The sequence below is a fragment of the Methylobacterium oryzae genome, from assembly GCF_021398735.1.
Lineage (GTDB): Bacteria > Pseudomonadota > Alphaproteobacteria > Rhizobiales > Beijerinckiaceae > Methylobacterium.
The window spans coordinates 2,365,001-2,422,267 of sequence record NZ_CP090349.1; the positions used below are offsets into that span (position 1 = coordinate 2,365,001).

General features: G+C 72.6%; 45 protein-coding genes, 1 tRNA gene and 1 other RNA gene (2 of these 47 only partly in view). 35 read left to right on the plus strand and 12 right to left on the minus strand.

Annotated features, from left to right (window positions below; all coding sequences use genetic code 11):
- From LXM90_RS11355 to LXM90_RS11370, 4 genes are all read left to right on the plus strand, one after another.
- Positions 1-7 (plus strand) — tRNA-Met (locus LXM90_RS11355); it begins 70 nt to the left of the window's first position.
- Positions 8-442: 435 nt separating this feature from the next.
- Positions 443-2,401 (plus strand): autotransporter assembly complex protein TamA, encoded by a 1,959-nt coding sequence (locus LXM90_RS11360; RefSeq protein WP_234082769.1) that lies wholly within the window; start codon positions 443-445, stop codon positions 2,399-2,401.
- Positions 2,402-6,754 carry a translocation/assembly module TamB domain-containing protein gene (locus LXM90_RS11365; RefSeq protein ID WP_234082771.1) on the plus strand — a complete coding sequence of 1,451 codons (4,353 nt, stop codon included), beginning with the start codon at positions 2,402-2,404 and terminating at the stop codon, positions 6,752-6,754.
- 130 nt (positions 6,755-6,884) lie between these two features.
- Complete coding sequence (locus tag LXM90_RS11370; RefSeq protein ID WP_020094097.1) at positions 6,885-7,202, plus strand: HPr family phosphocarrier protein; 318 nt, start codon at positions 6,885-6,887, stop codon at positions 7,200-7,202.
- A gap of 3 nt (positions 7,203-7,205) precedes the next feature.
- Here the strand turns inward: LXM90_RS11370 and LXM90_RS11375 are convergent, their stop codons facing one another.
- The 4 genes from LXM90_RS11375 to LXM90_RS11390 form a co-directional block, all read right to left on the minus strand.
- On the minus strand, positions 7,206-7,925 hold the full coding sequence (locus tag LXM90_RS11375) for an endonuclease III domain-containing protein (RefSeq protein WP_234082773.1): 720 nt from the start codon (positions 7,923-7,925) through the stop codon (positions 7,206-7,208).
- Positions 7,926-7,998: 73 nt separating this feature from the next.
- Entirely contained in the window at positions 7,999-8,886 is an 888-nt protein-coding gene (locus LXM90_RS11380) for a hypothetical protein (RefSeq protein WP_020094099.1), read from the minus strand.
- 104 nt (positions 8,887-8,990) lie between these two features.
- On the minus strand, positions 8,991-10,097 hold the full coding sequence (locus LXM90_RS11385; RefSeq protein WP_042672494.1) for a CobW family GTP-binding protein: 1,107 nt from the start codon (positions 10,095-10,097) through the stop codon (positions 8,991-8,993).
- A gap of 66 nt (positions 10,098-10,163) precedes the next feature.
- The gene (locus LXM90_RS11390) at positions 10,164-11,681 is read right to left on the minus strand and encodes a D-alanyl-D-alanine carboxypeptidase family protein (protein WP_020094101.1); all 1,518 of its coding nucleotides are present in this window, start codon (positions 11,679-11,681) and stop codon (positions 10,164-10,166) included.
- Between the two features lie 270 nt (positions 11,682-11,951).
- Here LXM90_RS11390 and queE point away from each other — a divergent pair, with 270 nt between their 5' ends.
- A complete protein-coding gene (gene queE / locus LXM90_RS11395; RefSeq protein ID WP_020094102.1) occupies positions 11,952-12,584 on the plus strand; it encodes a 7-carboxy-7-deazaguanine synthase in 633 nt (210 codons plus the stop codon).
- 282 nt (positions 12,585-12,866) lie between these two features.
- Here the strand turns inward: queE and LXM90_RS11400 are convergent, their stop codons facing one another.
- On the minus strand, positions 12,867-13,778 hold the full coding sequence (locus LXM90_RS11400) for a DUF6925 family protein (protein ID WP_234082774.1): 912 nt from the start codon (positions 13,776-13,778) through the stop codon (positions 12,867-12,869).
- A gap of 175 nt (positions 13,779-13,953) precedes the next feature.
- Between LXM90_RS11400 and rfbC the strand changes: the two genes are divergently transcribed.
- From rfbC to rfbA, 4 genes are all read left to right on the plus strand, one after another.
- Positions 13,954-14,505, plus strand: coding sequence for a dTDP-4-dehydrorhamnose 3,5-epimerase (rfbC, locus tag LXM90_RS11405; RefSeq protein ID WP_020094104.1), 552 nt, complete (start codon positions 13,954-13,956; stop codon positions 14,503-14,505).
- Positions 14,506-14,598: 93 nt separating this feature from the next.
- Positions 14,599-15,648, plus strand: coding sequence for a dTDP-glucose 4,6-dehydratase (gene rfbB, locus LXM90_RS11410; protein WP_042672497.1), 1,050 nt, complete (start codon positions 14,599-14,601; stop codon positions 15,646-15,648).
- Positions 15,648-16,553, plus strand: coding sequence for a dTDP-4-dehydrorhamnose reductase (gene rfbD, locus LXM90_RS11415; protein ID WP_103985615.1), 906 nt, complete (start codon positions 15,648-15,650; stop codon positions 16,551-16,553). Before rfbB ends, rfbD begins: the two co-directional genes overlap by 1 nt.
- Positions 16,550-17,449: a glucose-1-phosphate thymidylyltransferase RfbA gene (gene rfbA / locus LXM90_RS11420; RefSeq protein WP_020094107.1), complete on the plus strand. Its 900-nt coding sequence runs from the start codon at positions 16,550-16,552 to the stop codon at positions 17,447-17,449. The genes rfbD and rfbA overlap by 4 nt, the downstream gene beginning before the upstream one ends.
- Positions 17,450-17,479: 30 nt before the next feature.
- Here rfbA and LXM90_RS11425 read toward each other — a convergent pair whose 3' ends face one another.
- Positions 17,480-17,746 carry a hypothetical protein gene (locus LXM90_RS11425; protein ID WP_020094108.1) on the minus strand — a complete coding sequence of 89 codons (267 nt, stop codon included), beginning with the start codon at positions 17,744-17,746 and terminating at the stop codon, positions 17,480-17,482.
- Positions 17,747-17,915: 169 nt separating this feature from the next.
- On the opposite strand from LXM90_RS11425, the gene LXM90_RS11430 reads away from it, so the two are divergent.
- From LXM90_RS11430 to LXM90_RS11445, 4 genes are read left to right on the plus strand one after another with little or no spacing between them, the layout of a single operon-like run.
- Positions 17,916-19,013: an OpgC family protein gene (locus LXM90_RS11430; protein ID WP_042672499.1), complete on the plus strand. Its 1,098-nt coding sequence runs from the start codon at positions 17,916-17,918 to the stop codon at positions 19,011-19,013.
- Positions 18,974-19,846, plus strand: a complete 873-nt coding sequence (locus LXM90_RS11435; protein WP_234082775.1) for an SGNH/GDSL hydrolase family protein — start codon at positions 18,974-18,976, stop codon at positions 19,844-19,846. The genes LXM90_RS11430 and LXM90_RS11435 overlap by 40 nt, the downstream gene beginning before the upstream one ends.
- A gap of 56 nt (positions 19,847-19,902) precedes the next feature.
- The gene (locus LXM90_RS11440) at positions 19,903-21,243 is read left to right on the plus strand and encodes a lipopolysaccharide biosynthesis protein (RefSeq protein ID WP_234082777.1); all 1,341 of its coding nucleotides are present in this window, start codon (positions 19,903-19,905) and stop codon (positions 21,241-21,243) included.
- Positions 21,240-22,379 (plus strand): GNAT family N-acetyltransferase, encoded by a 1,140-nt coding sequence (locus tag LXM90_RS11445; protein WP_234082779.1) that lies wholly within the window; start codon positions 21,240-21,242, stop codon positions 22,377-22,379. Before LXM90_RS11440 ends, LXM90_RS11445 begins: the two co-directional genes overlap by 4 nt.
- A gap of 307 nt (positions 22,380-22,686) precedes the next feature.
- On the opposite strand, the gene LXM90_RS11450 is transcribed toward LXM90_RS11445, so the two are convergent.
- On the minus strand, positions 22,687-22,971 hold the full coding sequence (locus tag LXM90_RS11450; RefSeq protein ID WP_020094113.1) for a hypothetical protein: 285 nt from the start codon (positions 22,969-22,971) through the stop codon (positions 22,687-22,689).
- Positions 22,972-23,140: 169 nt separating this feature from the next.
- Between LXM90_RS11450 and LXM90_RS11455 the strand changes: the two genes are divergently transcribed.
- Positions 23,141-23,395: a hypothetical protein gene (locus LXM90_RS11455; protein WP_026605077.1), complete on the plus strand. Its 255-nt coding sequence runs from the start codon at positions 23,141-23,143 to the stop codon at positions 23,393-23,395.
- A 10-nt stretch (positions 23,396-23,405) separates the two neighbouring features.
- Here LXM90_RS11455 and LXM90_RS11460 read toward each other — a convergent pair whose 3' ends face one another.
- The 3 genes from LXM90_RS11460 to LXM90_RS11470 form a co-directional block, all read right to left on the minus strand.
- Positions 23,406-25,700, minus strand: a complete 2,295-nt coding sequence (locus LXM90_RS11460) for a PAS domain-containing sensor histidine kinase (RefSeq protein ID WP_234082780.1) — start codon at positions 25,698-25,700, stop codon at positions 23,406-23,408.
- Between the two features lie 253 nt (positions 25,701-25,953).
- Entirely contained in the window at positions 25,954-28,578 is a 2,625-nt protein-coding gene (gene pepN, locus LXM90_RS11465) for an aminopeptidase N (protein WP_234082782.1), read from the minus strand.
- A gap of 105 nt (positions 28,579-28,683) precedes the next feature.
- A complete protein-coding gene (locus LXM90_RS11470; RefSeq protein ID WP_234082784.1) occupies positions 28,684-29,811 on the minus strand; it encodes an acyltransferase family protein in 1,128 nt (375 codons plus the stop codon).
- 419 nt (positions 29,812-30,230) lie between these two features.
- Between LXM90_RS11470 and LXM90_RS11475 the strand changes: the two genes are divergently transcribed.
- From LXM90_RS11475 to murD, 9 genes are all read left to right on the plus strand, one after another.
- Entirely contained in the window at positions 30,231-30,671 is a 441-nt protein-coding gene (locus LXM90_RS11475; protein ID WP_056534063.1) for a VOC family protein, read from the plus strand.
- Positions 30,672-30,722: 51 nt separating this feature from the next.
- An RNA gene (gene rnpB, locus LXM90_RS11480) (RNase P RNA component class A) lies at positions 30,723-31,121 on the plus strand.
- Positions 31,122-31,547: 426 nt separating this feature from the next.
- On the plus strand, positions 31,548-32,612 hold the full coding sequence (gene rsmH / locus LXM90_RS11485; protein ID WP_234082785.1) for a 16S rRNA (cytosine(1402)-N(4))-methyltransferase RsmH: 1,065 nt from the start codon (positions 31,548-31,550) through the stop codon (positions 32,610-32,612).
- On the plus strand, positions 32,609-33,022 hold the full coding sequence (gene ftsL, locus LXM90_RS11490; protein ID WP_012319332.1) for a cell division protein FtsL: 414 nt from the start codon (positions 32,609-32,611) through the stop codon (positions 33,020-33,022). The genes rsmH and ftsL overlap by 4 nt, the downstream gene beginning before the upstream one ends.
- 54 nt (positions 33,023-33,076) lie before the next feature.
- A complete protein-coding gene (locus LXM90_RS11495) occupies positions 33,077-34,921 on the plus strand; it encodes a peptidoglycan D,D-transpeptidase FtsI family protein (protein WP_419149865.1) in 1,845 nt (614 codons plus the stop codon).
- 24 nt (positions 34,922-34,945) lie between these two features.
- Entirely contained in the window at positions 34,946-36,403 is a 1,458-nt protein-coding gene (locus LXM90_RS11500) for a UDP-N-acetylmuramoyl-L-alanyl-D-glutamate--2,6-diaminopimelate ligase (RefSeq protein WP_234082789.1), read from the plus strand.
- A 19-nt stretch (positions 36,404-36,422) separates the two neighbouring features.
- Positions 36,423-37,871, plus strand: a complete 1,449-nt coding sequence (locus LXM90_RS11505) for a UDP-N-acetylmuramoylalanyl-D-glutamyl-2,6-diaminopimelate--D-alanyl-D-alanine ligase (protein WP_234082790.1) — start codon at positions 36,423-36,425, stop codon at positions 37,869-37,871.
- Between the two features lie 68 nt (positions 37,872-37,939).
- A complete protein-coding gene (gene mraY / locus LXM90_RS11510) occupies positions 37,940-39,025 on the plus strand; it encodes a phospho-N-acetylmuramoyl-pentapeptide-transferase (protein ID WP_020094123.1) in 1,086 nt (361 codons plus the stop codon).
- A gap of 205 nt (positions 39,026-39,230) precedes the next feature.
- Positions 39,231-40,595, plus strand: coding sequence for a UDP-N-acetylmuramoyl-L-alanine--D-glutamate ligase (gene murD / locus LXM90_RS11515; RefSeq protein WP_020094124.1), 1,365 nt, complete (start codon positions 39,231-39,233; stop codon positions 40,593-40,595).
- Positions 40,596-40,623: 28 nt separating this feature from the next.
- Here the strand turns inward: murD and LXM90_RS11520 are convergent, their stop codons facing one another.
- Positions 40,624-42,099: a PAS domain-containing methyl-accepting chemotaxis protein gene (locus LXM90_RS11520; RefSeq protein WP_020094125.1), complete on the minus strand. Its 1,476-nt coding sequence runs from the start codon at positions 42,097-42,099 to the stop codon at positions 40,624-40,626.
- 285 nt (positions 42,100-42,384) lie between these two features.
- On the opposite strand from LXM90_RS11520, the gene LXM90_RS11525 reads away from it, so the two are divergent.
- From LXM90_RS11525 to LXM90_RS11580, 12 genes are all read left to right on the plus strand, one after another.
- A complete protein-coding gene (locus LXM90_RS11525; RefSeq protein ID WP_234082791.1) occupies positions 42,385-43,551 on the plus strand; it encodes an FtsW/RodA/SpoVE family cell cycle protein in 1,167 nt (388 codons plus the stop codon).
- Positions 43,548-44,657, plus strand: a complete 1,110-nt coding sequence (gene murG, locus LXM90_RS11530) for an undecaprenyldiphospho-muramoylpentapeptide beta-N-acetylglucosaminyltransferase (RefSeq protein WP_020094127.1) — start codon at positions 43,548-43,550, stop codon at positions 44,655-44,657. Before LXM90_RS11525 ends, murG begins: the two co-directional genes overlap by 4 nt.
- Positions 44,658-44,707: 50 nt before the next feature.
- Positions 44,708-46,114, plus strand: a complete 1,407-nt coding sequence (gene murC, locus LXM90_RS11535) for a UDP-N-acetylmuramate--L-alanine ligase (RefSeq protein ID WP_020094128.1) — start codon at positions 44,708-44,710, stop codon at positions 46,112-46,114.
- Between the two features lie 199 nt (positions 46,115-46,313).
- Positions 46,314-47,240 carry a UDP-N-acetylmuramate dehydrogenase gene (murB, locus tag LXM90_RS11540; RefSeq protein ID WP_020094129.1) on the plus strand — a complete coding sequence of 309 codons (927 nt, stop codon included), beginning with the start codon at positions 46,314-46,316 and terminating at the stop codon, positions 47,238-47,240.
- A 67-nt stretch (positions 47,241-47,307) separates the two neighbouring features.
- Positions 47,308-48,231, plus strand: a complete 924-nt coding sequence (locus LXM90_RS11545) for a D-alanine--D-alanine ligase (protein ID WP_020094130.1) — start codon at positions 47,308-47,310, stop codon at positions 48,229-48,231.
- Positions 48,198-49,151, plus strand: coding sequence for a cell division protein FtsQ/DivIB (locus tag LXM90_RS11550; protein ID WP_234082793.1), 954 nt, complete (start codon positions 48,198-48,200; stop codon positions 49,149-49,151). Before LXM90_RS11545 ends, LXM90_RS11550 begins: the two co-directional genes overlap by 34 nt.
- A gap of 52 nt (positions 49,152-49,203) precedes the next feature.
- Positions 49,204-50,526 (plus strand): cell division protein FtsA, encoded by a 1,323-nt coding sequence (ftsA, locus tag LXM90_RS11555; protein WP_012319319.1) that lies wholly within the window; start codon positions 49,204-49,206, stop codon positions 50,524-50,526.
- A gap of 91 nt (positions 50,527-50,617) precedes the next feature.
- On the plus strand, positions 50,618-52,408 hold the full coding sequence (ftsZ, locus tag LXM90_RS11560) for a cell division protein FtsZ (RefSeq protein ID WP_020094132.1): 1,791 nt from the start codon (positions 50,618-50,620) through the stop codon (positions 52,406-52,408).
- Between the two features lie 436 nt (positions 52,409-52,844).
- A complete protein-coding gene (gene lpxC / locus LXM90_RS11565) occupies positions 52,845-53,792 on the plus strand; it encodes a UDP-3-O-acyl-N-acetylglucosamine deacetylase (protein ID WP_020094133.1) in 948 nt (315 codons plus the stop codon).
- A gap of 187 nt (positions 53,793-53,979) precedes the next feature.
- Positions 53,980-54,861 carry an outer membrane protein assembly factor BamD gene (locus LXM90_RS11570; RefSeq protein ID WP_026605080.1) on the plus strand — a complete coding sequence of 294 codons (882 nt, stop codon included), beginning with the start codon at positions 53,980-53,982 and terminating at the stop codon, positions 54,859-54,861.
- A 183-nt stretch (positions 54,862-55,044) separates the two neighbouring features.
- The gene (gene recN / locus LXM90_RS11575; protein WP_020094135.1) at positions 55,045-56,718 is read left to right on the plus strand and encodes a DNA repair protein RecN; all 1,674 of its coding nucleotides are present in this window, start codon (positions 55,045-55,047) and stop codon (positions 56,716-56,718) included.
- Positions 56,719-56,833: 115 nt separating this feature from the next.
- Positions 56,834-57,034: a hypothetical protein gene (locus LXM90_RS11580; RefSeq protein ID WP_020094136.1), complete on the plus strand. Its 201-nt coding sequence runs from the start codon at positions 56,834-56,836 to the stop codon at positions 57,032-57,034.
- Positions 57,035-57,049: 15 nt separating this feature from the next.
- Here LXM90_RS11580 and LXM90_RS11585 read toward each other — a convergent pair whose 3' ends face one another.
- Positions 57,050-57,267, minus strand: partial view of a hypothetical protein gene (locus LXM90_RS11585; RefSeq protein WP_020094137.1) — the 3' portion only. It continues 28 nt past the right edge of the window; 218 of the gene's 246 nt are visible here — the last part of the coding sequence; its start codon lies off the right edge, out of view; its stop codon occupies positions 57,050-57,052.

Here is a 57,267-nt window from a genome sequence, read left to right on the forward strand (position 1 = left end):
GCAACCAAATCCGACGCACAGAACCCGCCGCGCTTAACAGCGCGGCGGGTTCTGCGTTGTGGCAGTAAGTCGCGTGGACCCGCTCGTGGCGCGGACACGCTCCGGAACACGGCCTGCCCTCCGCGAGGGGAGGGGAGTCCGAGCACCGCGCCGCCCCGGGTTCGCGGTCTGTGCCGCCTGCATCACGCGCGTCGGAGCCCGTCGTTGACCAGCCTCATCGCGAGCGGCCGAACCGGTTCCCGGGCGCGGTCCCCGGGCCGCGACCTTGGCGGTGTTGGCCTCGCAGGCACCTGGCCTTAAGATGCGGTGGGGTACGTCGTGATACGGCGTAAGGGGGGAGCGGCAATGATCTCACAGGCAGGCGGCACGGCCGACCTCGATCGGAGCTGAAGAGCGCGGTTTGCGCGTCTCCGCTCCCTCTCATCGTGCGGCCCGCCCGGTGATGCGTCGCGCATCGCCGCCGAGGCTGGTCGCCCTGGCCCTGACCCTGCTGGTCGCCGCGGGGAGCCAACCCGCGCGTGCCTTCGACCTGTTCGGCCTGTTCGGCAGCGAGCCGGAGCCGCCGCCACCGAGCGCGACGGCGCTTCCCTACACGTTGCGGATCACCGGCACGGACGATTCCGACGTGCTGCGGGCCCTGCAGGACACGTCCACCCTCTATCGCCTGCGTCAGGAGCCGCCGCCCGACGGCGAGGGCCTGCTGCGCCGGGCCGAGACCGACCGCGCCAAGCTCGCCGACGTTCTGTCGGGCTACGGCTACTATCAGGGAACAGTCACGATCCGGATCGACGGCGCGCCGGTGCCGGGCCAGGCGGCGTCCGCGGTCGGTGCCGCGGAGGCGTGGCGCAACCGCGGCCTCGTCCCGGTGCGGATCGCGGTCGATCTCGGACCCCTCTACCAGCTGCGCCGGATCACCGTGCGCGATCCGGCGGGCAACCCGTTCCCGGACTCCGCGCTACCCGCGCGGGTCACCCGCGTCGACGACGACGTTCCCGCGCGCTCGGCCACGGTGCTGGCGCGGGAAGCGCAGATCGTCGACCAGTTCCGCGCGCAGGGCCATCCCTTCGCCAAGGTGATCGCGCGCGACCCCGTGGTGGACGATTCCGCCCACGTCATGGACGTGACCTTCACGGTGGCGCCGGGCCCGGTGGCCGGACTCGGCCCGGTCGCCATCAGCGGAGCGCCGGGCATCGACCCGGCCACCATCCGCTCCTTCATCTACGCCGAGCCGGGCGACCCGTACTCGCCCCAGGCGGTGGCGGCGATCCGCCGGTCGGTGGCGCGGATCGAGGGGATCGGCGGCGTGCGGGTCCGCGAGGGCACGACCCTCGACGCCGACGGGAACCTGCCGCTGTTCGTCGCGGTCACCGAGCGCGAGCGCAACCTCGTGGGCGTCTCGGCGCGCTACTCCACCGTCGACGGGCCGGGCGTGCGGGCCTACTACGCCAACCGCAACCTGTTCGGTGGCGGCGAGTCCTTCAGGGTGGACGCCGACATCTACTACCTGGGCCTCGGGAACGACCCGTTCGCCAACCAGCGCAAGCTCGCGGGGATCGGCACGAACGGCCTCGGCGGCCGCCTCTCTGCGACCTACGTCCAGCCGGCCCTGTGGGGGACGCGCAACGACTTTCTCGCCAACGCCTTCATCACCCGCGAGGTGCAGCAGAGCTACCTCGTGGATGGCGGGGGCGTCTCGGGGGCGATCCGCCACCGGTTCTCGGACACGTTCTCGGCGCAGATCGGGCTCGACGCGCAGGCGGGCCGGTCGAAGGACGCCCTCGGCACGGTCAATTACCGGCTGATCGGCGTGCCGGCCTCGGTGACCTACGATTCCACCGACAGCCTCCTCGACCCGACCCGGGGCGTCCGGGCCATCGCGTCGCTGGCGGTCTATCCCGGCGCGATCTCCTCGCCCGGCATCGTCGTGGCCAAGGCGCAGGGATCGACCTACTACGCCCTGGACGACGAGGCCCGCGTGATCCTGGCCGGCCGCGTCGGCTTCGGCTCGGTCTCGGGCGCGCCGCTGGGGGAGATCCCCGACAATTTCAGGTTCTTCGCGGGCGGCGGCGGCTCGGTCCGCGGCTACCCGTACCGGACCCTCGGGCCGATCGGTCCCTTCAACCTGCCGATCGGCGGCCGCAGCCTGCTGGAGGCCTCGCTCGAGGCGCGCATCAAGGTCACCGACACGATCGGCGTCGTGCCGTTCTTCGACGCGGGCACCGCCTTCGCCTCGGCGACGCCGGATTTCGATGAGAAGATCCGCAAATCCGTGGGCATCGGCCTGCGCTACTACACCGGCATCGGGCCGATCCGCGCGGACGTCGCCTTCCCGCTCGACCCCTACAAGGGCGGACACGTGCGTCCCGCCGTCCTGTATCTCAGCCTGGGGCAGGCGTTCTGAATGGTGCTCCGAACCGGACTCACGCCGCGCACCGCGCGTCCGACCGCCCGTCCCGGCCGGTGGAGCCTGGCGCTCGTCCTGGTCTGCCTCGCCCTGCTGCCCTGGACCCTCGCGGCGACGCGCGCCGACGAGGGCGACAAGTCCGTCCTCGGCGGCCTCCTGTCCCGCGCCCTGTCGACGCCCTCGTCGCGGGTGGCGATCGGCGCCATCGACGGCGCCCTGTCCTCGGACGCGACCATCCGGGACGTGGCGATCAGCGACCGCGACGGCGTCTGGCTGAAGCTCGACCGGGCCCGCATCGTCTGGCGGCGGCTGGCCCTCCTGTCGGGACGGCTGGAGGTCGACAGCCTCGAGATCGGGCATCTCGACGTGCTGCGCCGGCCGATACCCGGACCGCCGCCGCCCGAGGCCAAGCCCGACGGGCGGCTCCTCCCGGACCTGCCGGTCAAGGTCGAGATCAAGGGCTTCAAGCTGGCCGAGCTGACCCTGGGCGAGGCGGTGGCCGGGCAGCCGGCGCGGCTGTCGGCGGAGGGCCGGGCGAAGCTCGGCGCCGCCAGCGAGGGGCTCGACCTGCAGGCGAGGGCGCAGCGCCTCGACGCGCCGGGCCGCTTCCTGCTGTCGCTGCTGTTCGTGCCGAACGGCGAGCGGCTGGAACTCAAGGCGAACCTGGTCGAGCCGGCGGGCGGCCTGCTCTCGAAGGCCGCCAACCTGCCCGGCACCCCGCCGATCGACTTCGCGCTCGACGGGACCGGGACACTGGATGCCTGGGGGGCCAAGCTCGACTTCACGGCCGGTCCCGACATCGGCGCCAGGGGCGGGGCGAAGATCTCCCGCATCGGGGCCGAGCGGCGCCTCGCCCTCGACCTCGCGGCCCGGATCGAGGGGCTGATGCCCGGTCCGGCGGCGGCGGTCTTCGCCGGCACCACCAAGCTCGACGGCGGCCTCGCCTTCGCGGATAGCGGCGCCTTCCGGATCGACCGGCTGGAGCTGACCTCCCGCACGGCGCGCCTGACGGCCGGCGGCAGCCTGACCCGCGACCGGGTCGCCGACCTGACGCTGCAGGCGCGCGCCGTGCCGACGGAGGGCGACGTCACCCGGGCCGGCGAGGCCGAGATCGGCAAGCTCGTCTTCGACGGCAGCCTCAAGGGACCGCTGGCGGCGCCCACCGTCCGGGGCCGTCTCGACGCGGCCGCCCTGCGCAGCCGCGATTCCAGCCTCGACCGGATCGAGGCCAGCCTCGGCATCGACCCGCAGGGCGAGCCGTCGGCGCAGCGTTTCGCCATCGCGGCGGACGGCCGGGTCGACGGGCTGAAGCTCGCCGACCCGGCCCTGCGCCGGGCGATCGGCAGCCGGGCCACCGTGACGCTCCGGGCCTCGGCCGGCGCCGACGGCGTTCTCGATATCGCGGCGCTCAACCTCGATTCCGACACGGCGCGGGCCGCCTATGCCGGCCGGGTCGGCCAGAACACCCTGACCGGCACCGTGGACGCGGCGCTGCCGGACCTCTCCGTCTTCTCGGGCCTCGCGGGCCAGGGTCTCGCGGGCAGCCTCGACGCCAAGGCGCGGCTCAGCGGCGATCCGGCGCGCAAGGCCGTCGCCGCCGACCTCGCCGTGACGACGAGCGGCGTCGTCACCGGGATCCGGGCGGCCGACCGCACCCTCGGCCGCGCGCCGAGCCTCCAGGGGCGCGTCTCCCAGACCTTCGACGGGTACGGCTTCGACCATCTGCGCCTGGAAGGCTCCGGCGTCACCGCGACCCTGCAGGGCGAGGCGACGGCGACCCGCGCGGACGTCACCGGCAGGATCGACCTCAAGAGCCTCGCGGATCTCGACGGGCGCCTCACCGGCAGGGCGGGCGTCGACGCGCGCCTGACCGGATCCCTCGAGCATCCGGACGTGACCGCGACCCTGACGGCGCCCTCCGCCACCGCGGCCGGCAAGCCGATCCGGGACCTGCGCGTCGAGGCGGTCCTGCGGGACGCGCTCCTCGCGCCGGACGGCACGGTCCGGCTCGGCGGCGATGTCGGCGGCAAGCCGCTGACCGGCGGCGCGCACCTCGCGCGCGTCGGCGGGGACTGGGTCCTCGACCGGCTCGGCCTCGATCTCGGCTCGGTCTCCGTCGCCGGCCAGGCGACGGTCGCGGCCGACACGTGGCTGTCGGCCGGCGCACTCACCGTGCGGGCCGGCGACCTGACGGACATCGCGCCCCTGGTCCCGGAACCGGTCGCGGGCCGCCTCAACGCCGCACTGACCCTCGCCCGCGACGGCGGGCGCCAGGACGTGACCGTCCGCGCCACCGGGGCCGGTCTCCGCTACGGCGAGACCGCCCTCGCGCGGCTCGACGCGGACCTCTCGGGACGCGACCTGCGCGCCCACCCGGTCCTCGACGGGCGCATCGAGGCCGACCGGCTCGTGGCCGCCGGCCAGCAGGTCGACACGATCCGGCTCCTCGCGAACGGCACGCCCGCCTTCAGCGACGTGAGCCTCACCGCCCGGGCGCGCGGCTTCACGCTCGACGGCGCCGCGCGGGTCGTCCCGGCCGCGGACACGCGGATCGAGATCCAGCGCCTGTCGGCGGCCCGCGGCAACGACCGCTTCGCCCTCACCGGGCCGGCGGCGATCACCCTCCGGGACGGCGGCGCGGTGATCGACGGCCTGTCGATCGCGGCGGGCTCCGGCCGCGTCACGGTCGCGGGCCGCGCCGGGCGGGATCTCGACCTCAAGGTGGCGATCCGGTCGCTGCCCCTGTCGCTCGCCCGGATCGCCGCACCGAGCCTCGCCCTCTCGGGGACCCTGGACGGGGAGGCGGATCTCCGCGGCCCCGCGACGCGGCCGGAGGGGCGCTACGCGGTCAGCGTCGCCAAGCTCGTTGCCCCGCAGACGCGGCAGGCCGGCTTGCCGGCGATCGACGCGACCGCCAAGGGCACGCTGTCGGACGGGCAGGCGAGCCTGGACGGGCGGGTCACGGCCGGGCGCGGCGTCGCCCTGACGGTCTCCGGGTCGCTGCCCGTGGAGGCCGGGGGTCCGCTGGACCTGCGCGCGCGCGGGACGCTCGACGCCGCCCTCGCCAATTCCCTCCTGAGCGTCGGCGGCCAGAGCGTCACCGGCAAGATCGCCATCGACGGCGGCGTCACCGGCACGCTCGCGGCGCCGCGGGCCCAGGGCGCGGCGGTGCTGAGCGGCGGGAGCTTCACCGATCCGCTGAACGGGCTCCGCTTCACCGGGATCGAGGGTCGCGTCACCGGCCGCGGCGACAGCGTCGTGGTCGAGCGCCTGACCGCGACCGCCCGCAACGGCGGTCAGGTCTCCGTAACCGGCCGCGTCTCCCTCGCGCCCGACTTCCCGGGCAATTTCCACGTCGTCGCCGACAAGGCCGAACTCGTCTCGAGCCCTCTGATGACGGCCGTGTCGAGCGTCGACATCACGCTGGCGGGGCCGCTGGCGCGGACGCCGCGGATCGCCGGCCGGGTGAACGTCGTGTCGATCGACGTCGCGGTTCCGGACCGGCTGCCGGCCACTATCCGGCCGCTGCCGGGCGTCCGCCACGTCAACACGCCGCCGGCCCTGAAGGCGCGCCTGGCGCAGCGGGCGGAGCGGAAGGCCGCGACCCGGTCCGGGCGACGGGGCGGGAAGCCGGCCGTCCCGTTCGACGCCACCCTCGACGTGACGATCGACGCGCCGAGCCGCATCTTCGTGCGCGGGCGCGGCATCGACGCGGAACTCGGCGGTGCGCTGCGCGTCACCGGCACCTCCGCGTCGCCCAACGCCAACGGCGCGTTCTCGCTGCGGCGCGGACAGTTCGAGCTCGTCGGCCAGCGCCTGGATTTCAGCCGCGGCCGGCTGACCTTCGCCGGCAGCCTGACCACGCCGGAGCTCGATTTCGTCGCCGAGACCAAGGCCACCGACGTGACCGCCCGCATCGCGGTCTCGGGCTTCGCGGACGCGCCGCAATTCTCCCTGACCTCGGATCCGGTCCTGCCGCAGGACGAGATCCTGTCGCGGATCCTGTTCAAGAAGGCCTCGGCCGGCCTGTCGCCGTTCCAGGCGCTGCAGCTCGCCCAGGCGGTCGCCCAGCTCTCGGGGGGCGCCGCCGGTCCGGACGTGTTCGAGCAGGCGCGCAAGAGCCTCGGCCTCGACAGCCTCGACGTCTCCACCGGCGCGAGCGGCGGGCCGGCGATCGGCGCCTCGCGCTACATCTCGGATCGGGTCAGCGTCGGCGTGAAGGCCGGGGCGAAGCCCGCCGACACCGCCGTCGGGGTCGACTTCGACGTCACCCGCCGGATCAAGCTGAAGGGCGAGGCCGGGACCGACGGCCGCACCAGCCTCGGCGTCGGCGCCGAGTACGAGTGGTAGCCGGCACGGTCACACAGCCGCCCGTTCCACCGCGCCCGCGGGGCTGCGGGATCGACACGCCCGGTCAATGGTTTAGGTTCGGGACGAGCGGCCGCCAGGGCCGCCGATCGGGCGGGAAACACCACGGGCGATGGACGAGCTTTTCGAGACCGATGACGATCCGCCGGTTCCGGAGGGCGGCCTTATCCGCAAGCTCCCGATCATCAACAGGCGGGGCCTCCACGCCCGCGCCTCCGCGAAGTTCGTGCAGACCGTGGAGCGCTACGACGCCGCCGTGACGGTCACCCGGGCCGGCGAGACAGTCGGCGGACGCTCGATCATGGGCCTGCTGACGCTCGGCGCCGCCATGGGCACACGCATCGCCGTCACCGCCGTCGGCCCGGACGCGGAGAGCTGCCTCGACGCCATCGAGGCCCTGCTGGCCAACCGCTTCGGCGAGGACGAGTAGCGTCTAGGCCGTCGCCTTGCCCGGCCACGCGCACAGGTCGGAGACCGGGCACCGGGGGCAGGCGGGCTTCCGGGCCGTGCAGGTGTCGCGCCCGTGCCGGAACAGCCAGACATGGGCGTTGTCCTTGAACGCGTCCGGCACGACTCGGGCGAGGCCGTCGGCCACCGCGTCGACGGTCGCGGCCGGGGCGAGGGGGATCCGGTTCGCGATCCGGAAGATGTGGGTGTCGACCGCGATCACCGGCTCGTGGAAGGCGAAGTTCGCCGTGACCTCGGCGCTCTTCCGGCCGATCCCCGGCAGGCGGCGCATCTCCGCGGCGCTGCGCGGGACGGCGCCGCCGTGCTCCGCGAGCAGGACCGCCGACAGCCTGACGATGTTGCGCGCCTTGGAGGGCCCGAGCCCGACCGGCCGGACGATCTCGGTGATCCGGGCCTCCCCCAGGGCCGCCATGGCGGCGGGATCGCGGGCCTCGGCGAACAGCGCGTCCGCGATCCGCGAGACGGTCGGGCCGGTGGACTGGGCCGAGAGCAGCACGGTCACGAGCAGGCGGAACGGGTCGGTGCGGTCGAATCCGGCCTTCGGATCCGGGTCCCGCTCGGCGAGGCGCGCGAGGATGGCGGCCACCCGGTCGGCCTCGCCCGCCCCGCGCGAGCGCGGCACCGTCCGTGCGGCCGCCTTCCGGCGCGGAGCGGGTCGAACGCCGTGGGGCAGGTCGCGGGTCATGTCGGCCAGCTAGGGTTCGCCGCCCCCGTCGACAGGCGCCCCGGACGCGGCGGATTGACCGCTCACCGACCACTCAGGCCCGGGCGCGGCGCCAGGGCACCGCGTTGGCGCCGGCGCACAGGTGGAGCGTCCCGGCGACCACCGCGCCGGCCCGCCGGCGGAACTCGACCCGCAGCGCGCCGCGGCGGGCGAACAGCCGGGTGACCACACGCACCAGCGACGCCTCGGCCGGATCGGCGATGATCGGCCGCGCGGCCGTGCGGGCGTCGAGGGCGAGGAAGGTCTCGACGGCGTCGCGGACCGCTTCCGGCTCGGTGACGGCGAGCATCTCGGTCTCCGCGGGCTCCCAGCCCTCGGGACGCACGCCGAGCAGGTTCCCGGCCGGGATCGGCCGGGAACGCGCCGGGCGGCTGGCCGCCAGGACGGGGCGCCGCGGCTCCGGATCCGGGGCGGGTGCGGACTGGCCGACGAGTCGGAGCGGGCGGCGCAGCGCCCCGAGCCGCTCCCGCAGCGCCCGGTCGACGGCCTCCGCGGCCGCGCGCTCCACGAGGGCAGCCGCGTCGGGCTCGGCGAGCTGCCAGGGCCGGGCGCGGCGGCCCCAGACCGGATGCGGCATCGCCAGCGGGACCACGCCGCGCAGGGTCTCGTGGCCGTCGCGCGCGTCGCGGCTCCAGGCGAGGGCGACGGCGACGGGACGACCGGCCGGGCGGTGCTGGGCGAGCGGGAGAAGGTGGTCCGGGTCGCGCAGCGGGTCGGTCACCGCGTTGCGCACCAGCATGGCCCGCCACGCGGCGACGGAGGCCGCGTCGACGGCACCGGGTCGCCGCAGATCGACCCGCCAGGTCCCGGTCTCGGCGCCGTCCTCGGCGCCGTCCTCGGCACCGGCTCCGGCTTCCGGATCCGCCGCGCGGTCCGGCCGCTCGGTGAGCCCGCCCTGTATCACGGTGAAGCGTCGCGCCATCCGCGTGTCCTGCCTCTCGACGACCCGTCCCGATCCGGGACGATCCGGCGCCTCCGGGGCGCCCTTCGCGTCGAGGGCTTCAAGGACGGTGCCGACCGCCGGCGTCAGGGGCCGGGGATCGCCAGGGGATTGTCGGTCAGGGCGGCGGCATCCGGCGCGTCGACCCGGGGGCGGCCGAGGAAGGCGTCCCAGAGCTGGCGCACGAAGGCCGGATCGAGGTCGCGCAGGATCAGGACGAGGCGCGAGGTGTGGTCGGGATCCGGCCAGGCCGGCAGGGTGACCGGCGCGTGGAACACGTGCTGGACGCCGTGGACGACGAGGGGCCGCTCGGGATCGTCGGCGAGGGCGACGAGGCCCTTGAGCCGGAGCAGCTTCGGCCCGTGGCCGGAGCGCAGGAGATCCATGAACATCTCGAAGGCGGGGCGCGGCACGGGCGCCGCGCTGGTCAGGCAGATCGCCCGGATCGACGCGTCGTGGCGGTTCACGTCGGCGTGGCGGTGATGCGCCTGCTCCAGCGCCGCGTCGCCGAGCCACGCGCGCACGTCGGCGGTCTTGCCGTCGAGGCCGAACAGGCCGCCGAGGAGCGTGTCCGCGGGGGCGTCGGGCGCGACGATCGGGGCGGCCGGGTTGAGCGCCGCGAGGCGCGCGCGGATCCCCGAGAGGTCGCCCGCGAGGTCGGCCTTGGTCAGCACGATCCGGTCGGCGACCGCGGCCTGCCGCAGGGCTTCCGGATGGGCGTCGAGGGTCGCGGCGCCGGTGGACGCGTCCACCACCGTCACCACGGCCTGGAGACGGTACCGCAGCACCAGATAGGGATGGTAGATCAGCGCGTGCAGGATCGGCGCCGGATCGGCGAGGCCCGTCGTCTCGATCACGACCCGGCGGAACGGCCGGATCCGGCCGTTGTCGCGCTTGCGCAGCAGATCCTCAAGGGTCGCGATCAGGTCGCCCCGCACCGTGCAGCACAGGCAGCCGGCGCCGAGCAGGATCATGTCCTCGTCGACGGTCTCGATCAGCAGGTGGTCCAGGCCGATCTCGCCGAACTCGTTGACGATCACCACCGTGTCGGCGAGCGCGGGATCGCGCAGCAGCCGGTTCAGCAGGGTGGTCTTCCCGGCTCCGAGGAAGCCGGTGAGCACGGTCAGCGGGATGGGCTCCGGGCGGCGCGGGTCCGGAGCGGGGGCGGGGGTCTCTGACAGAGGCGGCGACATGGGCGACGAAGTGGGGTGTGGCGGCCTCCGCGGCAACGCGGCGGTGCGCCGAGCACCGGAGTGGGCCTACTCGTCGGCCGCCGCCTTCTTGGCGGCCGGCTTCCTGGCCGGGGCCTTGGCCGCCGCCTTGTGGGACGTCGTATCGGCCTTGGCGGGCACCGGCTTGTGGGCGGCCGCCTTCGGAGCCGGCTTGGTCAGGCCCTTCCCGGGCTTGGCCTCCGGCATCCCGGGCGTGACGTCCGACGTGTAGGCGCTGGCGTTCCGCGGCACGCCGTGGCCCGGCTTCGCGGCGACCTTGGGAGCGGATTTAGCGGCCGCCTTCGCGGCCTCGGCGCGCTCCAGGCGCGCCGCGCGCGCCTGCTTGGCCGCCTCGAGGGCCGCCGCGCGCTTGGCCTTGGCAGCCTCGAGCTTGGCGGCGCGGGTGTTGGCGGCGGCGGCCTTCTGCTCGGCCTCCTGCGCCTCGAGGATCTGCTGGCCCTCGGCCGGGTTGCGACCGACCCAGACGGCGATCGGCTGGAGCGGCGCCCGCGGCGGCAGGGACCGCGCCCGGAGGGCCGGGTTGGAGAACGCGGCGAGCGCCAGCGCCGGCGAGTTCGCCGCCGAGCCGCCGATCAACTGCGCGGCCGAACCGGGGGCGCTCAGCGCGCCGGGACCGTCCTCGATGGCCGGGGGCTTCTTGCCGCCGCACACGAAGGGACGCATGTCCGGCGGCGCCGGGATCGCGGAGGCCGGCAGCGCGTCGAGGGTCGGGCTGGTCCAGCCGGCGCTCTGGCCGAAGGCGTAGTCGAACAGGTCGGCGGTCTTCACGTCGCGCTCGCGCGGGGTCGGCTGCCCCATCACGATGGTGACGATCCGCCGGCCGTTGCGCGTGGCGGTCGCCACGACGTTGAAGCCGCCCGAGCAGATGAAGCCGGTCTTCATCCCGTCCGTGCCGGGATAGCGCCCGAGCAGCCCGTTGTGGTTCGCCATCACGGCGCGGCCGAACTGGATCGCCGAGATCGAGAACAGGTCGTGGGAATCCGGGAAGTCGCGGATCAGCGCCCGGGCGAGGACCGCCATGTCGCGGGCGGAGGTCCACTGGCGCGGGTCGGGCAGGCCGTTCGGGTTGAACCAGCGGCTGTCATGCATGCCGATCCGCTGCCCGGTCTCGTTCATCAGCGCGGCGAAGTTCTCGACGGATCCCCCGAGCGACTCGCCGATCGCGTAGGCGACGTCGTTCGCCGACTTGACCATGATGATCTTCAGGGCGTTGTCGAGGGTGAGCTGCGTGCCCGGCTTGAAGCCCATCTTCGAGGGCGGCTCGGCGGCGGCGGCGGCCGAGATGGTGATCATCGAGTCGAGCGAAACCTTGCCCTGGCGGACGAGGTCCAGTGCGACGTAGGTCGTCATCAGCTTCGTGATCGAGGCCGGGTACCAGGGGTCGGTCGGCGCCTGCGCGTAGATGACCTTGCCCGAATCCACGTCGGCCACGAGGATCGGCACCGTCACGGCGTTCGCGGCGCCGATCCCGACGAGGCCCGCCCCGAGCAGACCCGTCAGCGCCGCAAGCCCGACGGTGAGGCGTCGGTAGAGAGAAGAGGACATTCGAGCCCGACTCGTCAGAGGATCGCCTGGATCGACGCCCTGGGGGCGTCGGATTTCCGGCCGGCCAGCCGGAGAGTGGCGCAGCCCGGACGGCCGAAAGGCGATCGCCGGACTGCATCTCGGCATGAACGAGCCTACCGTGGCAAGAGCAAGGCGAGATCACATCGCGGGTCTGCACGGCGCGGTTGTCGGTAGCCCGCGCGGGCGGCACGGCTTATGTGCAGGCCGGGCGCGCAAGCCGGATCGCGCGCGACGGTGACTGGGACGGTTGTGGCTTACGCGGTCAAGGAGATCTTCCACACGCTCCAGGGCGAGGGCGCGCAGGCGGGCCGTGCCGCCGTGTTCTGCCGGTTCGCCGGATGCAACCTCTGGTCCGGGCGCGAGGCCGATCGCGCCGCCGCGGCCTGCCGGTTCTGCGACACCGATTTCGTCGGGATGGACGGGGAGGGCGGCGGGCGCTTCGCGGACGCGGCCTCCCTCGCCGACGCGATCGCCGCCACCTGGGCGGGCGGCGCCGCGAACCGCTACGTTGTCTTCACCGGCGGCGAGCCGCTGCTCCAGCTCGACACGCCGCTGATCGAGGCCGTCCACGCGGCCGGGTTCGAGATCGCCATCGAGACCAACGGCACGCTGCCGGCGCCCCCGGGGATCGACTGGATCTGCGTCAGCCCCAAGGGGAGCAACGCCCTCGCACAGGTCTCCGGCCACGAGCTGAAGCTCGTCTACCCGCAGGCGGATGCCGATCCCGCGGCCTTCGTGGATCTCGCCTTCCAGCACCGCTTCCTCCAGCCCATGGACGGCCCCGACCGGGTCGCCAGCACTGAGGCGGCGATCGCCTATTGCCGCCGGGACGCCCGCTGGCGGCTCTCGCTGCAGACCCACAAGATGATCGGCATTCCCTGAGGGGCCTGGATTTGGTCCCGGGATTGGGTTCGGACGAAGTGATCGCCAAGCCGGTGCCGCACGAGGCGCCGGTCCCCTCTCCCGTGCGGGAGAGGGACAGGGTGAGGGATCAGGGCCATCCGGACGAGTCGCGGCCTGTCGGCAACCCGAGAGCGCGCCTGATCCTGAAGCTTCTCGTCCCTCACCCCGACCCTCTCCCGCACGGGAGAGGGGGTTACGGCGCGGTTGTCTCGACCGGGATCGCCGTCTCTCCGAACCGTCAGGACGCGATCGGGGACGGCACTACCTGACGATAGCCCTCCGCTGGGCGCGCGCCGCGCGGATCGCCGAGCGCGCGAACCGTCCGCCCGCGCGCGGCGGATCGGGATCCTGGCCGTCCAGCACGGCGCGGCGCAGGGCCGCCAGCGCGGGATCGCCCCATCCGTCGAGGACGCGTCCGAACGCGGCGTGGCGCCCGGCATCGAACGGGACCGGTCGCCCGGCCCCGTCCCGCGCGGGATGGGCCGGATGCAGCGTCCCGCAGGGGATCCAACCCGGCGGGATCGGCGCGGTGGCCGCGTGCGTGCGTGCGAGTCGCAGGAGTTGCGGCAGCAGGTGGCACCGCGGCCCGGGCCCCGCGGCCGCCCGATCCGCCTCCGGCGCGAAGACCTCGACGCGACCGATGCGGGTGATGACGATCTGGTCCAGGCTCGAGATGACAGCGGACGGCATCGCCGCGGCGCCGGCGGCGAGGAGCGGTCGGCCCGCCAGCGCCCGCAAGCGGGCGATCCGCGCGGGGTCGGCGGTCCGGAGGCAGGCATCCGCGGCGCGCAGACCGAGGCCGAGATCGAACAGGCGCGCGGCGCGGTCCTCCGGCCGGATTGCCGCCTCGTCGGGACCCAGTTCGGTCAGAACGGTGCGCCGGCCCATCGCGCAGGCGGCCGCGGGAAGGCAGAGCGCGACCGCCTGGCTCCAGCCGTCGGCGAAGCCGGTCTCGTAGGCGAACGGCCTGAGATCCGGATGCGCCCGGACCGCGAGCGCGCCGCGGGCCGTGCGGAGCCCGATCGCGTCGTCCTCGAGGGGCCGTGCCGGCTCGTCGGGTTCCCGCGCGAACACGGCGGCGGCTCCGTAGCCGCCGAGGCTCCACGTGCAGGCCGGATCGGCCAGCTGGGCACGCAGCAGGCCGTCCACCGCGGGTCCGGCTCCGCCCGTCATCGGCTTCCCTCGTGCACGCCACCGCAGCCCGCACGCCTTGACACGGACGGCGAATGACCGGAAGTCGCGGTGCATCACCGAGGTTGTGGTCGGCGAGGCGGGCGCGCGACCCGGAACGACCGACGCGGAGACGTCCGCTGGACCTCGCGACGGGATCCGCAAGAAGGGCGCTGGCATGGACGTCATCGAGACCGAGATCCCGGACGTGAAGCGCATCGTCCTGAAGCGCTTCGGCGACGCGCGGGGCTGGTTCTCGGAGACCTTCCGGGCCGACACCCTGGCGCGGGCCGGCATCACCACGCCGTTCGTGCAGGACAACCAGTCCTTCTCGGCCCCGCAGGGGACGGTCCGCGGCCTGCACTTCCAGATCGCCCCCCGCGCGCAGGCCAAGCTGATCCGCGTGCTGCAGGGCGCGATCCTCGACGTCGCGGTCGACATCCGCAGCGACTCGCCGACCTACGGGAAGTACGTCGCCGTCACGCTCGACGCCGAGAACGGCGAGCAGCTCTACATCCCGCACGGCTTCGCGCACGGCTTCTGCACCCTGACGCCCGACGTCATGGTCGCCTACAAGGTCGACGACTACTACAGCCCCGAGCACGACCGGGCGCTGTTCTGGAACGATCCAGCGATCGGGATCCCGTGGCCGGTCTCCGGCGAGGCGGCGATCCTGTCCGACAAGGATCGCCGGGCGCCGAAGCTCGCCGATCTCGGCCGCGTCTTCTGAAGAGCGCGGCCCGGCCGCAATTTTGTCACGACGGCCGGTCTTAGGCTGCCCCGGCTTTCTCAGTTCTCGATCGATCCGAAGAGGTAATCCACCATGCGCATCCTGGTGACCGGAGGCTGCGGCTTCATCGGCTCGGCGCTGGTGCTGCACCTCGTCAACGATCTCGGCCACGACGTCTGCACCCTCGACGCGATGACCTACGCGGCCAACCCGGTCTCGCTGGCGCCGCTCGCCGACAACCCGCGCCATCGCCTGGTCGAGGCCGATATCTGCGACCGCGCCGCCGTGCAGAAGGCCTATGCGGACTTCAAGCCCGAGGCGGTGATGCACCTGGCCGCCGAGAGCCACGTCGACCGCTCGATCACCGACCCGGGCGCCTTCGTGCGCACCAACGTGATCGGCACGCAGACCATGCTGGACGGCGCCCGCGGCCATTACGAGACGCTGCCGGAGGCCGAGAGGAAGACCTTCCGCTTCCTCCACGTCTCCACCGACGAGGTCTACGGCTCGCTGCCGCCGGACGCGTTCTTCACGGAGGAGAGCCGCTACGATCCGCGCTCGCCCTACTCGGCCTCGAAGGCGGCCTCTGACCACCTCGCCCGCGCCTGGCACGAGACCTACGGGCTACCGGTCCTAGTGACCAACTGCTCGAACAATTACGGGCCGCGTCACTTCCCCGAGAAGCTGATCCCGCTGATGATCCTCAACGCCCTCGAGGGCAAGAAGCTGCCCGTCTACGGCGACGGCCTGAACGAGCGCGACTGGATCCACGTGGAGGACCACGCCAAGGGCCTCGTGGCCGTGCTGGAGCGCGGCCGGATCGGCGAGACCTACCTGCTCGGCGGCCGCGCGGTGCGCAACAACCTCGCGGTGGTCAAGGCGCTGTGCGCGGCCTTCGACCGGCTGCGCCCGCAGGGCGCGCCGCACGATCAGCTGATCAGCTTCGTGGCCGACCGCCCGGGCCATGACCGGCGCTACGCGATCGACTGCACCAAGGCCGAGACCGAGCTCGGCTGGCGCCCGCAGAAGACCTTCGAGCAGGCGCTGGAGGAGACCGTGGCGTGGTACCTCGGCAACGAGGGCTGGTGGCGCCCGATCCGCGAGGGCCGCTACAAGGGCGAGCGCCTGGGGCTCAACGGCTGATGGACGTCCTCGTCCTCGGCGGCGCCGGCCAGGTCGGCACCGAGTTGCAGGCCCTGACGTGGCCGGACGGCGTCACCGTCCACGCGCCGGGCCGCGCGGACCTCGACATCACCGACGCGGACGCCGTCGCGGCGGCGCTCGCCGCCCGCGCCTACCGGGCGGTGATCAACACCGCCGCCTACACGGCGGTCGACAAGGCCGAGTCCGACGTCGTCGCGGCGTGGCGCCTCAACGCGCTGGCCCCGGCGATCCTGGCGGCCGCGACCGCCGCCAAGCGAATCCCGCTGGTGCACGTCTCGACCGACTACGTCTTCGCCGGGACCAAGCCCGACGGGGCCTACGCGCCCGACGCGCCGATCGACCCGCAGAGCGTCTACGGTGCCAGCAAGGCCGCCGGCGAGCTGGCGGTGCGCACCGGCAACCCGCGCCACGCCATCGTGCGGACCGCCTGGGTGGTGAGCCCGCACCGGGGCAACTTCGTCAAGACGATGCTGCGGCTCGCGGCGGAGCGCGACGCGCTGACCGTGGTGAACGACCAGCATGGCTGCCCGACCTCGGCCGCCGACCTCGCCGCGGCCCTCGCGACGATCGCGCAGGCCATGGCCGCGGATCCGGAGGCGCCGACCGGCACGTTCCACTGCGTGAACCGGGGCGACACCACGTGGTGCGGCTTCGCCGAGGCGATCGTGGCGGGCTCGGCCCGGCGCGGCGGGCGCTCCGTGCCGGTCAAGGGCATCCCGACCTCCGCCTACCCGACACCGGCCCGGCGGCCGGCCAATTCGCGCCTGTCCACCGACAGCCTCAACGAGGCCTACGGCATCGCGCCGCGGCCCTGGCAGGCGGCGCTCGACGACATCCTGGACCGGCTCGTCGGGCCGGTCTCAGAGGGAGTTTCCAAGCCATGAAGGGCATCGTTCTGGCCGGCGGATCCGGCACGCGCCTGCACCCGGCCACGCTGTCGATCAACAAGCAGCTCCTGCCGGTCTACGACAAGCCGATGATCTACTACCCGGTCTCGGTGCTGATGCTCGCCGGCATCCGCGAGATCCTGATCATCTCGTCGCCGGAGCACCTCGACAACTACAAGCGCCTGTTCGGCACCGGCGAGCAGTTCGGCCTCAAGTTCTCCTACGCCCTGCAGCCGCGGCCGGAGGGCCTCGCCCAGGCCTTCGTGATCGGGCGCGACTTCGTCGGCGACGACGACGTGGCGCTGATCCTCGGCGACAACCTGTTCTTCGGCGCCGGCATGGGCGAGCTCCTGGAGCGCGCGTCGAGCCGCAAGCAGGGCGCGACCGTCTTCGCCTACCACGTCGACAACCCCCAGGCCTACGGCGTCGTCAACCTCGACAAGTCGGGGCGGCCGACGAAGATCGTCGAGAAGCCGCAGAACCCGGAATCGACCTGGGCGGTGACCGGCCTGTACTTCTACGACAACCAAGTGCTCGACATCGCCGCCGACGTGAAGCCCTCGGCCCGGGGCGAGCTGGAGATCACCAGCGTCAACGAGGCCTACCTGCAGCGCGGCCAGCTGCACGTGGAGCGCATGTCGCGCGGCTACGCGTGGCTCGACACCGGGACCCACGACAGCCTGCTGGAGGCGAGCGAGTTCGTCCGCACCCTGCAGAACCGGCAGGGCCTGCAGGTGGCGTGTCTGGAGGAGATCGCCTACCTGCAGAAGTTCATCACCCGCGACCAGCTCGTGGCCCGCGGCGAGATGTTCGCCAAGACCAATTACGGGCAGAACCTGCTGCGCCTCTCCCGCGAGAGCGAGGACGACCTGCGCCTGCGCCGCGGCAAGTAGCGTCGTCGGCGGCACCCGGGCGCTGCCCCCTTATCGGGGGGCGCAGCCGATGCAGATGCCGCGCATGAGCTTGTCGTTCTCCGCCTCGCGCGGCGTCCGCACGCGCCGGTCGTCCGGCGTCTCGGCACCGGCGCCGCGGCTCGGCGGCATGACGCGGCCGACCGACGAGGTGTTGGGGGCGGTCGCCGTGGAGGCGGGGCCGCCGCCGGTGCCGGTCTGGGCCTGAGCCAGCGCGGGGCCGGTCGCCAGGACCGGCAGGAGGAGCGCGAGGCCGAGGGCGGTGAGGGGGCGGGTCATGGGTGCGGAACTCCGTGCCGGGCCATAACGCGGGTGTGACCGTCCGGTTCGATCGGGCCGCGCGATCCCCACCTTTGTTCGCCTTTGCAGACGCGTTGCGGCGCCGTATCAGGGGCCGCGTTCCCGCCGCCGCCATCCTGATGCGTCGAAACTCGGAGCCGCCGCGACGATGCGGGACCCCAACGCGATCGACTTCTGGCGCGGCTTCGCCCTGATCACGATCTTCATCAACCACATCCCGGGCAACACCTTCGAGCGCTACACCTTCTCGCAGTACGGCATCTCGGACGCGGCCGAGCTGTTCGTGTTCCTGGCCGGCTGGTCGATCGGGATCGCCACCCGCGGGCGCGACGGCAACCCGGAGCCGCCGGGCCGGAGCGTGGTGCGGCTCCTCGCCCGCACGGTCGAGGTCTACCGGGCGCAGCTCACCGTGATGCTCCTGGCGCTCGCGATCATCGCGGGGGCGGCGCTGCTGCTCGACAACCCGCTGATCCTCGAGTGGCACAATGCCGGCAATTTCTTCGCGGACCCGATCCAGTCGGTCTGCGGGATGGCGCTGCTGACCTACCAGCTCGGCTACTTCAACATCCTGCCGCTCTACGTGCTGCTGATCGGCATCGCGCCCGTCTTCGTCCTGGTCGGCCGCTTCAGCCTGCTCGGGGCCCTGGGCCTGTCCGTGAGCGTCTATCTCGCGAGCCTCGTCTTCGGGTGGAACGTCCCCTCCTGGCCGGGCGAGGGCGACTGGTTCTTCGATCCGCTCTGCTGGCAGCTCCTGCTCGTCCTGGGCTTCGTCCTGCAGGGCTGGAACCTCCGCTCCGACGCCCTGCGCCGCTGGTCGCGGCGCCTGATCCCGGCGGGCGTCGTGATCGTTCTCCTCGGGATCGTGCTCGCCGTGACGGAGATCCGCCCGGATCCGATGCTCGTTCCGGAGCCGCGCCTACTGTTCACGTTCGAGAAGACTTACCTGACCCCGGCGCGACTGGTTCATTTCCTGGGGGTATTGTTAGCGTTTGCACCGCTTTACGCGGTGCTCGCCCCCCGAATCGGCCGCGTCGTCGGTTATCTGAGTCAGATGGGCCGGAATTCACTGGCTGTCTTCTCGATGGGCTCTATCCTGAGCCTGATCGGACAGCTCGTGCGTTTCCAGACGGGCGGCGGCGCGCTGATCGATATGCTGGTCGCCGGCTCGGGCCTGGTCGGGCTGGGGTTTACGGCATGGTTCGTCGAATGGCGCAGCCGCAGCAGATCGTCGCGACCCCGCGCATGACGCGGGCCCGGCTCGCCGCGGCGCTGGCCGTGCTCCTGCTGTCGGGCCCCGCCGGCGGCGCGGCCGCGGCCGAGCAGGCCGCCGGCCCCGTGGCGGACGATCCGGCCCTGTCGCAGGAATGCCGGGTCCCGGGGGCGCAGCTCTACAGCGTCGCCCAGCTCGGCGCCGTCAAGGCGGCGCTGGCGGAGAACCGTCCGCTCAAGATCCTGGCGATCGGCGGCAGCGCGGCACCGGGCGCCTCGGCCTCCTATCCGGCCAAGCTCGAGGCCGCGCTGGAACACGCCCTGCCGAAGGTCGACGTGGTGATCGACCACCGCGGCCTGCCGGGCGAGATCGCCTCCGGGGCCGCCGAGCGCCTGCGCACCATGGTGGCCGAGGCCGAGCCCGACCTCGTCGTCTGGCAGGTCGGCACCCACGACGCCATCGCCCGCGTCGACGTGGACGCCTTCGCGAGCGCGCTGGCCGAGGCCGTGGGCTGGATGCGGTCGCACGGGATCGACGTGGTGCTGGTCGACCCGATCTACACGGCCAGCATGGCGGCCGACGTCGACTACAACCGGATCGTCGAGGCCGTCCGGAGCGTCGCGACCCAGCAGGGCGTGCCGCTGGTCCGGCGCTACGAGGCCCTGCAGTACCTGTCGCGCCGCAGCGACAAGGGCGAGGGTCACATGCTCGGCCGCCAGTTCCGGCTCAACGACCTCGGCCTGCGCTGCATGGCCGAGCACGTGGCGCTGACGATCGCCACCTCGCTGATGCGGACCGAGACGCCCAAGGAGCCCAAGGCGGCGCCGGCCCAGCCGCCCTTAACCGAGCCGCAACGCGCCCCGGGCTAGACCGGACGGCCAGAGATCGGCCTCCCGCCGAGTTCGGGACCGGCGCGGAGCGCGTAGTGTCAGCCACGGCCCTCCCTGTCCTCGCGCTCCGGCACCTCCGGGCGCTGCGCAGCGGCCCGCAGCGGGCGGCCCTGACGGTCTTCGCGATCCGCGTGGGGTCGGCCGGCTTCGCCTACGGCGCCCAGGTGCTCGCGGCGCGGCTGATGGGCTGGGACGCCTACGGGATCTTCGCGTCGGTCTGGGTCTGGACCGCGATGCTGGGCCACACCCTGACCCTCGGCCTGTCGCAGGGCGCGTGTCGGTTCGTGCCGGGTGATCAGGCGCAGGGCGACCTCGACCTCGCGCGCGGCTACATCCGGGCCGGCGCCCTCGTGACCGGCGGAGCGGCGCTCGCCGTCGCCTGCCTCGGCGCGGCGCTGCTCGTGCTCGAGCCGGACCTGTTCGCCCCCGCCTACTGGGCACCGATCCTGGTCGCGCTCTGCGTGATGCCGCTCTTCGCGCTCCAGGACTACCTCGAGGGCGTGGCGCGCAGCCAGAACTGGGTCGGGCTCGCCATCGCGCCGCCCTACCTGCTGCGCCAGACCCTGATGATGGCCTGCATGGTCGCGGCGATCCTGCTCGGCGCGCCGCCCCGGGCCGAGGTCGCGATGGCCTGCATGCTGGTCGCCGCCGCGGTCGCGACCGCCCTGCAGGCCGCCCTCCTCGCCGCGCGGCTCCGGCGGGAGCTGCCGGCCGGGCCGCACCGCTACCGGTGGCGCACGTGGCTCGGCACGGGCCTGCCGATCGCCGCGATCGACCTCGCCAATGCCGGCTTCACCTTCGTCGACGTGATCGTGCTCGGTGCCCTGGTGAGCCCGGCCGAGGTCGGGATCTACTTCGCGGCGACCCGCATCCAGCAATTCGTGGTGTTCGTGCACTACGCGGTCAGCGCGGCGACGCTCCAGCGCTACAGCGCCGCCCAGGCGCAGGCCAACCGCTTCCTCCTCGCCGAGCTGGTCCGGCGCCAGGGCCGCCTGACGGCGGCCGCGACGCTCGTGGTCGGCGGCGCGATCCTGGCCGTCAGCCCCCTGCTGCTGGCCATGTTCGGGCCGGGTTTCGGCGACAGCGTGCCGATCCTGTGCATCCTGATCGCCGGCAGCGTCGGGGCGAGCCTGTTCGGCCCGGGCGAGGATCTGCTGACCATGCTGGGCGGGGAGCGGCTCTGCGCCGGCATCACGGCGGGGAGTCTCCTCGCCGCCGCCGGCCTGTGCCTCGCCCTGGTCCCGGCGCTCGGGACGCTCGGCGCGGCCGTGGCGGTCGCGGTGGCGAGCGTGGGCCGGGCCGCCCTGCTCGCGCGCGCCGCGGGGCGGATCCACGGGCTTCCGACCCCGGTCTGGGCCGCCGGAGCGGTCCGATGATCGCCGCGAGCCCCCTGCGCGCGCCGTCCGGAGCCGTCGTCACCCTCGGCGACCCGCCGGAGCCGGAGGCCTGGGACGCGCTGGTCGCGGCGGGCGCCGCGGCGCACCCGCACTTCTCCCGGCACGTCATCGAGGCCCATCGGACCGCCGGGCTGCTGCCGGCGGCCCTCCGCTACGTCACGGTCCGCGCGGGCGACCGTCTCGTCGGGCTGCTCCCGTACCATGGGGCCCGGGACCTGACGGGCCTCGGCGGCCGGGTCCTGCGGCCCTTCCTCTCGCCCTACGTGACCGCCACGGCTCCCCTGGTCGCCGACGGTCCGGACCGGGCCGCGCACGCGCTGGCCCTGGTGGCCGGCCTCGAGGCCGCCTCCGGCGGATGCCCCTGGCGCTGGCCGCTGCTGCCGACCGGGGAGGGCGCCGTGCCGGAGATGCTCGCGGCGATGCGCGCGCGCGGCTGGGCCATCGGCACGGTGGCGGGCTTCGACCGCCCGGTCATGGACCGGCGCGCCGACCACGCGGCGTTCCTCGCCGACCATCCCGGCCGGGCGCGCTTCAAGGACCTGCGCCGCCGGGCGCGCCGCCTGTCGGAGACCGGAACCGTCGCCCACGCGTGCGCCACGGGCGGATCGGACCTCGCCCGCCTCGTCGCGGCCTTCCTCGACCTGGAGCGCGCCGGCTGGAAGGGGCAGGCCGGCACCGCCATGGCCTGCCGGCCCGAGAGCGCCGCGCTGGCCAGGGCGCTGTTCACCGCGGTTCCGGGCCCGGTCGCCGTCCGGGCCGACGCGCTGACCCTCGACGGCCGGCCTGTCGCCGTCAGCCTCGCCCTGGTCAGCGGCGGCACCGCGACCCTGCTGAAGACCGCCTACGACGAGGATCTGCGCGGCCACGCCCCGGGCCTGCTGCTCGAGGCCGAGATCGTGCGGGCCTGCCACGAGACCGGCTTCGCCGACCGGCTCGACTCGGCGACGCTGGAAGGATCGGCGCTGGAAGGTCTCTACCGCGACCGGGTTCCGGTCGCCGAGATCATCGCGGTCCCGCCCGGTCGACAGGTGATCTCGCTGGAGCGGCGCCTCCGGCTCGCCCGGTTCGAGCGGGACGCGCGCGCGGCCGCGAAGCGGGCCCTGCGGCGGCGCTAGGGCCGGTTCAGCGCGTTCCGCACGCGGCGCTGGTCCCCTCTCCCGTGCGGGAGAGGGACAGGGTGAGGGATCGGGTCTGTCCGAACGAAGCGCAGTCTGGCCGAGCGGCAATGGTGCGCTCGACCGAGAGGCCTCTTGTCCCTCACCCCAACCCTCTCCCGCACGGGAGAGGGGGCGATGGCGCGGCTGTCGCGTTCGGAGCCGCCGCCCTATCAAACCGTTCCAGAGCGATGGGGACAGGTTCTCGCGCCTCAACCCCATCCTCTCGCGGCGGGTCCACGGCGCCCTGAAACCGCGGTGCGGCCCGCTACCGGCCCCGGTACAGACCGTCGCCCTGCACCCGATCGTAGACGCCGTGCCCGGTCCGGGCACGATAGGCGCGGCCGGCGATCGCGCCGGGGGTCGGCGGCGTGCCGGGCTGCGCGAAGCTCGTCTCGGGCCGGTAGGCCGGCCCCCAGCCGATCTCCTCGTCGCCCGCGGGATCCTTGCCCGGGAAACCCGTGACGTAGCCCGTGCTCTGCGCGAGCGCGGGCCCGGCGGCGAGCCCGAGCAGGAGCGCCAGCGTGCAGCGGTACGTTGTCCTGGATCGCATCGGCCGTATTCTCCAGTCCGGTCCGCCGGGCGGACCACCTGCGGGGCAAACCCGGATCGGGAACGGAGGGTTTTCCGGCGTGTACTCATGCCGCGGGCGAGACGGCGGGCGGGCTGTTGGGAATTCCGGCCGGCCGCGGGGGCGGGCGATGATCGCGGAGGCGGGCGTCATGGACGACTGGAAGGCGGGGCTCCGGGCGGAAATGCGGGCCATCGACATCGCCACGGGCGAGGCGGCCTCGGCGCAGCTGCCGGACCTGCTGCGACGCCTGAGCCGGCATCAGGCCGGTCTCGGCGGCAACCCGGTCCTGTCGCTGTACCGGCGCTGGCGCATCCGGCGCCTGGCACGCGCCGTGGCGGACGCGCGCTGGCACGCGGAACAGGGCCGCCTCGCACGCCGCGGCGGGCTCGACCCGCGTCCGTGAACGGTCCCGCTCAGGCGGCGGAACGGCCCGCCCGCGGCGCCTCGCGCCTGACAATCGTGGAATCGGCCGTCGCGGAAGGGGCCGAGCCGGCCGGAACGCCGGCCTCGCGCTCGGCCGGCGTGGCCGGCAGGCGGACGAGCACGATGGTGCCCACCGTCTCCTCGGAGCGGATCCGGAGCGAGCCGCCGTGGAGCTCGACCATCGATCGGGTGATGGCGAGGCCCAGGCCCGAACCCTTGTGGCACCGGGTCATCTGCCGCTCGACCTGCGTGAAGGGCCGGCCGAGGCGGGCGAGGTCGGAGGTCGGGATGCCTATGCCGTTGTCCTCGATATAGAGGTGGGTGCACGCGCCGGCACGGCGGCCCCGGACGGCGACGCGGCCGCCGGCGGGCGTGAACTTCACGGCGTTCTGCACGAGGTTGGCGAGGATCTGCCGGATCGCCTGCGGATCGGCCAGCAGCTCGAGGCCGGGCACGACGTCGACGCTGACGGTGATCGCCTTCTCGCGGGCGGCCGCCTCGACGGGCGCGAGGGCCGCGCTGATCGCGGTCTCGGCGGAGATCGCCCTGGGGCTCAGGCGCACGCGCCGGGCCTCCAGCCGGGCCATGTCGAGGATGTCGTCGATCATGGACAGCAGGTGCGAACCGCTCTCGCGGATGTCGCGGCAATACTCGGTGTAGCGCGGGGTGCCGAGCGGCCCGAGAACCGCGTTCTCCATCACGTCGGCGAAGCCGATGATGGCGTTGAGCGGGGTGCGCAGCTCGTGGCTCATATTGGCCAGGAACTCCGCCTTGGCCTGGTTGGCCGCCTCGGCGGCCGCCTTCTGGTCGAGGTAGCGCTCGGCGAGATCCGCGAGCTGCTGGGTCTGGAGTTCGAGGGTGCGGCGGGACCGTTTGAGGTCCTTGACGGTCTCGATCAGCTCGCGCTCGGAGGCGAGGAGCTGCTCCTGGTTGCGCTTCAGGCTGGTGATGTCGGTCCCGACCGACACGTAGCCCCCGTCCTTCGTGCGCCGCTCGCTGATCTGCAGCCAGCGGCCGTCGGCGAGTTCCGCCTCGAAGGTGCGGGCCGCCATGTCGGTCAGCGCCATCCCGGCCTCGGGCGATTCCCGCCGGACCTGGGGCAGCACGCCGCGTCCCATCACGTCCGTGTAGCTCCGGCCCGCCTGCGCATCCTCGGGGCTCAGGGCGTGGAGGTGGCGGAATTTCGAATTGCACAGGACCAGGCGGTTGCCGGTATCCCAGAGCACGAAGGCCTCCGAGATCGCCTCGACGGCGTCGCGCAGGCGCATGTCGGCCGCGGCGTTGGTCTCCTCCAGGGCCCGCTGCTCGCTGATGTCGTTGGCGATGCCGACGAGGTGGCGGCCGCCGTCGGCGGCGTCCGCCACGACCTCCGCGCGGGCGCGCAGCCAGACGTAGGCCCCGTCGGCGCCGCGCATGCGGAAGGCGTGGTCGATATGCGTCTGGTTGGCCGCGAGCCCCCGGGCGAGGCTGTACAGGTCGCCGTCGTCGGGATGGACGAGGCCGTTGACGTCGCCGAACGAGAGGTACTCGTGCTGCCGCCTGTAGCCGAGCAGCGTGTACATCGAATCGGACCAGTAGATCCGGCCGCGCGCGATGTCCCAGTCCCACAACCCGCAGGCGCCCCGGCGCAGGGCGGTCTCCAGGCGGCCGCGGATCTGCTCGCGGGCCCGGTCGGCGCGGGCGGCCTGGCGCGTCTGCAGGCCGTAGGCCAGTCCGACTCCGACGATCACGATCGCGGCGGCGGCGATCAGGACGATCTGGTCGCGGGTCCGGGCGCTCCAGCCGCGCAGCAGCGGCTCGATGGGCTGGAGCACCGCCACCTGTCCCGCGCCGCCGGGCAGGCTGTGCACCGCGGCGAGCACGCTCTCGCCGCCGGGAAGCTCGAGGGCCATCGCGCCGGCGCGCTCGCCGAGGCCGGAGAGCGGCTCACTCTCGCCGAGCACCGCCGAGAGGGTCGTGCGGTCGGCCGGCAGCGGCGGATGGGCGGCGACGATGCGGGTGTCAGGGCGGACCACCAGCAGGCGGCGGCCGGGATGCCGCTCGCTCTCGGGCATCAGGGCGCGCAGGTCCTCCGCCACGGTGCCGGCCGGATCCACCGCCCGCGCGGCCAGACGGGCGAAGCCTTCGACCTCGGCCTTCGCGCCCGCCAGGATCTCGGCACGCTGGCCCTGGATATGGAGGGTGGCGAGCCCGACGAGGCAGGCCAGGAACACCGCGAGCGTTCCCGGCACGGCGTAGCGCAGCCAGCGCTCGGCCTGGCCGAGCCGCGGATCCCGGCTCCGCATGGGCCACGAGATCGTGAGACTCGAATCCGCACGCGCGGAGAAGGAAGCGGAAGCCGCCTCCGGCATGGCCGAACCTCGCCCGTGGGAACTGTGATCCGGTGTGGGCACCCGGCCCCCGAAGGCCCCCCGAATCTGACTGAATACAATCACTTCGGGGGGCAGTTTGTCCACGGATTTTTTACCATAAGGGCTTGACGGAACCCAGGTGTTGCCTGGGAGCCCGAGAATCGATTTCTACCGCAGGTTCAGACGGTTAGCCACCTCCGAGGGTGCGCGCGAGGATGTCGGCGGTGTCCCGGGAAAGCCCCGGGATCGCCTTGATCCCATTCAGCATTTCGACCGCTTTGGCGCCGCGTGATTTTTCCAGCCGGCGCCAGGATCCGAAGGCCGTGAGGAGCCGTGCGGCCACCTGTGGGTTGGTCGAATCGAGCGCCGCGACCGTCTCGGTCACGCGGGCGAATCCCGCCCCGTCCCGCCGGGCGAACTGGGTCGGGTTGCCGAACGCGAAGCTCCCGATCAGCGCCCGCACGCGGTTCGGGTTGGTCATGGTGAAGGCCGGGTGTTCCTGCAGCCGCGCGATCCGGTCGAGGGTGCCGGGCTCCGGGATCTGGGCCTGGAGGGCGAACCACTTGTCGAGGACCAGGGGCTCGTCGGCGTAGCGGGCCGCGAACTCCGCGAAGGCGGCCTCGCGGGTCTCCCCCGGGATCAGCGCCAGCGTGCCGAGGGCCGCGAGCCGGTCGGTCATGTTGGTGGCCTCGGCCAGCCGCGCGGCGGCGCGGGCGGCCCCCTCCCGGGGATCGCCGGCGGCGACCAGGTCGAGGGCCGCGTTGCGGAGCGACCGGCGCCCCGCCGAGGCGGCGTCGGGGCTGTAGGGCGCACCGGCCACCGGCGCGAGCGCCGCGTCGATCGATTCGAGCCGCGGCCGCAGGGCCTGGCCCAGACGCGCCCGCAGGTTGAATCGCGCCCGGTGGATCGCGTCGGGATCCACGTCGGCCGGCACCGCGTCGGCGGCCTCGCCCTCGCTCGGCAGCGCCAGGACCAGGGCCGCGAAGGCCGGGTCGGCCAGGGCCTCGTCTTCGAGGAACTGGCCGAGTGCCGCGGCGAACGCCTCCGTCCGATCGGCGTCTGGCTCGAGGATCAGCCGCAAAGCGACGTCCTGCGCGGCCTGCCAGCGGTTGAACGGGTCGCTGTCCTGCGCGAGGAGCCGCATCCGCTCCGCGTCGGTCAGGGTGAGGTCGAGCCGCACCGGGGCGGAGAAGTCGCGCAGGAGCGAGGGGACCGGCTCCTCGGCGACCGCGTCGAACACGATCTCGGCCTCGGGGCGGTCGAGCACGTAGACGCCGTCCCGCACGTCCGGGCAGGTCGCGCCCGTCAGCGGCCCGGACGCCCCGACGAGACCGAGGGCCACGGGGATCACCAGCGGCGGCCCGTCGGGCTCCGCGCCGCCGCCGGGCAGGCTCTGGGCGAGCCGGAGGGTGTAGCGCGCGGCGGCCGGATCGTGCGCGGCCGCGACGGCGAGGCGGGGCGTGCCGGGACGCTCGTACCAGCGGGCGAAGGCGCCGAGATCGCGCCCGGTCACGGCCGCGAAGGCCGCCAGGAAGTCCTCGACGGTGGCGGCGCGGCCGTCATTGTCGGCGTAGTACCGGTCCATGCCGGCCCGGAAGGCCTCGGGACCGATCAGCGTCCGCAGCATCCGGACGATCTCGGCGCCCTTGTCGTAGACGGTCGCCGTGTAGAAGTTGTTGATCTCCGCGTAGGCCCGCGGCCGCACCGGGTGCCGCAGCGGCCCGGCATCCTCGGGGAACTGGCGCGCCCGCAGGGAGCGCACCTCGGCGATGCGGTGCACCGGCCGGGAGCGCATGTCGGAGGAGAATTCCTGGTCGCGGAAGACCGTGAGACCCTCCTTCAGGCAGAGCTGGAACCAGTCCCGGCACGTGACGCGGTTGCCGGACCAGTTGTGGAAGTACTCGTGCGCGATGATCGCCTCGATCGCCGCGTAGTCACCGTCGGTCGCGGTCTCGGGACTCGCCAGGACGTATTTGTCGTTGAAGATGTTGAGGCCCTTGTTCTCCATGGCGCCCATGTTGAAGTCGGACACCGCGACGACGTTGAACACGTCGAGGTCGTAGGCGCGGCCGAAGGCGGTCTCGTCCCAGGCCATGGAGCGGATGACGGCGTCGAGGGCGTAGCCCGCCCGGTCCTCCTTGCCGGGCTCGACGTAGACCGCGCAGGTGACGGCGCGGCCCTCCATCGTGGTGAAGCGCGTCTCGACCTTCCCGAGCCGGCCGCCCACGAGGGCGAACAGGTAGGCGGGCTTCGGGTGGGGATCGTGCCAGATCGCGAAGTGGCGGCCCGGCCCGACCGCGCCGGTCCCGACGGGATTGCCGTTGCCGAGCAGGACCGGCGCCTCGGCCCGGTCGGCCTCGATGCGCGTGGTGTAGACCGACAGCACGTCCGGCCGATCGAGGAAGTAGGTGATCCGGCGGAAGCCGTCCGCCTCGCACTGGGTGCAGTAGACGCCGTTCGACCGGTAGAGGCCCATCAGCTTCGTGTTGGCGGTCGGATCCACCTCCGTGACGAGACGCAGCGCGAAGGGCCGCTGCGGCGGATCGCGGAGGATGAGGCCGGACGGCGTCGCCGCGTAGGCGTCGGGCGCCAGCGGCGCGCCGTCGAGCGCGACCGAGACCAGCCGGAGATCGTCGCCGTCGAGGGTGAGCGGCGCCGCCGGCACGCCGGCCGGGTTCGGCCGCAGCGTCAGCGTCGCGTCGATGCGGGTCGCGTGCGGGTCGAGACGGATGTCGAGGTCGACGCGATCGATCAGGTAGTCGCTGGGCCGGTATTCCTCGAGGCGGATCAGCGGCGGCGTCTCGGTGCGCATTCGGCTCACTCCGGGTGCGGGGCGGGCCCGTTCTGGTCCCTCGGAGCGCGCGGCGCAACGATCGGAGCCGTCGAAACGGCGCGCGTGGGGCGGTCCTCGCCCAGCTCAGAGCCCGGGGGCGGGGCGGCCTTCCGCGCGGAGCGGCCGCTCGAGGCCGACCCTGTCGAGCGTGGCGGACAGGCGCACGCGGACGAACGGCTCGGCCCAGCGCATGACGGCGTAGCTCAGCAGGAGCATGGCGCAGCACGCGGCCAGGAGCGCCGCGTAGGGCGGAACCCCGCCACCGACGAGGCGGTGGATCAGGGCGGCACCGTTGACGTTGTGCAGGAGGTAGAGCGGGTAGGTCATCAGCCCGAGCCGTCGGGCCAGCGCGCAGCCCCGCTCCCCGAGCCGCGCGCGGAGCCACGCGTTGCCGCGCACGCTGGCCACGATCATCAGGACGCAGCCCGCGAAGACGAGGCGCGGGAGGAGCGGAGCCTCGCTGCGGCTCATCTGGAACAGGAACGACCCGGCCGCGTCGCCGATCTCGACGAGCGCCCCGACGGCGCAGACGGCGATCACGCAGAGCCGACCGGCCGTCGGCCCCTTGACGAGCGACAACCACAGGAAGACGCCGAGCGCGAAGAAGCAGCCGTGGCGCAGGAGCGTCAGCTCGGCCACGCGGTTCGCCGCCAGGGCGGAGAGGTTCGGCACGGCCAGGGTCGCGACCCAGAAGAGGGTGCTCACACCGCCGACCACCGCGCAGACCGGGCCGATGCTCCGGAATCGCCCGCGCCGCAGCAGCGCGAAGACGAGTGCGTAGAAGGCGATCTCGACGCCGAGGGTCCAGTAGACACCGTCCAGCCACGGCTCGACCGGAACGAACAGGACGCAGTCGAGATAGGCCCGCAGCACGTGCCGACCGGACCCCATGCGGCCGATGGCGAGCGAGACCAGGGCGGTGAGCGTGGCGCAGATCCAGACCGCCGGCACGAGGCGCAGGATGCGGCTGCGCAGGAAGGCGCGCGCGGTCGCGTGCTCGGCCGAGTAGGCGATCACGAAGCCCGAGATGACGAAGAACAGCTCGACCCCGATCCAGCCGAACCACGTCCAGGCGAACAGGCCGGGGTAAGCTGCGGCGGAGTCGAAGGCGCGCCCGGCCGTCGAGAGCGGCGCCTGCCACGCGTAGGCGCCCAGATGAAAGACCATGACCAGCATTGCGGCGAGAAATCGCGCCGCATCGAGACCGATCATCTGTGCATCATGCCTGCCGCGCTCGGATCCCTGCGTCCTCATCACGGCCCCCGACGTTCGAAACCGCTCTCATCATCCCGCGAGATAAGACGAATCCGTCGCAGCCGGGCTACATCTTGCTGGGTAAGCCGCGCCCATACTTTCGGCCGAAGGGTCTCTCCTCCGGCGGATCGGGAGTTCGCGGCGGGACCGTAGGGACGCACGCGGCGCGAGGCCGGCCGTCGGGCCGATGATGCCGGGGGCTGCCGAAACGCCCGCCCGGCCGGCCCGACGCGGTTCGACCGCGCGAACGCCCGGGCCCGATTGTCCCGAGTCTGTACCGCACGGCCTTCTCACCGCCGGAGCGGCCGCTAGCTAGCGGGGCGAGTCAGCCGGAGCGGGCCGGCGGCCCGGCTTCGAAGAGAACAGGACAGGATCCGATGGAATTTCTGCACACCATGGTCCGGGTCGCCGACCTCGACCGGGCACTCGCCTTCTACGTCGATACGTTCGGCCTGAAGGAGGTGCGCCGCGTCGAGAACGAGAAGGGCCGCTTCACCCTCGTCTTCCTCGCCGCGCCCGGCGATGTCGAGCGGGCCTCGGCGACCAAGTCGCCCCTGATCGAGCTCACCTACAACTGGGATCCGGAGACCTACTCGGGCGGGCGCAATTTCGGCCATCTCGCCTATCAGGTCGACGACATCTACGGCTTCTGCGCGAAGCTGCAGGAGAAGGGCGTCACCATCAACCGGCCGCCGCGCGACGGCTACATGGCCTTCGTGAAGTCGCCGGACGGAATCTCCATCGAGATCCTCCAGAAGGGCGGCGCCAAGGAGCCGCAGGAGCCGTGGAAGTCGATGGAGAATACCGGCACCTGGTAGCGGGCCCGCACCCTTGACCCGGACGGCCCCGCGGGCGCATCTGCCCGCGGATCAGCCGGCCGGGCGGCCGCTCCGGACGCGCGAGCGTTCGGGGAGGAAAGTCCGGGCTCCATGGAGAGACGGTGCCGGATAACCTCCGGCGGGGGCGACCCCAGGGACAGTGCCACAGAGAGCAGACCGCCCCGGATCCGTCCGGGGTCAGGGTGAAAGGGTGCGGTAAGAGCGCACCGCGGACGCGGCAACGCGGACGGCACGGCAAACCCCACCGGGAGCAAGACCGAATAGGGGCGGCGCGCCCTTCGCGAGAAGGGCAGGCCGGCTCTCCAGGCCAGTCGCCCGGGTTGGTTGCTCGAGGCGGTCGGCGACGATCGTCCCAGAGGAATGGCTGCCACGTCGGGGCGCGCAAGCGCTCCGGCCCTACAGAACCCGGCTTACAGGCCGGCTGATCCACTTCCCGATAAGACCTGCGTCTTCAACGCCTTATCGATCCGGCGCGGGGCCGGGCCGGCGGGCGGCGCGCCGAAGATTCCGGCGCGGCAAAAACCTTCGGTTAACCTTGCCGGGTTCAGATCGGTCCGCGCGGCAGTGCCAAGCTTGTGCGTTGACGATCCTCCGAGGCCCATGATACCCGGCATCCTCCCGTCAACGGCGTGTATCGGATCGCCGGGCGCACCCTGCCATCGCGCAGGTCCCGTCCGTGCGCGGCGTCTTGCGCGCTCCGCATCCGGTGCCGTTCCCGTCACGCGCGCCGCGCTCGCGCGGCCCGGCACAGGGCACCATGAGACGCACGAGCCGCATCCGCGCCCGGGTTTCCGGGACGCGCCGACACTCCGCCCGTCCGCGCGCGCCACGGTGCGCCGCCCCGGCGAGGCGCCCATGAGCCGGCGCCGCCCCGCTCCCGAGAGTCCGCCCCGCCACGGCGGCGCCGATGCGCCGTCCGAGCCGCACGTGCCCGTCCTCCTCGCGGAGGTCGTCGAGGCGCTCGGCACCGAGGGCGGGATCGCGGTCGACGGCACCTTCGGTGCCGGCGGCTACACCCGCGCGCTGCTCGCGGCGGATCCGGCCCTGCAGGTCGTCGCGATCGACCGCGACCCCACGGCGATCGCGGCCGGGCAGGCGCTCGTCGCCGAGTCCGGCGGGCGCCTGCGCCTCCTGTCCGGCCGTTTCGGCGACCTCGACAGCCTTCTCGCGGAGGCCGGCATCGCGCAGGTCGACCGGGTCGTCCTCGATATCGGCGTCTCGTCGATGCAGCTCGACGCGCCGGAGCGGGGCTTCTCGTTCCGCAGCGACGGCCCCCTCGACATGCGCATGGGCTGCGACGGGCCGAGCGCCGCCGACCTCGTCAACGAGGCCGACGAGACCGTGCTGGCCGACATCATCTACCATTACGGCGAGGAGCGGCGCTCGCGCGCGGTCGCGCGGACCATCCTGGAGGCGCGCCGCCGCGGGCGGATCGAGTCCACCGCGCAGCTGGCCGAACTCGTCGCCGGCGTGGTCCGGACCGAGCCGGGCAGCCACATCCACCCGGCGACGCGGACTTTCCAGGGCCTGCGGATCGCCGTGAACGACGAGCTCGGCGAGCTGGTCCGCGCCCTGCACGCGGCCGAGCGCGCGCTCAGGCCCGGCGGCCGGCTCGCCGTCGTGACGTTCCACTCGCTCGAGGACCGCATCGTCAAGCAGTTCTTCGCGGCGCGCAGCGGTCGCTCCGCGCAGGGCTCCCGCCACCTGCCCGGGGGGCCGGTCGAGACCGTCCGCAGCTTCCGTCCCGTCACGAAGGGCCCGGTCCTGCCGGGCGAGGCCGAGACCGCCCGCAACCCGCGCGCGCGCTCGGCCAAGCTCCGGGCGGCGGAGCGCACCGAATCCGAAGTTCCCGAACCGCTGGCCGCGCTGACCGCGCTGGCGAGCCTGCCCGACGCGGCCCGCGGAGGCCATCGCCGATGATCCGCCTCCTGAACCTGCTGGCGGTGGCCGGCCTCGTCGCCTCGGCGATCTACGCCTACTCGATCAAGTACGACACGCTCTACCAGGGCGGTCAGGTCTCGAAGCTCCAGACCGCCCTGCACAAGGAGCGGCAGGCGATCGCCGTGCTGCGCGCCGAGTGGCAGCTCCTGACGCGGCCCGACCGGCTCCAGGCGGCCGTCGACAAGCATCTCGCCCTGGAGCCGATCGGCACCAGCCACCTCGCGCGCCTCTCGGATCTGCCCGCCCGGCCGGAGCGCGGCGACGAGATCGGCCGTCTGCTCGCCGCCACAGCGACGCCCAAAGACAAAGGAGCGATCGAGCCGCGCACGACCGGCTCGATCACCCGCACCGTCACCACGACCCGCACCCCGACGACGGCTTCGAGGTAAACCCCCGTGTCCGATCACGCCGACCAGACCCTAGACCCGGCGGTCGAGCCCGCCGTGTCGGACCACGAGGCGGCGCTGCTCGAAGCCGCCGCGCTGGCGCATGCCGCCGGCGCGCCGCGCCCCCTGGAGGAGGAGGCGCGCGAGCCCGAGCCGCGCGCCGACCGCGCCAAGGCGCTCCTGCGCAGCATGTTCCGGCTGGCGATCGAGCGCTCGCACATGCGGGTCGCGATGGTCGGGCTCGTCTTCGTCGGCGTGTTCGGGACGATCTCGGCCAAGCTCCTGATGATGGCGATCTTCGGAGAGCCGCCCAGCCAGGAGCACCGGGTCGCAGCCGCGTCCTCGACCGCCTTCCGGCCCGACATCATCGACCGCAACGGCGAGATCCTGGCCACCGACATCCGCACGGTCTCGGTCTTCGCCGAGCCGGGCAACATCTACGACAAGGACGAGGCGGTCGAGCTGCTCACCGCCGTCCTGCCGGAGCTCAACGCCTCCGAGCTGCGCGCCAAGCTGACGCAGCGCAAGGACAAGAAGGGCGCGGGCTTCGTCTGGGTGAAGCGCGAGCTGACCCCGAAGCAGCAGGCCGAGGTCCACCGGCTCGGCATCCCCGGCATCGGCTTCCTGCCCGACCACAAGCGGGTCTACCCGAACGGCGTCGCGGCCGCCCACATCCTGGGCGCGACGAACCTCGACGGCATCGGCATCGCCGGCATGGAGAAGTACATCGACTCCACCGGCCTGCAGGCCCTCAACAGCTTCGGGCTGATCAACAAGCAGGCCGACCTGAAGCCGGTGCAGCTGTCACTCGACCTGCGCGCGCAGTTCGCCGTGCGCGACGAGCTGGCCTGGGGCATCGACCACTTCAAGGCCAAGGCCGGCGCCTCGATGATCCTCGACGTGAAGACCGGCGAGGTCATCGCGCTCGTCTCCATGCCGGATTTCGACCCGAACGACCCGAAGGACGCGCTCTCGCCCGACCGCATCAACCGGATGAATGTCGGCGTCTACGAGATGGGCTCGACCTTCAAGGCGATGACCCTCGCCATGGCGCTCGATTCCGGCAAGTACAACGTCAACTCGACCTTCGACACCCGGGGCGGCGTGCTGAACTGGGGCCGGCAGAAGATCCACGAGTACCACGGCACGAACCGCGTCATCACCATGCCGGAGGTGTTCACCCACTCCTCCAACATCGGCTCCGCCAAGATGGCGCTCGGCGTCGGCGTGCCCGGCCACAAGGCCTTCCTGAAGAAGATGGGCCTGCTCGACCGGCTGCGCACCGAGCTGCCGGAGAGCGCGGCGCCGATCGTCCCGTCTCGCTGGACCGAGATCAACACCATCACCATCGCGTTCGGTCACGGCATCGCGGTGGCGCCGATCCAGGCCGCGGCCGCGGTGGCGGCCATCGCCAACGGCGGCGACCTGATGACGCCGACCTTCCTCAAGACGACGCCCGAGGCTGCGCGGGCGCGGGCCACGCACGTCCTCTCGGGCCAGACCTCCGAGGCGATGCGCTACATCATGCGGCTCAACGCCGCCGAGGGCTCGGCCAAGAAGGCGGCGGTCCCGTACTACTTCGTCGGCGGCAAGACCGGCACCGCCGAGAAGGTCATCGGCGGCCGCTACATCCACAACCGCCTGTTCACGACCTTCATGGCGGCCGCGCCGATGAACGATCCGAAGTACCTGTTCGTCACGATCATGGACGAGCCGCAGGGCCTGCCGGAATCGGGCGGCTACGCCACGGCGGCCTGGAATTCCGGCGTGGTCACCGGCAAGGTGATCGAGCGCGTGGCGCCGATCCTCGGCCTGCCGCCGCAATTCGAGCCGCCGGTGAGGCCGTTCCCGCAGATGGTCAAGCTCAACGCCTACCACGTCAACCAGCTGGGCGGCCCGTGAGATCGGATCGATGAGGGTGCAGCGATGAGCGCGCGGCTCGCCGACCTCTTCCCCGAGGCCGCCGGCCCCGCCGCGGACCTGACCGTCTCGGACCTCACGGCCGACAGCCGGCAGGTCGCGACCGGCACGGTGTTCGTCGCCGTTCCCGGCACGAAGGCCGACGGCCGACGCTTCGCCGCGCAGGCCGCGCAGCGCGGCGCCGCCGCGGTCGCCGGGGAGGGGACCCGTCCCGCCGACCTGCCCGACGCGGTCGCCTGGATCCCGGTCGCCGACGCGCGCCGGTCGCTCGCCCTCGCGGCGGCCCGCCTCGCGGGCCCGCAGCCCGAGACCGTGGTGGCGGTGACCGGCACCGCCGGGAAGAGCTCGGTGGCCGACTTCGTCCGCCAGATCCTGGCGCGCATCGGCCGCGACTCCGCGAGCCTCGGCACCGTCGGCATCGTCACCAATCGCGGCGCGCAGTACGGCTCCCTCACGACTCCGGATCCCGTGACGCTGCACCGGACGCTGGCGCAACTCGCAGCGGACGGCGTCACCGACCTCGCCATGGAGGCGTCCTCCCACGGGATCGAGCAGCGCCGGCTCGACGGCGTGCGCCTCGACGCGGCGGGCTTCACCAATCTCGGCCGGGACCATCTCGACTACCACGCGAGCATCGAGGAGTACCTCGCGGCCAAGCTACGCCTCTTCACGGACCTACTCCCGGCGGGCCGCCCGGCCATCGTCAACGCCGACGGCGCCTACGCCGAGCGCGTCATCGCCGCCGCCGAGGCCGCCGGCCGGCCGGTCCGCACGGTCGGGCGGGGCGGCCGGGACCTGCGGGTCGAGGCGGTCCGCACGGAGGGGTTCGCGCAGGTCGCCCGGATCCTGTTCGCGGGCCGGGCCCGGGAGCTGCGCCTGCCGCTCGTCGGCGAGTTCCAGGTCGAGAATGCCCTGGTGGCGGCCGGCCTCGCACTGGCTACCCCGGCGGGGGCGGCCGATCCCGACGGCGTCCTGGCGGCCCTCGACCACCTCACCGGCGTCCCCGGCCGCATGGAGCGGATCGGCGAGGCACGGGGCGGCCTCTGCCTCGTCGACTACGCCCACAAGCCCGAGGCCCTGGAGAGCGTGCTCGCCGCGCTCCGCCCCTTCGCGTCGGGCCGGCTGATCGCGGTGTTCGGCTGCGGCGGCGACCGCGACCGGGGCAAGCGGCCGCTGATGGGCGCCATCGCGCAGCGGCTCGCCGACGTCGTCATCGTCACGGACGACAACCCGCGCACCGAGGACGCGGCCGCCATCCGCCGGGCCATCCTGGACGCGGCGCCGGGCGCGGAGGAGATCGGCGACCGGTCGGAGGCGATTCACAGCGCCGTCGACCGGCTCGGGCCGGGCGACGTGCTGGTCGTGGCCGGCAAGGGTCATGAAACCGGCCAGATCGTGGGAGATCGCACGCTGCCGTTCTCGGACCACGCGGTCCTGCGCGCCGCGATCGCCGCGGCGGCCTGAGGACGACGGGGGACCGACGATGACCGCACTCTGGACGCGGCAGGAGCTGGAATCCGCGACGGGCGGCCGGTTGATCGGCGCCGGGCGCGCGATCGGCGGCGCCTCAATCGACACCCGCACGCTCCAGCCCGGCGACCTGTTCTTCGCGATCCGCGGCGACACCCGCGACGGCCACGACTTCGTCCCCGACGCCCTGGGGCGCGGCGCCGGCGCCGCCGTGGTGAGCGCCGCGCGCGCCGAGGCGCTCGCGGTCCACGGCCCCGTCCTGGCGGTGCCCGAGGGGGGCGCCGACCCGGTTCTCACCGCGATGGTGCGCCTCGGTGCCGCCGCCCGGGACCGGACGCGCGCGCAGGTCGTGGCGGTCACGGGCTCGGTCGGCAAGACCGGGACCAAGGAGGCCCTGCGCCACGTCCTGTCCGAGCAGGGCGAGACCCACGCCTCGGCGGCCTCCTACAACAACCACTGGGGCGTGCCCCTGACCCTGACGCGGATGCCGCGCTCCGCGCGCTACGGCGTGTTCGAGATCGGCATGAACCACGGCGCCGAGATCGTATCGCTGACCGCGCAGGTCCGACCGGACATCGCGCTGATCACCACGATCGCACCCGCCCATATCGAGCATTTCGCCTCGCTGGCCGCGATCGCGGACGCGAAGGGCGAGATCTTCTCCGGGCTCCAGCCCGGCGGCGTCGCCATCCTGAACCGCGACGCCCCGCATTTCGACCGCCTGGCCGCCCACGCCCAGGCCTCCCGGGCGGGCCGGGTGGTGACCTTCGGCGAGCACGCGGATGCCGACGTCCGCGCCCTGAGGATCGTGCTGCGGCCCGACCTGTCGGTGATCGACGCGGTGGTGATGGGCCAGCCCGTCACTTACAAGCTCGGCACCGCCGGCCGGCACGCGGCGCTGAACTCGCTGGGCGTCATGGCGGTGGTCCACAGCCTCGGGGCCGACCTCGCCCGCGCGGCCCTGTCGCTCGGGGGGCTAAAGCCGCCGGCGGGGCGCGGCGAGCGCACCCCCCTCGAGATCGGCGGCGGCACCGCCTACCTCGTGGACGAGAGCTACAACGCCAATCCCGTCGCCGTCCGCGCGGCGCTGGCGACCCTGGCGGGGATCGAGACCGGGCCCCGCGGCCGCCGGATCGCGGTGCTGGGCGACATGCTCGAGCTCGGCGCCGCCGCGCCCGACCTGCATCGCGGCCTGGCGGAGGCGATCGAGGCGGCCCGGGTCGACCTCGTCTTCACGGCCGGTCCGCTGATGCGCCACCTGTTCGAGGCCCTGCCGGTGAGCCGCCGCGGCGCGGTGGCCGACACCGCGGCCGACCTGCTCGAGCCGCTCGCCCGGACCCTGCGGTCCGGCGACGCCGTCATGGTGAAGGGATCGAACGGCAGCCGCATGGGCCGGATTGTCGAGGCGCTGAAAGCCCGCTACGCGGTCGATCCGACCCGGCGGACCCAGGCCGTCCCGTGACCGGCACGCCTGCGCGTGCGGCGCCGTCCCCCGAAACCTGAGCCTGAACAAGGGGGCCGAGCGCCCGGATGCTGTACCTTCTCTCGGACCTGAGCAGCAGCTTCACGCCGCTCAACGTGTTCCGCTACATCACCTTCCGCACCGGCGGCGCGCTGTTCACGGCGGGCCTGTTCGTGTTCTGGTTCGGGCCCTGGATCATCTCGCTGCTGCGGATCCGCCAGGGCAAGGGCCAGCCGATCCGCGAGGACGGGCCGCAGACCCATCTGCTGACCAAGCGCGGCACGCCGACCATGGGCGGCCTGATGATCCTGGCCGGCGCCGTCGTGGCGATCCTGCTCTGGGCCAACCCGCGCAACCACTACGTCTGGGTGACGCTGACCGTCACCCTCGGCTTCGGCGCGATCGGCTTCTACGACGACTACCTCAAGGTCACGAAGCAGTCGCACAAGGGCTTCTCGGGCAAGTTCCGCCTCGCCCTCGAGGCGTTGATCGCCATGGCGGCCTGCGTGACCATCGCGGTCTACTCGCCCGCCGCGCTGCAGAATCAGCTCGCCTTCCCGGTGTTCAAGGACGCGCTGCTGAACCTCGGCTGGTTCTACCCGCTGTTCGGCGCCTTCGTGATCGTCGGGGCGGGCAATTCCGTGAACATGACCGACGGCCTCGACGGCCTCGCGATCGTGCCGGTGATGATCGCCTGCGGCACGTTCGGCTTCATCGCGTACCTCGTCGGCAACTCGTTCACCGCCAGCTACCTGCAGGTGAACTACGTCCGCGACACGGGCGAGCTCGCCGTCGTCTGCGGCGCGGTCATCGGCGCCGGACTCGGCTTCCTCTGGTTCAACGCGCCGCCGGCCCAGATCTTCATGGGCGATACCGGCTCCCTGGCGCTGGGCGGCCTGCTGGGCTCCATCGCGGTGGCGACGAAGCACGAGATCGTCCTGGCGATCGTCGGCGGCCTCTTCGTGCTGGAGATGATGTCGGTGATCATCCAGGTCGCGTCGTTCAAGCTCACGGGCAAGCGCGTGTTCCGCATGGCGCCGATCCACCACCATTTCGAGCAGAAGGGCTGGAAGGAGCCGCAGGTCGTGATCCGGTTCTGGATCATCGCGGTGATCCTGGCGATGGCCGGCCTGGCGACGCTGAAGCTGCGCTGAGAAATCGTGCTAGACGGGCGGCCTGAGAGGTCGATCCGATCCTCGCCCTCGTCCTGAGGCGCGGCCGCGGAGGGGAGCCTCGAAGGAGGCTTCCGGCCGGCCGCGCGATCCCGGGAGCCCGCCTTCGGGGTCGCCGAGGCGGGGCGCCCGGGACGAGGGTCCGGTTCGGGTCGGCCGGGTCCGGCCGCCGCATCCGGAGTTCCGCATGACACCCGTCACCGTCTTCCAGGACAAGACCGTCGCCCTGTTCGGGCTCGGCGGCTCGGGGCTCGCCACGGCGCTGGCGCTGAAGGCCGGTGGCGCGGCCGTGCAGGCCTGGGACGACAATGCCGACAGCCTCGCCCGCGCGCGGGAGGCCGGCATAGAGACGCGGGACCTGCGCGCGGCCGACTGGTCTGCGTTCGCCGCCTTCGTGCTGAGCCCGGGCGTGCCGCTGACCCATCCCGAGCCGCACTGGAGCGTCCGGCTCGCCCGGGATGCCGGCGTCGAGATCATCGGCGACATCGAGCTGTTCTGCCGGGAGCGGCGGGCGCAGGCGCCGGGGGCGCCGTTCGTGGCGATCACCGGGACCAACGGCAAGTCGACCACCACGGCGCTGATCGCCCACGTGCTCGCGCAGGGGGGCCGCGACGTGCAGATGGGCGGCAACATCGGCACCGCGATCCTGTCGCTGGAGCCGCCGGCCGCCGACCGCGTCCACGTGATCGAGATGTCGTCGTTCCAGATCGACCTGACGCCGAGCCTCGACCCGAGCGTCGGCGTGCTGATGAACATCACGCCGGACCATCTCGACCGGCACGGCACGATGGAGCAGTACGCGGCCATCAAGGAGCGCCTGATCCAGGGCGCCGACCTCGCGGTGGTCGGCGTCGACGACGCCCCGAGCCGCGCCATCGCGGACCGCCGCGGCGCCGACCTCGTGCGCGTCCACGTGCCCCACGGCGACGTGCTGTGCACCGACGCGCTGACGGTGCGCGACGGGATCGTCCGGGAGCCGGACGGGACGGCCCTCGCCGACGTCAACGGGATCGGCTCGCTCCGGGGGGCGCACAACTGGCAGAACGCCGCGGTGGCGGTGGCCGTCGCGCGGGCCCTCGACCTGTCGCCGGAGCAGATCCAGGCCGGCCTCACCTCGTTCCCGGGCCTGCCGCACCGGATGGAGGAAGTCGGGCGGCGCGGCCACGTGCTGTTCGTCAACGATTCCAAGGCGACGAACGCGGATTCCACCGAGAAGGCCCTCACCGCCTTCCGGGACATCCACTGGATCCTCGGCGGCAAGGCCAAGGAGGGCGGGATCTTCCCGCTGGTGCCGTATTTCGAGCGGGTCGCGCACGCCTACCTGATCGGCGCGGCGTCGGACGCCTTCGCGGCGACCCTGGAGGGCGCCGTGCCCTACACGCGCTGCGAGACCCTCGAGAACGCCGTCCCGAAGGCCGCCGAGAACGCCGCCGCCTCGGGCGCACCGGAGCCGGTGGTGCTCCTGTCGCCGGCCTGCGCGTCCTACGACCAGTTCCGGAACTTCGAGATCCGCGGCAACCGCTTCCGCGAGCTGGTTCAGGCGCTGCCCTGAGGCAGCGCCACTTCAGCGCGCCAGAACCTCAGCGCGCCAGAACCTTGGCGGCGTCGCGGGTGGTGTCGACCGCATGCGAGACGTTGGCCACCGACTGGACGATCGCCCCGATGTTGCCTGTGATCTCCGTGACGGCCCCCGCGGCGCTCTGCATGCTCTCGGCCAGATCCCGGGTCACGGCACTCTGCTCCTCGATGGCGGCCGCGGTGGCCACCACGGTCTCGCGCATCACCGAGACCGAGGACCCGATCGAGCTGAGAGCCTGCACGACCTCCTGCGAGACGCGCTGCACGCTGGCGATCTCGCCGTTGATCTGACCGGTGGCGCGCGCCGCCTGGTCGGCCAGCGCCTTAACCTCGGAGGCGACGACCGCGAAGCCGCGGCCCGCCGCGCCCGCGCGGGCGGCCTCGATGGTGGCGTTCAGCGCCAGCAGGTTGATCTGGCCGGCGATGTCCTGGATCAGACCGACGATGCCGGTCATGGCGGTGGCGGTCTCGGCCAGCCGTTTGGTGTGGCCGTCCGCGTCCTGAACGCAGGCATAGGCGGTGTCGGTGGCGCTCTGGGAGCGCACGATGCTCTGAGACATCTCCGCCACCGAGGCCGCCAGCTCCTCGGCGGCGGCCGCCACGGTCTGGACGTTCCCGGAGGTCGAGTCCGCCGCCGACGAGGCCAGCGAGGCCGCCGTGGTCGAGTGCGTCACCGCCTGCTCGATCTCGCCGAAGTTCTGATCGATCAGGGTCCGCAGGTTGGCGAACAGTCGGACCTGGTCGCTGATGTCGGTGGCGAATTTCACCACCTTGTAGGGCCGGCCGGCGGCGTCGAGGATCGGGTTGTAGGAGGCCTGGATCCAGACTTCGCGCCCGTCCTTGCCGATCCGCCGGAACTGGGCCGCCTGATAGGTGCCGTTCCGCAGGGCCGCCCAGAAGGCCCGGTAGGCCTCGCTCTCCCGGTAGGCGGGCTCCACGAACAGGCTGTGATGCTGCCCGAGCACCTCGGCGCGGCTGTAGCCCATCGCGGCGAGGAAATTGTCGTTCACCGCGATCACCGTGCCGTCGAGGTCGAAGGCGATGACCGCCTGCACCTTGTCGATCGCGGCGATCTGCCCGGCGCGGTCGGCCTCCTCGGTGCGCTGCTGCGTGATGTCGGTGGCGAACTTCACCACCTTGTAGGGCCGGCCGCGGACGTCGAGCATCGGGTTGTAGGAGGCCTGGATCCAGATCGACCGGCCGCCCCGACCGACCCGCTGGAACTGGCCCGACTCGAAGGTGCCGGAGCGCAGGCGCTCCCAGAAGGCCCGGTAATCCGGGGCGTCCCGCTGGGCCGGCTCCATGAACATGCTGTGGTGCTGGCCGACGATCTCCGGCAGCGTGTACCCGACGACGTCGAGGAAATTCCGGTTCGCCGACAGGATCCGCCCCGCCAGGTCGAACTCGATCACGCCCTGAACCCGGTCGAGGGCCGCGAGCTTGGCATGCGCTTCACGGACGTTCAGGGCAGAGAACATGGCGCGTCGGCTTCCGCTGGGCGGATCGGGCGCGGCGCACCGCGACCCGCCGGGTCGATACATCCGAAAGTTGCAATGGGAAGATTAACATAGAGTGTCTTTTTACTAGTATTGCGCGGTCCTAATACAGCATCCCAGGGGCCGCCGGCTGCGTGGCCGGCGCGTCCTGACGTGCCCCGACGCGCCCCGATCTGTCGGTCATAAGGCTCCGTTTACCATTCCTGCCGAGGATCCCGGCCGACCCGCGCGGATCGGCATCCGCGCGGCCTGGAGTCGTTGCCCGGCATGATGTCACGCGCGGAACGCACCCCCCTGACGGACTGGTGGTGGACGGTGGACCGCGGCCTGCTCGCGGCGCTGTTCGCGCTGATGGTCGCGGGCCTCGTCTTCCTGATGGGCGGCGGCCCGCCCGTGGCCGAGCGGATCGGCCTGCCGACCTTCTACTTCCTCAACCGGCAGGCGATGTACCTCGCGCCGACCATCCTGCTGATCTGCGCGGTCTCGTTCCTGTCGCTGCGCGGCATCCGGCGGCTGGCGCTCGTCACCTGGATCCTGGGCGTCATCCTGTGCCTGCTCGCCGGCAAGTTCGGGCCCGAGATCAAGGGCGCGCATCGCTGGATCCAGTTCGGCCCCTTCGGCCTGCAGCCCTCGGAATTCGTGAAGCCGGCCTTCGTAGTCGTCGCCGCCTGGGCCTTCTCGGAGGGCGCCCAGCGCCGCGACATGCCGGGCGGCATCCTGGCGCTGCTGCTCCTGCCGATCACCATCGTGCCGCTGCTGCTCCAGCCCGATTTCGGCCAGACCATGCTGATTACCATGGTGTGGTGCGCGCTGTTCTTCGTGGCCGGCCTCCACCTGATCTGGGTGGCCGTCCTCGGCGTGCTGGGCCTCGGAGGTGTGTTCGCTGCCTACCTGTTCTTCCACCACGTCCGCGAGCGCTTCAACAAGTTCCTCGACCGGGATTCCGGCGGCGGCTTCCAGGATTTCTGGTCGCGCGAATCGTTCCGCTCGGGCGGCTGGTTCGGCACCGGGCCGGGTGAGGGCGTGGCCAAGCGCCACCTGCCGGACGCGCATACCGACTTCATCTTCTCGGTCACCGGCGAGGAGTTCGGCGTGATCGTCTGCCTCTGCCTCGTGGCGCTGTTCGCCTTCATCGTCCTGCGCGGCCTCAAGCTCGCGCGGCGCACCGACGACACCTTCTCGCGGCTGGCGATCACCGGCCTGACCACGCTGTTCGGCCTGCAGGCCTGCATCAACATGGCGGTGAACACCCAGCTGATGCCCGCCAAGGGCATGACGCTGCCGTTCGTCTCCTACGGCGGCTCCTCGCTGATCTCGCTGGCGCTCGGCACCGGCTTCCTCGTCGCCCTGACCCGTAAGCGCCCCCGCACCGTCATGCTCAGCCAGAAGCCCCCCGGCACCGCGCCGGCCACCGTCGCCGGGGTGATGCGGTGACCGTCTTCACCCCCACGATCCTGCTCTGCGCGGGCGGCACCGGTGGCCACCTGTTCCCGGCCGAGAGCCTCGCCCACGCCCTGCGGGCCCGCGGCATCCGCGTGGCGCTCGCCACCGACGCCCGGGTCGATTCCATCGCGTCCGAGTTCCCGGCCTCCGAGGTGGTCACCATCGCCTCGGCGACGCCGTCCGGCCGCTCGCCGCTGAAGCGGGCCGGCGCCGTGCTGACCCTCGGCCGGGGCTTCGGCGTGGCCGCGAAGGAGATCCGCCGGATCAACCCGGCCGCCATCGTGGGCTTCGGCGGCTACCCGACCGTCCCACCGGTGCTCGCCGGCCAGATCCTGCGCGTGCCGACGATCCTGCACGAGCAGAACGCCGTGATGGGCCGGGCCAACGCCTTCCTGGCGCGGGGCGCCCGCACCATCGCCACCGGCTTCAAGGTCGTGCGCGGCGTGCCCGACAAGGCCAAGGCCCCGCGGATCCACACCGGCAATCCGCTCCGCCCGGCGGTGATCGAGGCGGCCAGGTTCCCGTATCCCGCTTTCGGCGCAGGCGACGCCCTGCGGCTCCTGGTGTTCGGCGGCAGCCAGGGCGCGCGCGTGATGGGCGAGGTCGTGCCGGAGGCGATCGCCCGCCTGCCCGACGCGCTGCGCGCCCGCCTGCACCTCGTCCAGCAGGTCCGCCCCGAGGACCTGACGGCCGTTCAGAATCGCTATCTCGCCATGGGGCTCGCCGGGATCGAGGCGGCGCCGTTCTTCAAGGACCTGCCCGCCCGCATGGCCGCGAGCCACCTCGTGGTCTCGCGCTCGGGCGCCTCGACGGTCTCGGAACTCGCGGCGATCGGCCGCCCGTCGATCCTCGTGCCGCTGCCGGGCTCCCTCGACCAGGACCAGGCCGCCAACGCCGCGACCCTCGACGCCATCGGCGCGGCGCTGGCGGTGAAGCAGCCGGATTTCACGCCCGAACGGCTCGCCGCGGAGCTGACCGCCTGCTTCGAGACGCCGGCAAAATTGACCGCGGCGGCCGATGCGGCCAGAAGCGCGGGCATCCACGACGCCGCCGAGCGGCTGGCCGAGGTCGTCGTCGAGACGGCCGCCCGCACCTGATTTCTTGAGGGATTCCGCACCGGCGGTCCCGCCACCAGACGGTTCGACCCATGAAGCTGCCCGACAAGCTCGGCCCCATCCACTTCATCGGCATCGGCGGCATCGGCATGTCCGGCATCGCCGAAGTGATGCACAACCTCGGCTACACGGTGCAGGGCTCGGACGCCTCCGACAACGCCAATGTCCGCCGTCTCGCCGAGAAGGGCATGCGCACCTTCGTGGGCCACGACGCCGAGAACGTCGAGGAGGCCGCCCTCGTCGTCGTCTCGACCGCGATCCGGCGCGACAACCCCGAGCTGCAGGCCGCCCGCGAGCGACGCCTGCCCGTGGTGCGACGGGCCGAGATGCTGGCGGAGCTGATGCGCTTCAAGTCCTGCGTGGCGATCGCCGGCACGCACGGCAAGACCACGACCACGTCGCTCGTCGCCACGCTGCTTGACGCCGGCAACCTCGACCCGACCGTGATCAACGGCGGCATCATCAACGCCTACGGCACCAACGCCCGCATGGGGGCGGGCGAGTGGATGGTGGTGGAGGCCGACGAGTCCGACGGCACCTTCCTGAAGCTGCCGGCCGACGTCGCGATCGTCACCAACATCGATCCCGAGCATCTCGACCATTTCGGCTCGTTCGACGCGATCAAGGACGCGTTCCGGCGCTTCATCGACAACATCCCGTTCTACGGCTTCGCGGTGATGTGCATCGACCACCCGGTGGTCCAGGACCTCGTCGGCCATATCGAGGACCGGCGGATCATCACCTACGGCGAGAACCCGCAGGCCGACGTGCGCCTGATCGACGTGGACCTGCGCGGCGGCCAGAGCCGCTTCCGGGTGATGATCCGCGACCGTCGGCCCGGCTACCGGATGGAGATGGAGGATCTCGTCCTCCCGATGCCCGGCAAGCACAACGCCCTCAACGCCACCGCGGCGCTCGCCGTCGCGCACGAGCTCGGCGTGAAGCCGGACGCGATCCGCCAGGCGCTCGCGGGCTTCGGCGGCGTGAAGCGGCGCTTCACCCGCACCGGCGAGTGGAACGGCGCGACGATCTTCGACGATTACGGACACCATCCGGTGGAGATCAAGGCGGTGCTCAAGGCCGCCCGCGCCTCGACCGAGCACGGCGTCGTCGCCATCGTGCAGCCGCACCGCTACACCCGCCTGCAGTCGCTGTTCGACGATTTCTGCACCTGCTTCAACGATGCCGACACGGTCATCGTCGCGCCGGTCTACGCGGCCGGCGAGCAGCCGATCGAGGGCTTCGACCGCGACAGCCTCGTGGCCGGCCTGCGCTCCCGCGGCCACCGCGACGCCCGGGCCCTGGAGCGGCCGGAGGAACTCGCGGGCATCATCGCGGACCTCGCCAAGCCCGGCGACTACGTGGTGTGCCTTGGCGCCGGCACGATCACCCAGTGGGCCTACGCCCTGCCGGACGAACTCGCCGCGCGGGGACGGTAGGCGCGGTGCGCGCGCCCGCCCCGGGAAGCCTCTCGGGTCGGCGGCACCCTCGACCGTCCACACTGGGCTGCGCTCCGAGGATGAACCCGGCGGTGACTCTCCGGACCCCGGCCTCGCAGCGTCCGCTGCCACCCCGATGCGACGACACCAGGATCGCCGCATCCCTCTCCCCGCGGGCGGGGCGAGGGGAGACACACAGATGACCGCCTCTCTGCACGATCGCATCCGGGCCGCCGCGCCCGACCTCCGCGGGCGCCTGCTCGCCGACCAGCCGCTCGCCGACCTCACCTGGTTCCGGGTCGGCGGACCGGCCGAGGTGCTGTTCACCCCGGCCGACGAGGAGGATCTCGCCCGCCTCCTCGCCGCTCTCGATCCGGACGTGCCGGTCACGGTGATCGGGCTCGGCTCGAACCTGATCGTGCGGGACGGCGGCGTGCCGGGCGTGGTCGTGCGCCTCGGCGGCAAGGCCTTCGGCAGCATCGCGGTCGACGGCGACGCGCTGACCGTCGGCACCGCGGTCCCGGACATGCGCCTCGCCAAGGCGGCCGCCGAGGCCGGGCTCGACGGGCTCGCCTTCTACCGGGGCATCCCCGGCTCGATCGGCGGGGCGCTGCGCATGAACGCGGGCGCGCATGGTGGCGAGACCACCGACGTGCTGGTCGAGGCCCGCGGCATCGACCGCGGGGGCGCGCTGCGCACCTTCAGCCACGCCGACATGGGCTTCTCCTACCGGCACTCGGACGCCCCGGAGGACGTGATCTTCACGCGCGCCGTCTTCCGCGGGCGGCCCGGCGACCGGGTCGCCATCGAGGCCGAGATGGAGCGGGTCACCGCCGCCCGCGAGGCCGCGCAGCCGATCCGCGAGCGGACCGGCGGCTCGACCTTCGCCAACCCGGACGGCGGCAAGGCGTGGCAGCTCGTCGACGCCGCCGGCTGCCGCGGATTGAGGCGGGGCGGCGCCCAGGTCAGCGAGATGCACTGCAACTTCCTGATCAACACCGGTACCGCGAGCGCGGCCGACATCGAGGGGCTCGGCGAGGAGGTCCGCCGCCGCGTCCGGGAGACCAGCGGGGTCGCATTGCGCTGGGAGATCCGGCGCATCGGCCGCCCCGCCGGCACGACGTGAGAGCGGTGTTCCGGACGGACCGGTGCGCTCAGATCCTGATTGAAGCCGACCTATTCGAGGTGCCCTGATGTCCAAGCACGTCGCCGTCCTGCTGGGCGGCACCTCCGCCGAGCGCGAGGTCTCCCTCAGTTCCGGCAAGGCCTGCGCCGACGCGCTCGAAGGGGAGGGCTACCGGGTCACCCGGGTCGATGTCGGCCCCGACATCGCCGCGGTGCTGACGGCGCTCCGGCCGGACGTGGCCTTCAACGCGCTCCACGGGCCGGACGGCGAGGACGGCACCATCCAGGGCCTGCTGGAGATCCTCAAGATCCCCTACACCCATTCCGGCGTCCTCGCGTCGGCGCTCGCGATGAACAAGGAGCGGGCCAAGACCGTCATGCGCGCCGCCGGCGTCGACGTGCCCGAGGGCCGGATCGTTAACCGTCGTGAGGCCGCCAGGACACACCCCCTGCCGCCACCCTACGTCGTGAAACCGATCGCGGAAGGCTCATCGGTGGGTGTGATCATCGTGCGCGACGGCCGCTCGCACCCGCCCCAGATCCTCGCCTCCGAGGAGTGGACGTTCGGCGAGCAAGTCCTTGCAGAACCTTACATTGCTGGCCGCGAACTCACCTGCGGCGTGATGGGCGACAAGGCCCTCGGGGTGATCGAGGTGAAGGCCGCCACGGGGGATTGGTACGATTACGACGCCAAGTACGCCCCGGGGGGCTCGGTGCACGTGCTCCCGGCCGAACTTAAACCAAATGTTTACCAGCGTGTCCAAGAACTGTCGTTAACGGCGCATCAAGCACTGGGCTGTCGGGGCGTCAGCCGTGCCGACCTTCGCTACGACGACACACCGGGTGGAACCGGTCTGCTCGTGGTTCTGGAGGTCAACACGCAACCCGGCATGACCCAGACGAGCCTTGTGCCGGAGATGGCGGCCCATGCGGGCCTGAGTTTCGGTGAGCTCGTCCGATGGATGGTGGAGGACGCTTCCCTGAATCGCTGAGCGGCGACGCCGCCGGCCGGAGCGGTCCCGCGCGCCTCGCCGGCGCGATCCTGGGACGGCTCACCGGCCGCGGCACGTCCCGGTCGCTCTCGGTTCGTCGGGCCCGCCCGAGTCAGCGCCTGAGCGAGCGCCTGCCCCGCGGCGCCGGGATCGTGGCGGTCTCCGTCTCCGCCGCCGCCGTGGCGCTCGCCGCTTTCGTGGCCAGCGGCCGCTACGACGCGTTCGTGGCCGAGCAGGGCCGCCCCCTCGACATCGCCGCGCGCGTCGCCGGCTTCGGCGTCGAGCGCGTCACCATCTCGGGCATCTCCCGCATGTACGAGCGCGAGGTCCTGGCGGCCGCCGGGATCGACTGGCGCTCCTCGGTTCCCTTCCTCGACGTCAACGACGTGCGCGAGCGGCTGCTCCGCGTGCCGCTGATCGCGCAGGCCTCGGTCCGGAAGATCTACCCCAACGAGATCGCCATCACCCAGGTGGAGCGCGAGCCCGCGGCCCTCTGGCAGAAGAACGGCGAGATCAGCGTGATCGCCGCCGACGGCACCGTCATCGACGCCATGCGCGACGACCGCTACGCCAGCCTGCCCCTGGTGGTCGGCGAGGACGCCAACACCAAGCTTCCGGAATACCTCGCCCTCATCGCCGCCGCGGGGCCGCTCGCCGAGCGGATCAAGGCCGGCACCTACGTGTCGGGCCGGCGCTGGACCCTCAAGTTCGACGGCATCGACGTGCGCCTGCCCGAGGTCGATCCGGCCGCGGCGCTCGCCCGCCTCGTCCGGTTCGAGCGCGAGGCCCACCTGCTCGAGAAGGACGTCATCGCGGTGGACCTGCGCATGCCGGACCGCCTGGTGGTGCGCCTGACCGAGGAGGCCGCCGCCGCCCGCGCGGAAGCCCAGAAGGCGAAGAAGAAGGGCGCGGCCAGCTGATGCCCTTCCTGTCGATCTCCGCCCGTCCCGCATCCCGCGCCCGGTAGCGTCAATGCACAGCCAACACGGCCTCACGCCGCGCTTGAAGCCGCTCTCCGCCCGGCGCTCGACCACCCTCTCGGTGCTCGACATCGGCACGAGCAAGGTGGTCTGCCTCATCGCCGAGCTGCAGCCCGCCGAAGCGCTCACGACGCTCCGCGGCCGCACGCACCTCGCGCGCATCATCGGCATCGGCCACCAGCGCTCCCTGGGCCTGAAGGGCGGCGCCATCGTCGATCTCGCCGCGGCCGAGAGCGCGATCCGTCAGGCGGTCCACGCCGCCGAGCGGATGGCCAAGGTCGAGGTCCAGTCGGTCATCGTCAACATGTCGGGCGGCCGGCTCGCCTCGCAGCATTTCCAGGCGCGGGTGAACGTCCGCTCGGGCACCGTCACGGGCAGCGACGTCGAGCGGGTGCTCGAGACCGCCAGCGCCCACGGCGTCAGCCCCGGCCGGGCCGTGCTGCACGCGCTGCCCACCGGCTACGCCCTCGACGGGCAGGGCGCCGTCATCGACCCGTCGGGCATGATCGGAGAGGCGCTCAGCGTCGACCTGCACGTCGTCACCAGCGAGCTCGCGGCCGCCCGCAACGTCATGCTGGCGGTGGAGCACTGCCACCTCGGCGTCGAGGCGGTGATCGCCACGCCCTACGCGGCCGGCCTCTCGGCGCTGGTCGACGACGAGGCCGAGATGGGCGTCTGCGTCGTCGACATGGGCGGCGGCACCACCAGCGTCGGCGTGTTCTCCGGCGGCCACCTCGTTCACGTGGACGCCCTGGCGGTCGGCGGCCACCACGTCACCATGGACATCGCCCGCGGCCTCTCCACCCGCATGGCGGCGGCCGAGCGGCTGAAGACCCTCTACGGCTCGGCCCTCTCCACCCCCTCCGACGACCGCGACATGATCGCCGTGCACGGCGTCGGCGAGGACGAGGGCGAGGCGCCGGCCCACATCCCGCGCTCGCAGCTCGTGCGGATCATCAAGCCGCGCGTCGAGGAGGTGGTCGAGCTGGTGCGGGACCGCCTGCGCGACGCGGGCTTCGCCGCCCAGGCCGGGCGGCGCGTCGTCCTCACCGGCGGCGCCAGCCAGCTCGTCGGTCTGCCCGAGGTCGCCCGCCGCGTCCTCCAGGGTCAGGTGCGGATCGGACGGCCCCTCGGCATCCGGGGCCTGCCGGAAGCCGCCAAGGGTCCGGCCTTCTCGGCCGCGGTCGGCCTGCTCGTCTACCCGCAGGTCGCCCATGCCGAGCATTTCGAGCCGCGGGGGCACGGCGCCTTCGCGGCGACCGGGACCGACAACTACCTGAACCGGGTCGGCCGCTGGCTCCGGGACAGCTTCTAGGTTTCACGCCCGCCCGCTCGCGCGGGGGGATCGAAGGGATCCGGCGCCCAGGCGTCGCACGGACAGCACAGTTAGCGAGAGGCTCGACACCATGGCCATCACCCTCCAGGCGCCGGACATCCGGGAACTGAAGCCCCGCATCACCGTCTTCGGCGTCGGCGGCGCCGGCGGCAACGCCGTCAACAACATGATCGAGTCGGGCCTCCTCGGCTGCGAGTTCGTCGTGGCCAACACCGACGCGCAGGCGCTCACCTCCTCGAAGGCCGAGCGGGTGATCCAGATGGGCCTGGGCGTCACCCAGGGCCTCGGCGCCGGATCGCACCCGGAGGTCGGCTCGGCCGCCGCCGACGAGGTGATCGACGAGATCCGCGACCAGCTCTCCGGCGCCCACATGTGCTTCATCACCGCCGGCATGGGCGGCGGCACCGGCACCGGCGCCGCGCCGGTCATCGCCCGGGCGGCCCGCGACATGGGCATCCTGACGGTCGGCGTCGTGACCAAGCCGTTCCAGTTCGAGGGCATGCGCCGCATGCGGACCGCCGAGTCCGGCATCCAGGAGCTGCAGGCCGCGGTCGACACCCTGATCGTGATCCCGAACCAGAACCTGTTCCGGGTCGCCAACGAGAAGACCACCTTCGCGGACGCCTTCGCGATGGCCGACCAGGTGCTCTACTCGGGCGTCGCCTGCATCACCGACCTGATGGTGAAGGAGGGCCTCATCAACCTCGACTTCGCCGACGTCCGGGCGATCATGCGCGGCATGGGCAAGGCCATGATGGGCACCGGCGAGGCGTCCGGCGAGAAGCGCGCCAACCGCGCCGCCGAGGCCGCCATCGCCAACCCGCTGCTCGACGACGTCTCGATGAAGGGCGCCCGCGGCCTGCTGATCTCGATCACCGGCGGCTCCGACTTGACCCTCTACGAGCTCGACGAGGCCGCCACCCGCATCCGCGAGGAGGTCGACCAGGACGCCAACATCATCCTGGGCGCCACCTTCGACGAGAGCCTCGACGGCATCATCCGCGTGTCGGTGGTCGCCACCGGCATCGAGCCGGCGCTGATCTCGGCGAACTCGCCCAACAACCCGGCCATCGCCGAGACCGAGCAGCGCATCGCCGAGGTTGCCGAGCGCCTGCGCGCCGAGGCCCGCTCGCGCGCCGCCTCGCCGGTGCCGAGCATCCGCACCGAGTCGGTCGCCCCGGCGCCGATGCCCGCCCCGGCCCCCGCGCCGCTCGCGGCCCCCGAGATGCGCCCCGAGTCGCGGATCGACAGCCGCATCGAGGCCGCCGCGCCGATGACCCGCGACGACGTCGTGCTCGCCCCGGTCCAGGCGCGCGCCGCGGCGCCGTTCGTCCCGGCCCCCGCGCCGCAGCGCGTCGAGGCGGCGCCCGCCGTCGAGGCCGGCCCGTTCGTGCCGCCGCGTCCGGCCGCCCCGACGGGCACGCCGCTCGCCCGCGCCCCGCGCATGCCGCAGATCCACGAGCTGCCGCCGATCGCCCAGACGCAGATCATGGCGAACCGCGCTGCCGAGGAGGCCGCCCCGGAATCCAAGCGGACCTCGCTGCTGCGCCGGCTCGCGACGGTGGGCTTCGGCGGCCGCCGCGAGGACATGGACGGCGCCCCGGCGGCCCGGCCGGCCTCGCCAGCCGCCCCGCAGCCGCATATGGCCCAGTCGCACATGGCCCAGTCGCACATGGCCCAGCCCCACATGGCGCAGCCCCACGTGCCGCCGGCCCCGCGCGCTCCGGCCGCCCCCGCGGTCCCGCAGTACCGCCCGGCCCAGGGCAACCTCGACGGTCAGGGACGGGCCGCGCCCCAGCCGCGGATGATGGACGACGATCAGCTCGAGATCCCGGCCTTCCTCCGCCGTCAGGCGAACTGACCGGGGCGGGTCTCCGGCACGGCCCGGGGCTGGCGGGAAACCGCCGGCCCCTTCGCGCTGCAGCAAAGCAACTCATGGTTGTTGCAGTGAGGAATAGGGCTCGACGAGGCTGTGCACCGCGGCTCTCGAGCCGTGGCGCATGGTGCATCCGCGCCACAGAACGGCCGCGGGTTAGTCACGCATTAACCAACCTTTAAGCCTTTGGTGGAGCAGCGCTTTGTGGTTACGAACCGCTAAGCGTGTCTGTAACAGACCGTAAGAATCCGTGATTTGGCTGCCCTGTGCGGCGCAGCTATAGAAACCATGTGATCGAGACGACACGCAGCAGGACACAACCTGATCGCGTGGGCTAGGGCATCAAGCAGCGGACGGATCAGTCAGTTTCTCCTCACCCCCAGTCGGGGTGGCGGAAATGATCGCGCCCGGGGGCTAAGGAATGCGAACGCATAAACAGACGACCCTCAAAGGGCCGGCGACTCTCTCGGGGATCGGAGTTCACTCCGGCAACCCCGCCGAGATCACCATCCGACCCGCTCCGGCCAATCACGGCATCGCCTTCCTCCGCACCGGCACCACCCACGGCAACGACCGCCTGATCAAGGCGCATCACGCCCTCGTCTCCGCCACCGAACTCTGCACCGTCCTGGGTGACGTCGAGACCGGCGCGGTCGCCACCGTCGAGCACCTGATGTCCGCCCTGTACGGGCTGGGCGTCGACAACGCTCTGGTCGAGATCGACGGCCCCGAGATGCCGATCCTCGACGGGTCCGCTCTCCCCTTCGTCCAGGCGATTGACCAGACCGGCATCGCCACCTGCGACACGCCGCGGCGCTGGCTCAAGATCCTCCGCCACGTCCGCATCGAGACCGGGACATCCTTCGCGGAACTGCGCCCGATCGACCGCGGCTTCCGCCTCGACGTCGAGATCGACTTCGAGAGCCCGGTGATCGGCCGTTCCCGCAAGGCGATGGACCTGTCGCCCGCGACCTACCGCCGCGAGATCGCCGGCGCCCGCACCTTCGGGATGATGCGGGACGTGGAGCGCTACTGGAAGGCGGGCTTCGCCCTCGGCGCCTCCCTGGAGAACACCGTGGCGGTCGGCGAGACCGCGGTGGTCAATCCCGAGGGCCTGCGCTTCCAGGACGAGTTCGTCCGCCACAAGATCCTCGACGCCATCGGCGACCTCGCCCTGGCGGGCCTGCCGATCCAGGGAGCCTACCGCTCCTATTGCGGCGGCCACCGGATGAATGTCGGGGTGCTGTCGGCCCTGTTCGCCGACCGGGCGAACTACGCCATCGTCGAGGCGCAGGGCTCGCGCCGCGAGACCGTGCTGTCCGAACTCGGCGCCGGCCTGGGCCTCGCCGCCTTCGCGGGCGACCTGTAGCCCCTGTGACCGACGGGCCACAGCCCGCAACCGATCCTGACTGCCGCAGCCTTGCCGCTTTCGTGCCCGAATCGAACGGCACGGTTTAACGGTCCGTGAACGGCGGGCACGGCCCGGGGCGGGCCGGATCCACCCACGCGATGGCATGACGGCGCGCAACGGCGCCGGTTCCGGGAAAGAGCGCCAGATGCCTGTCACCATTCGTTATCGCCGGGCAGCGGCCTTCGCGGCGCCCCTCGTGGCCGTCCTCGGCCTGGGCCTCGGCGGCTGCGACTTCGACCCGACGAGCATCTTCGCCGAGAAGTACAAGCCCGAGGTCGTGCCGGACGTTCCGGCCGACAAGCTGTACAGCGACGGCCTCGCCAAGCTCGAGGACAGCGACTACGAGGGCGCGGTCAAGAAGTTCGACAGCCTGGACAAGCAGTACCAGTACTCCGATTGGTCCCGGAAGGCGCTGCTGATGACGGCATACGCCAATTACGAGGGCCAGAAGTACGACGACGCGATCAGCGCCTCGAAGCGCTACCTGCAGCGCCATCCGGCCAGCAAGGATGCGGCCTACGCGCAGTACCTGATGGCGATGTCGAACTATAAGCAGATCCCGGACGTCACCCGCGATCAGGAGCGCTCCGAGAAGGCCCTCGTCGCGCTGCAGGAGCTGGTGCAGAAGTACCCGACCTCCGAATACGCCGCGGACGCGAAGGCGAAGATCCAGATCACCCGCGATCAGCTCGCCGGCAAGGAGATGGAGATCGGCCGCTTCTACCTCGAGAAGCGCAATTTCCCGGCGGCGATCAACCGCTTCCGCGACGTGGTCGCCAAGTATCAGACCACCCGGCACGCCGAGGAGGCGCTCGAGCGCCTGACCGAGGCCTACTGGGCGCTCGGCATCACCCAGGAGGCGCAGAACGCCGCCGCGGTGCTCGGCCACAACTTCCCGGAGAGCCTCTGGTACAAGGACGCCCACGCGCTGCTGGCGCAGGGCGGTCTCGAGCCCCGCGAGGAGAAGAGCTCGTTCCTCTCGAAGATCTACCGGACCGTCACGGGCAAGACCGCCTCGGCCCAGTAAGCCGCCGCGCCCGCGCGGGGACTGCCCACGAAACCTCGAGGCCCGGAGCCGCCGCTCCGGGCCTTGCCCATTGCGGCGCCCGGCGCGTTGCACCGACCGCGCGGTGCGACGCATTTTTGGGGTGAATCCGCGCCGCGGCGGCCTTATGTCTGCGGTCCCATCCTGAGGAATCCCCGTCGCCGCATGCTGGCGCAGCTCGCGATCCGCGACATCGTCCTGATCGACAGGCTCGAACTGAATTTCCGATCGGGACTCAGCGTCCTGACCGGGGAGACGGGCGCGGGCAAATCGATCCTGCTCGACGCCTTCGCCCTGGCGCTCGGCGGCCGCGGCGACGGCCGCCTCGTCCGCCACGGCGAGGCGCAGGGCGCGGTCACGGCCGTGTTCGACCTGCCCCTCGACCATCCGGCGCGCCGGATCGCGGCCGAGGCCGAGATCGACACCGAGGGCGACCTGATCCTGCGCCGGACCCAGATGGCGGACGGCCGGACCCGCGCCTTCGTCAACGACCAGCCGGTGGGCGTTCAGGTCCTGCGGGCGATCGGCGCGGCTCTCGTGGAGATCCACGGTCAGCACGATGACCGGGCGCTGGCCGACCCCGCCTCGCACCGGGCGATCCTCGATGCCTTCGGCGGCCTCCAGACCCAGCTCGCGAAGGTCGCCGCCGCGTCGCGAACCGTGCGGCATGCCCGCACCGAACTCGCCGAGCACCGCGCCCGCGTTGAGGCGGCCCGAAAGGAATCCGACTTCCTGCGCCACGCCGTGGAGGAGCTCGCCGCACTGGCGCCGCTCGCCGGTGAGGAGGCCCAGCTCGCCGAGCGCCGCACGATCATGCAGCAATCCGAGAAGGTCGCGCGCGAGCTCAACGAGGCGCTCGAGGCCGTCGGCGGCCCCCATTCCGGCGTGCCGCACCTCTCGGCCGCCCTGCGCAAGCTGGAGCGGCGCGCCGCGCAGCTGCCGGCCCTGGTGGACCCGTGCGTGAACGTCCTCGACGCCGCGATGGTCGCCCTCGACGAAGCCCGCGCGGTCCTCGAGGCGGCGGTGGCCGAGACGGAGTTCGATCCCCGCGACCTGGAGCGCGTCGAGGAGCGGCTCTTCGCCCTGCGCGCCGCCTCGCGCAAGTACGATGTCCCGGCCGACGACCTCGCCGCCCTGGCGGAACGCTACGCCGGCGACGTGGCGGCGATCGATGCCGGCGAGGCGGCGCTGGCCGGGCTGGAGCAGGCGCTCGCGACGGCGGAGGCCGCCTACGCCGAGGCGGCCGAGAAGCTCAGCGCCGGGCGGCGCCGGGCGGCCAAGCAGCTCGACGCGGCCGTGAAGGCCGAGCTGCCGCCGCTCAAGCTGGAGCGCGCCCGCTTCATCACCGAGATCGCCACGGACCCGGATTCCCGCGACCCGGCCGGCACCGACCGGGTCGAGTTCTGGGCCCAGACCAATCCCGGGACCAAGCCCGGCCCGATGATGAAGGTCGCCTCGGGCGGCGAGCTGTCGCGCTTCATGCTGGCGCTGAAGGTCGTGCTGGCCGACAAGGGCTCGGCCCCGACGCTCATCTTCGACGAGATCGATACCGGCGTGGGCGGCGCGGTGGCGGATGCCATCGGGATGCGGCTCGCCCGGCTGGCGGCGACCGTGCAGGTGGTCGCGGTCACCCACGCGCCCCAGGTCGCCGCGCGGGCGGAGACGCATTTCCTGATCGCCAAGGCCCCCGTGAAAGGGGCCGGCCGCGTCGCCACGCGGGTCGCGAGCCTGCCGGTCGCCGAGCGCCGCGAGGAGATCGCCCGGATGCTGGCGGGCGCCACCGTCACCGACGAGGCCCGGGCGGCGGCCGCGCGACTCCTCCAGGGCGCCGACGCGTGAACCGGCGTCAACCTTAACCGTTGGTTGAAGGTAATAATTCGTTAACTATTCATCGTGAGAATGCTGTCATCCCGGTACCGCGGCAGGGTTGGGCGGTCGAAGGACGGGAGGAGCCATGAAGCCGTCAGTCGTCGACTCCGATGGGTCTCTGCCCGCGGGACAGCCCCTGAAGCGGGCGGTCGACACCCGCCAGCTCGGCCTCACGCTCCGCACGGTCTACGAGGGCAGCGTCGACACGCAGCCGATCACCGACACGCATGTCGAGCTGCTCCTGCGCCTGCGCCAGAAGGAGCGGGAGCTGCGCCGGGCGGTCTGACCCGGGGCGGCGGCCTCACCAGCGGCGCGCCCCCGGCCGGCGACGGTACTCGGCCGCACGAATCAGCGTCAGCACGCGGTCGAGGCTCACCAGCAGCTCCGCCTCCTCGACGCGCGCCGCGGAGGCCGCGTCCGGGTCGGGGCTGAATTTCTGCCGGGCCTGCGCCAGCGCGAGCGCCCGCTCCACGGCCTCCCGCTCGGCGTGCAGGGCCAGCCAGGCCGGATCGGATTCCG

What these genes read in the sequence shown, in the direction of transcription:
- LXM90_RS11460 (WP_234082780.1), bottom strand. Translation starts at nt 25,700, where the DNA reads ATGCGGAGCCGGGATCCGCGGCTCGGCCAGGCCGAGCGCTGGCTGCGC.
- ftsA (WP_012319319.1), top strand. Translation starts at nt 49,204, where the DNA reads ATGCACAGCCAACACGGCCTCACGCCGCGCTTGAAGCCGCTCTCCGCC.
- LXM90_RS11360 (WP_234082769.1), top strand. Translation starts at nt 443, where the DNA reads ATGCGTCGCGCATCGCCGCCGAGGCTGGTCGCCCTGGCCCTGACCCTG.
- LXM90_RS11455 (WP_026605077.1), top strand. Translation starts at nt 23,141, where the DNA reads ATGGACGACTGGAAGGCGGGGCTCCGGGCGGAAATGCGGGCCATCGAC.
- LXM90_RS11445 (WP_234082779.1), top strand. Translation starts at nt 21,240, where the DNA reads ATGATCGCCGCGAGCCCCCTGCGCGCGCCGTCCGGAGCCGTCGTCACC.
- LXM90_RS11435 (WP_234082775.1), top strand. Translation starts at nt 18,974, where the DNA reads ATGGCGCAGCCGCAGCAGATCGTCGCGACCCCGCGCATGACGCGGGCC.
- LXM90_RS11450 (WP_020094113.1), bottom strand. Translation starts at nt 22,971, where the DNA reads ATGCGATCCAGGACAACGTACCGCTGCACGCTGGCGCTCCTGCTCGGG.
- LXM90_RS11520 (WP_020094125.1), bottom strand. Translation starts at nt 42,099, where the DNA reads ATGTTCTCTGCCCTGAACGTCCGTGAAGCGCATGCCAAGCTCGCGGCC.
- rsmH (WP_234082785.1), top strand. Translation starts at nt 31,548, where the DNA reads ATGAGCCGGCGCCGCCCCGCTCCCGAGAGTCCGCCCCGCCACGGCGGC.
- ftsL (WP_012319332.1), top strand. Translation starts at nt 32,609, where the DNA reads ATGATCCGCCTCCTGAACCTGCTGGCGGTGGCCGGCCTCGTCGCCTCG.
- murC (WP_020094128.1), top strand. Translation starts at nt 44,708, where the DNA reads ATGAAGCTGCCCGACAAGCTCGGCCCCATCCACTTCATCGGCATCGGC.
- LXM90_RS11470 (WP_234082784.1), bottom strand. Translation starts at nt 29,811, where the DNA reads ATGATCGGTCTCGATGCGGCGCGATTTCTCGCCGCAATGCTGGTCATG.
- murD (WP_020094124.1), top strand. Translation starts at nt 39,231, where the DNA reads ATGACACCCGTCACCGTCTTCCAGGACAAGACCGTCGCCCTGTTCGGG.
- LXM90_RS11375 (WP_234082773.1), bottom strand. Translation starts at nt 7,925, where the DNA reads ATGACCCGCGACCTGCCCCACGGCGTTCGACCCGCTCCGCGCCGGAAG.
- recN (WP_020094135.1), top strand. Translation starts at nt 55,045, where the DNA reads ATGCTGGCGCAGCTCGCGATCCGCGACATCGTCCTGATCGACAGGCTC.
- LXM90_RS11380 (WP_020094099.1), bottom strand. Translation starts at nt 8,886, where the DNA reads ATGGCGCGACGCTTCACCGTGATACAGGGCGGGCTCACCGAGCGGCCG.
- LXM90_RS11550 (WP_234082793.1), top strand. Translation starts at nt 48,198, where the DNA reads ATGGATGGTGGAGGACGCTTCCCTGAATCGCTGAGCGGCGACGCCGCC.
- LXM90_RS11570 (WP_026605080.1), top strand. Translation starts at nt 53,980, where the DNA reads ATGCCTGTCACCATTCGTTATCGCCGGGCAGCGGCCTTCGCGGCGCCC.
- rfbB (WP_042672497.1), top strand. Translation starts at nt 14,599, where the DNA reads ATGCGCATCCTGGTGACCGGAGGCTGCGGCTTCATCGGCTCGGCGCTG.
- LXM90_RS11505 (WP_234082790.1), top strand. Translation starts at nt 36,423, where the DNA reads ATGACCGCACTCTGGACGCGGCAGGAGCTGGAATCCGCGACGGGCGGC.
- LXM90_RS11390 (WP_020094101.1), bottom strand. Translation starts at nt 11,681, where the DNA reads ATGTCCTCTTCTCTCTACCGACGCCTCACCGTCGGGCTTGCGGCGCTG.
- LXM90_RS11430 (WP_042672499.1), top strand. Translation starts at nt 17,916, where the DNA reads ATGCGGGACCCCAACGCGATCGACTTCTGGCGCGGCTTCGCCCTGATC.
- LXM90_RS11370 (WP_020094097.1), top strand. Translation starts at nt 6,885, where the DNA reads ATGGACGAGCTTTTCGAGACCGATGACGATCCGCCGGTTCCGGAGGGC.
- rfbC (WP_020094104.1), top strand. Translation starts at nt 13,954, where the DNA reads ATGGACGTCATCGAGACCGAGATCCCGGACGTGAAGCGCATCGTCCTG.
- lpxC (WP_020094133.1), top strand. Translation starts at nt 52,845, where the DNA reads ATGCGAACGCATAAACAGACGACCCTCAAAGGGCCGGCGACTCTCTCG.
- rfbD (WP_103985615.1), top strand. Translation starts at nt 15,648, where the DNA reads ATGGACGTCCTCGTCCTCGGCGGCGCCGGCCAGGTCGGCACCGAGTTG.
- mraY (WP_020094123.1), top strand. Translation starts at nt 37,940, where the DNA reads ATGCTGTACCTTCTCTCGGACCTGAGCAGCAGCTTCACGCCGCTCAAC.
- LXM90_RS11400 (WP_234082774.1), bottom strand. Translation starts at nt 13,778, where the DNA reads ATGACGGGCGGAGCCGGACCCGCGGTGGACGGCCTGCTGCGTGCCCAG.
- LXM90_RS11385 (WP_042672494.1), bottom strand. Translation starts at nt 10,097, where the DNA reads ATGTCGCCGCCTCTGTCAGAGACCCCCGCCCCCGCTCCGGACCCGCGC.
- ftsZ (WP_020094132.1), top strand. Translation starts at nt 50,618, where the DNA reads ATGGCCATCACCCTCCAGGCGCCGGACATCCGGGAACTGAAGCCCCGC.
- LXM90_RS11525 (WP_234082791.1), top strand. Translation starts at nt 42,385, where the DNA reads ATGATGTCACGCGCGGAACGCACCCCCCTGACGGACTGGTGGTGGACG.
- LXM90_RS11580 (WP_020094136.1), top strand. Translation starts at nt 56,834, where the DNA reads ATGAAGCCGTCAGTCGTCGACTCCGATGGGTCTCTGCCCGCGGGACAG.
- LXM90_RS11475 (WP_056534063.1), top strand. Translation starts at nt 30,231, where the DNA reads ATGGAATTTCTGCACACCATGGTCCGGGTCGCCGACCTCGACCGGGCA.
- LXM90_RS11500 (WP_234082789.1), top strand. Translation starts at nt 34,946, where the DNA reads ATGAGCGCGCGGCTCGCCGACCTCTTCCCCGAGGCCGCCGGCCCCGCC.
- murB (WP_020094129.1), top strand. Translation starts at nt 46,314, where the DNA reads ATGACCGCCTCTCTGCACGATCGCATCCGGGCCGCCGCGCCCGACCTC.
- rfbA (WP_020094107.1), top strand. Translation starts at nt 16,550, where the DNA reads ATGAAGGGCATCGTTCTGGCCGGCGGATCCGGCACGCGCCTGCACCCG.
- pepN (WP_234082782.1), bottom strand. Translation starts at nt 28,578, where the DNA reads ATGCGCACCGAGACGCCGCCGCTGATCCGCCTCGAGGAATACCGGCCC.
- LXM90_RS11425 (WP_020094108.1), bottom strand. Translation starts at nt 17,746, where the DNA reads ATGACCCGCCCCCTCACCGCCCTCGGCCTCGCGCTCCTCCTGCCGGTC.
- LXM90_RS11365 (WP_234082771.1), top strand. Translation starts at nt 2,402, where the DNA reads ATGGTGCTCCGAACCGGACTCACGCCGCGCACCGCGCGTCCGACCGCC.
- LXM90_RS11545 (WP_020094130.1), top strand. Translation starts at nt 47,308, where the DNA reads ATGTCCAAGCACGTCGCCGTCCTGCTGGGCGGCACCTCCGCCGAGCGC.